This is a genomic window from Streptomyces siamensis, from assembly GCF_039543605.1.
GTDB lineage: Bacteria > Actinomycetota > Actinomycetes > Streptomycetales > Streptomycetaceae > Streptomyces > Streptomyces siamensis.
In genome coordinates, this window is sequence record NZ_BAABKB010000037.1 from 56,157 (window position 1) to 106,006 (window position 49,850).

Sequence of the window (49,850 nt, forward strand, 5' to 3'; positions counted from 1 at the left end):
ACGGGGACCGTGACGGCTTCCCCGGGCCGGGCACGGACCGCCGTGTATCCCGCCAGCCACCGCTGCGGATACTCCACGGCGGCGTCCGGGCGGGCGAGGTACACCTGGACGACCTCGCGGCCGGTCCGCCCGCCCGTGTTGCGCACCCGCACCCGCACCGTGAAGCCGCCGCCGGGGACTTCGGCCGGAGCGGCGATCTCCTCGTAGGCCCAGGTCGTGTAGCCGAGTCCGTGCCCGAACCAGTAGGCCGGGGTACGTCCGGTGCGCAGCCAGCCCCGGTGGCCGATGTGCAGTCCTTCGTCGTACTCGAGGCGGCCGTCGGCGGGCCGGACCCGGGTGACGGGCGCGTCGGCGAGTTCGGCGGCCCAGGTGGTGGGCAGGCGTCCGCCGGGCTCGGACCGCCCGAACAGCACATCGGCCAGGCCGCCGCCCCCTTCCTGTCCGGTGAACCAGGTGAGCAGGACGGCGCCGACCTCCGCGCGCCAGGGCATTTCGACGGGGCCGCCGCTGTTGACGAGGGCCACCGTGCGCGGGTTGGCCCGGGCCACGGCACGGACGAGGGCGTCCTGTGCGGGCCCCAGGGCGAGTTCCGCGCGGTCCCGTCCCTCCGACTCGCCGTGCTCGGTGGTGCCGACGACCACGACGGCCACGTCCGCCGCGCGTGCGGCCCTCTCGGCCGCGGCCAGGGCCTGCGCGGCAGCGGTGGCGGGCGGGGCGGCTCCCACGACCGTCGCCCTGCCGGTGCCGGGGGCGAGTTCGCGTCGTGCGACGAGCAGCGGGGCGGTGCCGCGGGTCAGCGGGGCGGTGGTGAGCCGTGCGGGCGGGTTCACATGAACGATCGCCGGGTCGTCGGTGTCCTTCACGAAGTCGCCGTCCAGCAGGGGGCGGTCGTCGACGCGAAGGCTGATCCGCCCGAATCCCGCGACACTCAGCGTCCAGGCTCCCGAGGTCCGAGGGTGCAGTCGTGCGCTGATCTCCACCGTGTGCGCGCCGGGGACCAGGGTGGGTTCCAACTGGCGCCCGGTACGCCGGTGTTCGGCGTACAGCTCACGGCCGTCCGCGTCGAGCACACGCAGCATGACCCCGGGCAGGCCGGAACGCGGGTGCGTGCACAGGACCGTGTCCAAGGGGGCGGGAGGCTCGTCGAGCACCGGTCCGGGCACGTGGACGACCTCGGCCCGGCCGCGCAGGCTGCTTCTGATCCCGTCGAGGACACAGACCTCGTCCTGCGGGAAGACGCCGGCGCTGCCACCGCCCTGGGTACGGGTCCGGGCGGCATGTGCGCCGATGACGGCCACCGTCGCCAGGCGGGCGGGGTCCAGGGGCAGCACGTCCCGGTTGGCCAGCAGAACCGCGCCGGCCGCGACGGCTCGTCGGGCCAGCTCCCGTGCGCCACTCGCCACAGACGACGTCCGGCGCGGGGGCGGCGCCTCCCCGAGCGCGCCGCAGCGGGCGGCCAGCCGCAGCAGTCGGCGCACCTTGTCGTCGACGACGGACTCGGCGACCGTGCCCTCGTCGACCGCACGCACCAGGGCGTCGCCCCAAGCGCCGTCAGGGCCCGGCATCACCAGGTCCAGGCCGGCCCGGGCGGTGCCCTCGGTGCCCCGCGCGGCTCCCCAGTCGGACACGACGACTCCGTCGAAGCCCCATTCGCTCTTCAAGAGCTCGGCCAGCAGCGGATGCGCGGTCAGGGTGGTGCCGTTGACGCTGTTGTACCCGGCCATCACCAGCCGGACCCCGGCGGCGACGGCGGCCTCGAAGGGAGCGAGGTAGACCTCCCGCAGGGTGCGCCGGCCGGCCCGCACGTCGACGGTCAGCCGCTCGGTCTCGGAGTCGTTCGCGACGAAGTGCTTGGCGGCGGCGGCGACTCCGCGGGCCTGGATGCCCCGCACCAGCGCCGCGCCGATGCGGCCGGTGAGTTCCGGGTCCTCGGAGAAGCATTCGAAATGGCGCCCGCCGAGCGGGCTGCGATGCAGGTTGAGGTTCGGCGCAAGGACCACGTCCACGCCCTTGCGCCGCGCCTCGGAGGCGAGGAGGCCGCCGAGTTCCTCGACCAGTTCGTCGTCCCAGGAGGCGGCGAGCGCGGAGGCCGAGGGCAGCAGTACAGAGGTGTGCCGCTCGTCCCAGGTCTCTCCGCGTACGCCCGCCGGACCGTCCGACAGCACCATCTGCCGCAGCCCGACGGCCGGTTCGGCGTGCGTGCGCCAGGTGGTGGCGCCGGTGAGCAGCCGGACCTTGGCCCGCAGGGTCAGTTTGTCGAGAAGCCGGTCGAGTTCCTCGTCGGTCATTCCCACCCCCTCGTGTGAACCGGTCAGTTGTAGACGCCGAACTCGTAGAGCGAGTAGCCCCAGCCGGTGCCGCGCTCCGTGCCGTTGATCCGGACGTAGCGGCCGGTTCCGCTGACGTCGAAGTCGTCGACGCCGCCGTTGCCGGCCGTCACCGTCTTCACGGTCTGCCAGTTCTGTCCGTCGTCGGACGTCTGGACGGTGTACGTCTTGGCGTAGGAGGCCTCCCAGACCAACTGCACGTGCTTGAACGACGTGCGCGTGCCGAGGTCGACCCGGAGCCACTGCGGGTCGCTCCAGTCGCTCGCCCAGCGTGTCGTGGGGTCCGCGTCCACGGCGTCGGCCGGTGTGCAGGGACAGTCGCCGTAACTCGCCTGGTAGGAGGAGGCGGTGGCCGGCTTGTTCCGGGCGACGTTCGTGCCGTCCACCGTGGGCGGGACGACCCTGATCGAGCGCGTCTCCACACCGACGTTGCCCTTGCCGTCGGTCGCCTTGACGTAGATCTTCCAGACACCGGGACGGTCGGGTGCGGTGACCCTGAGGCGGCCGCCGCCGAGGGCCGTGGAGGCGAGCGGGGTCAGGTTCTTGCTCTGGTCGATGTACATGCTGTTGCTGAGGACCTCGTACGAGACCTGGTCACCGTCGGGATCGGTCGCCTTGACGGCGAGCGTTAGGTCACGGCCCGCCTGCACCTTGCCCGGGTCGCCCTCGACGGTCAGGTCGGCGACGACCGGCGGGGTGTTGTCGTGGGCGGTGTCCCCTCCGTAGGCGCGCTTCACCGCGTAGTACGACAGTCGCTTCTGGCCGACGGGCAACAGGTTGAACCAGATGCCGCCGAAGTCGTACTCCGTGCCGTAGTGGAACATCGTGGCCCCCAGGGCGACACCCCTGTGCCCGGTGACGCAGCCCCAGGCCTTCGTGTACCCGGCGGCCTTGGCCTGGTCGGTGGGCTCCTGCGGCACGCCGTTGGCGTCGTCCGGCACCTCCCACTCCCCCGCGGGGCCGGTCTCGGTCACGATGTACGGCTTGGTGTAACCGCCCTGCGCCCATGCGGACTTGATGTCACAGACCGCGTTGTAGGAGTTGACGGCGTACAGGTCGAGATCGGGCGCGTTCTTCTTGTAGTAGGGCCAGGCGCCGACCCACGCGTCGGTGGAGGTGACCGGGTGGTTCGGGTCGACGGTGTGGATCCTCTTCGTGATGTCGTTGACGAGGGTGGTGTAGGCGTCGCGCTGTCTTTCCAGTTCGTCGCCCGTGTAGCAGTTCTGGAGCCCGAGCACCGACTCGTTGCCGACGTTCCACATGAGCACGCCGGGGTTGTCCTTGTACGTCTGGACCCACTTGGGGAACTCTTCGAGCATCTGGTTCTTGTACGCCGTGTCGGTCACGTAGTCGACGCAGCCACCGCTGCCCGGTCCCCCGCCGGGCTGGAGCCAGAATCCGGCGACGACCTTGATGCCGTTCGCCGCGGCCGCGTCGAGGAGGGGTTTGCTGGAGGCGTCGGTGCCCCAGGTGCGGATGGTGTTGACGCCCATGGACTTCAGGTCCGGCAGGTACTTGCCCGCGTCGGCGACCGCCGGGCCCCAGGTCAGTCCTTTGACCTGGTAGGGCTGCCCGTCCACGGTCAGCTGCCAATTGCCCTGGCTGCCGGTCACCTTGACGACGCTGCCTGCGGCGTGGGCCGGTGCGGCGGGCAGGGCGGTGAGTGCGCCGACGGTCAGGACGCCTGCGGTGAGGGGCGCCGCGAGGCGGCGCGCACGAGTGCGGGGCGGTGGGTTCATGGTGGTTGCTCCGGTGTGCGGGTGGAGGGGCGGCCCGGCCGCGGCGGGGACGGTGGCGGCAGGGCCGCCCGGTTCTGAAGGGGGGACCCGGCGGACTTTCTCGGCGACAGACGTCGCGGAGGAAGTCCGCGGGGTGTTCTGTCGGCGGGAGTGTTCAGGGAAGCCGGTAGTTCTCGTCGAGCGCAGCGCCCGCCTCCGGGTGCGTCTCGTCGTACCCGCGCGCGTTGCACTGCAGGCCGCCGACCACACAGTGGTCGACCAGCGCCTTGAGGGTGGCGTCGTCCCAGGCGTTGAAGAAGTCGTAGTGGAACGAGTAGCTCGGTCCACTGGCCAGCCTGACCCGGGAGAGGTCGCCGTTGACGGGGAAGGCCATCTTGAACTCGATCATCGGCAGCGCCACCGGGTGATCGGCGGGGCAGACGTTGTCGTTGGTGCCGGGCTTGACCACCGGGTAGGCCATGTGGCTCTTGTGGTCCGGCGTGTCCAGGTACTTGCCGTCCCAGCAACTGGGGGCCTGGAAGCGGATGTTGAGCTGCACGTCAGCGCGGTCGGGGCAGTTCGTGGGGAAGTCGACGTTGAAGAAACTGTCCCCGCATTCCCAGCCCTCGACGAAGCCGGGGTGGTGGCGGAACTCGTCGGCGGTCTGCATCGGGCTGCCCACGACGTACCGCAGGCCCTTCGGGAAGGGCCGCACGCTCGTGTAGTCGGTGACACCCGCCTTGTAATAGATCACCTGCGGGCCGACCGGCAGCACCGGCTGGTCGCCGTCGTAGAGCGTCGGCATCCAGTAGCCCGACTTGTCGCCGGGCGCCTTGCAGGTGGTGGTGCCGGCCGCGAGGGAGGCCGTGGTGCTGGCGGCGTTCGTCGTGGTGTTGCCCATGAAGGTGTGGTCGTGGGACTTGCCGGGCTGCTGCGGATAGACGATGGGGTCGTCCGGCTTGGTGTGGCTCACCGAGCAGTTGGCCTGGAATTCGTGGAAGTACCGGTGGGGCGGATTCTGTGTGGACGGGGTGACGCCGGTGACCGGCGGGTTCGCCGGTATGTAGCCGTCGCCGTCCGGGTCCTCGGTCGAGGAGGCGGTCGACACGGCCATGGTGTGGCCCGCGTGTCCGGCCGCCGACGACGTTGTCTGCCCGCTGTCCTGCGCCGGCGGACCGGCGCTCATCGCGACACCGCCCAGGCCGAGCGTCGTCAGCAGTAACGCGCCCGCGACCAGCGTCCCTGAGAGGATCTTCGATCTCCGTGGCATGGCGAACTCCTGGATGGGAGGTGGGGGTTGGGGCGAGAGAGCGCTCTCCCATCGACTGGAGTGTTGGCGCCGTGACATGAGAGTGTCAAGAGGTTCGGTCGAAGGATCACCGCCGTGGAGCGCGCCCGTCTCGGCCTCCAGCAGCGCCGATCGACATTCGACCGGCGACGGGAGGCGAAATTTCGGTCGCATCACTTGACTCCTGGTTCACGCGGCAGAACCATCCATCGTCGAGAGAGCGCTCCCCGAACTCTGCGGCGCGTCCCGGGCCGTGTGGTCGGCGCGGTGCGGCGGGCTCGCCGGTGCGTGCCGGCGGACGGTCGGTGCGTGCCGGTGACTTCGTCGGAGCGTGCCTGCCGGGTGGGCGGCCTACGACCCGGCCGTCGGACCGTGCCGGGGACCTCTTCGGAGCGCACCCGCCAGATGAGCGGCCTCGGACCGGGTCGTCGGCGCGGTCCTGTGCGGCCGCCGGAGCGGCCCGGCCGCGTGCTCGCTGCGGCGCGGCGAGTCCACCCGAGCGTGCCGGTGCGGACGCCGGAGCCCACCGGCGAGGCCGTCCGAGCGGTCCTTGTCGGACCGCCCCGCTTCCGGGTCAGCGCAGAGAGAAGACGGCCGGCTCGCCGCTCATCGACATGTGATTGACGACGACATGACCGCCCCTCACGGGGATCAACTCGGGACGGATGGAGAGAGCCGCGTCCTCGGCGTGGGTCGGCTCGATCCGCCCGTGCTCGGCACCGGAACCGTCGAGCAGGACGATCTGTCCACCGTCCACGGTGGAGATCAGGACTGCGATGCGACCGTCCGCTTCACGGGCCAGCGCGTCCGTGGAGACTCCCTCGGTCCGGTACTCCCACACCTTGTGCCCATCCTTCAGGGAGTGGGCGACCACCACGTCAGGCACCAGTTCCTTGCGCTCGGTCAAAGTCAGCAGCAGATCGCCGTACACGAGGGGACGGCCCTCCCTGCCGGTGCCCGCGGGTATGCCCTTGGGCACGACGACGTCCCCGTCGGGCCCGCTCAGCGGCACGGTCGCGGTCGGCGCGCCCCGCTCGTCGAAGCCGAGCAGGGCCCGGGTGCCGCGCCGGTCGTCCTCCGACACCGCGAGAACCGCCGGTGTCACGGAGACCACGGCGGCCGCGGTCTTCGACTCGACGGGCAGGCGCCTGGTCCACTGTTCCCTTCCGGTGCGGGTGTCGAGTGCGATCAACCGCGCGCCCGAACCGCACTGTTCGACAAAGAGGGTGCGTGCGGCATCGGCGTCCGCGGCCCGGGGCTCGCAGCCCTGCGCCAGGGATCGGTGCCAGCGCTCCGTGCCGGTCTCGGCGGAACGCGCCCGCAGGGCGTCGTCCTCCGCGGTGACGGCGGTGGAGCCGCCCGAGCCGAGGCCGCCCGCGGTGAGTCCGTCGCCCTTGAGGTGCCGCGTCCACAGCTTCCGACCGTCGGAGGTGCGCACGGCCACGAGGGTCGCGCACGGCTTGTCGTGCTTTCCGTACGCGATGAGGCCGACGCCCTGGGCGGCACCAGGGCTCATCGCGCAGACGGCCTCCCGGGCGGGCGCCGGCACCGACCAGCGCACGGCGCCGTCGCGCACCCCGTACGCGGACAGCCCGTCGACCCGCCCCTGCACCACGGTGTCGCCCAGTCCCCAGGCACCGGGCCCCTCGTCGTAGCGGTCGCCGGTGGCCGCGACGTGCCAGGCGACGGTCGGTTTCGCGGGCGGCTCCGCGCCGGCCGAGGCCTTCGCCGTCGGCCGCCGGTCCGGCTCGTCGCCGGGCCAGAGGGCCCAGAGCCCGCCGACGAGGCAGAGGCACACGACGAACGCGAGCGCGGACCGGGCGGTGGTGCCGCGCCATGAGGGCTCGGCGGACTTCGGAGCCGCCCTCGCCTTCTCCGCCGCTTCCACCGCGTCCGCCGCTTCCACCGCGTCCGCCGCGTCCACCGCGTCCACCGCGTCCACCGCGTCCACCGCGTCCACCGCGTCCAGCGGGGCGTTCCCGCCGGTCGTGTCTCCGGTGGTGTCCGGCGCGTCGGCCCATCGCGAGACACGGCCACGTACGGCGAAGCCCGCCAGAAAGGCGACGATCAGTCCGACACCCCACAGCAGCGCGCACGTTGTCGCCCCTGGCGTCCCCCGCGCTCCCGTCGCGACCAGGGCCACCGCCGCGCCGATCACGGCACCGCACAACAGAACGGCGACGGTCAAGGCCGCCGCACGTGCACGCATCACACACCCCCGCCCCCGGCGCACCCCCCCTCGGTGCGCCTACTGCGCGGAATGTACCGCCTTCGGGCGTCACCGACACGCACCCGCACGCTCGACCCAACTCGACTGCCCGGGAGGCGTGTTGCTCGGCGAACCCCGGCGAGTCAGGCCGTGCCCGACGACGCCTGCTCCCCCTTCATGTCGACATCCTTGTCGAGGCCGTCGCCTTCTCCGTCTGCGCGCCGCGACACGTCCACATCGCCGAGCTCGGCGTCGTACCGCTGCGACAGGACCGACCCGGCCCGGCGCGCGTGCCCCGCCGCCGGCAGGTGCACACGAGCGTGCGGCGAGGCCGCCTAGCGGATCACCGCGTCGACGGCCTCGGCCGCGAAGCCGTCCGGCACCGCCTCGCGGCGCAACAGCACCCTGACCCAGACCGCGCCGGCCAGGAGGTCGACCAGCAGCTTGGGGTCCGTCGCGGGCAACTCGCCGCGGGCGCGGGCGCGTTCGAAGATCGGTCGCTCTCTGGCGAAGCGGTCGGCGAAGAGGTCCCGGGTGAGCTCGGCCAGTTCCGGCTGCCCCGACCCACCGGCCAGGGCGCGGACGACCGGTTCGGCGTGCGGCCCGGTGAGCAGCGCGACGACCTGCTCGACGAGCGCGACGAGGTCGCCGCGCAGGCTTCCGGTGTCGGGCACGTCGATGTCGAGCGCGCGGGCGTGCAGCACGGTGGCGCGCAGCAGTGCGGGCTTCGAGGGCCACCAGCGGTAGATGGTCGTCTTGTTGACGCCGGCCTGTCGGGCGACGGCCTCGATGGTGAGGCCGTCGTACCCGCGCTCGGCCAGCAGTCCGAGGGTGGCCTCGAAGATGGCGGTCGCGGCGCGGGGTCCCCTGGTGTCACTCATGGAGGCATCGTACGCTACGAATGCAACGCAACGTTGCGTTGCATTCTTTCCGTCGGAGAGGCCTGATCGATGCGTACCGAGACCCCCGCACCCGCCGCTGTCCCCGCCCCCGCGCCCGGCACGGCCACCGTGACCTGGGGCCTGCTGGCCGCGTGGATGCTGAACGACGCCGAGGAACTCGCCACGATGGCCCGCTTCTCCGGGATGCCACAGCGCCGGGTCGGCGTCGCGATCGGGCTGATGGGCTGCGTCGTGGCGGCGGCCTCGGCCGCGGGCTCCCGCACCGGCGGCCGGAGCCGCTTCTTCCGCACGGCGGTCACGGGTTTCGGCCTGCACGGGGTCACGCACCTGGTGTCGGCCGCCGTCCTGGGCCGCTACACACCAGGCGTGGCCACGGCTCCCACGGTGGTGATCCCGTACGCCCTGTGGGCGGCGCGCCGGATGCGCGCGGCGGGCGTGCCGCTGACGGACGGTGAGGTGCGCGGGACCGTGCTGCGCGGTCTGGGTCTGGCGGCGGCGACGACCGCGACGGTGCAGGGGGTCGCGTGGCTGGCGACACGTGACGGGCGCCGGTGACCGCGGTGGCGGTCACCGGCCTTCGGCGTCGCTGCGGGTGCCTCACCGTCCGGCCACAGCGCGTCCCATTCTGGTGAGCGCTTCGCGCAGGACCGTGGGCGAGGTGGCGAAGTTGAGACGTACGCAGCCCGCGCCGCCGGTGCCGAAGACGTGTCCGGAGCTGAGGGCGACCCGGGCCTCGTCGAGGAACATCTTCGCCGGTCCGGCCACGTCGCCGACCACGCCCGGGCCGTCGGCGCAGTGGTGGTCGGTGTGCAGGTCCAGGTGTGTGCAGTCCAGCCAGGCGAGATAGGTGCCCTGGGGCGGCAGATACCGCACCCCGGGGAGGTGTTCGTCGACGAGCCGTCCCAACAGAGCGCGGTTGGCGTCGAGTCCGGTCAGCAGGTCGTCGAGCCACTCGCCGCCGTCGCGGAACGCCGCGGTGTGGGCGATGACTCCGAGGTGGCTGGGGCCGTGGCCGACCTCTTCGGGCATGCGGTGCAGATCGTCGGCGGCTTCCGTGCCGGCGACGGCGAGGGCGGCCTTGAGGCCCGCGAGGTTCCAGGCCTTGGAGGCGGAGGTCAGGGCGAAGGCGTTCTCGGCGCCGGGCACCGTCAGGAAGGGGGTGAAGCTGGCTCCGGGCAGCGCCAGAGGTCCGTGGATCTCGTCGGACACCACCCGTACGCCGTGCCGGCGCGCCAGCTCGGCGACCGCTTCGAGTTCCTCGCGCGTGTGGACGGTGCCGGTGGGGTTGTGCGGGTTGCTCATGAGGAAGGCCGCACGCCTGCCGTGCCGCCGGGCCCGTACGAACGCGTCTTCCAGGGCGCCGAGGTCGATGCGCAGGCCGGGGCCGAGGGGTGCTTCGACGATGTGACGCGCGTCGTGGGAGACGAACGCGTAGAAGGGCGGGTACACCGGTGAGCACACCACTACGGCGTCGCCGGGACCGGTGATCAGGCGGAGCACCTCGACGATGCCCAGCATGACGTCGGGCACGACGGTCGTGTTCTCGATGCGAAGGTCGTCCCACTGCCAGCGCTTGCCGGCGAAGGCCGCGAGCGCCTCGGCGTAGGCGGTTCCGTGGGGGTATCCGGTGTCACCCAGGTCGATGGCCGTGCGCAGCGCGTCGACGACGGGCGGCGCGAGCGGGACGTCCATCTCGGCCACCCAGAGCGGCAGCACGTCCTCGGGGTGCGTACGCCACTTCATGCTGGTGCGCGCTCTCAGCTGTGCCAGGGACAGCTGGACGAGTGGATCCGTCCGCCCGCCGTCGCCCCTCTCGGACGGCGCCTCGCTCGTGCGCTCGCTCACGCGCTCCTCCCATCCCCGGACGAGACCGGGACAGTGCGGTCACGGTGCTGGTCGCCTGCGGGACGGCGCCCGGACCACGGCTTCCGGAGCCCGGACCGCCCCGCATACAGGATCGTCCCCCCGGGCCGAACGCGCGCCCCTTCGGCCCCTGCTTTCCTCTCCCGTCCGCCGAGCGCGTCGGTACGGACCGGCGGTGGGGCAACCCGCCTGGAGGCCGAGTCAGGCTGCTCAGGGGCGGGCGACGGGCGGTGGCGTCCGCCCGCCCATGGGGCGCGGCCATGAGGTGAGTCCGCCGGGGGAGGCGTCGGCGGACGGTCAAACCTCCCCGCCACCCAGGACGTTGGCGGTCAGTACGGTCCTGAGCGGGGCGACGCCGGTGAAGAGGTGGCCTTGTATGCCGAGGTCTTCGGCGGCCCGTACGTTCTCGGGGCGGTCGTCCACGAAGAGGATGTTCCGGGGCTCGGTCCCCAGCGCGTCGACGCACCACCGGAAGGCGGCCGGGTCGGGCTTGGCGTGGCCGATGCGGCAGGAGAAGGCGCGCAGCCGGAAGTGTCCGAGCCAGCCGTGGTGGCGCTCGTAGTGGTCGGCGAGTTCCGCGGGGATGTTGGAGAGGAGCGCGATGTCGCGGCCCGCGGCGGAGAGTTCCCGGACGAGGTCGGTCATGTCGGGGTCGACGCCGTCCCACCCGGCGATGTCGGCGGCGACGAGTGCGTCGGTGCGCCGCGCGTCGAAGCGGGTGTCCAGTGCCTCGGCCACCTGCCGCCAGTACTGCCGCCCGTCGGCGCGTCCGCTGTCGTAGTCGGGGCGCAGCGACCAGTAGGCGTCCCAGAAGCGGTCCGCGGAGTGCGCCTCGGACAGGTCCGCCGCCCGTAGGACTCGCTCGCGGTCCTCGGGCGACTGGGTGCGGGCGATGACGCCGAAGAGATCGAAGAGCACGGTGTCCGCCATGGGGTCACACCTTCCGGATGACGGCGCCCGCCGCGGCCAGGGCCGCAGTGGGTTCGTCGGGGGCCGAGGTGTCCGTGACGATCGCGTGCAGCGCGGAGGCGGGGGCGACGAAGGCCAGGGCCGTACGGGTCAGCTTGGGGGCGTCCGCGACCGCGATCACGCGACGGGCCGAGCCGATCGCCGCGCGCTTCGTCGCGGCATCGGCCAGGTCGTAGGCGGTCAGGCCGTCGGCCGCGGTGAGGCCGCAGCAGCCGATGACGGCGGTGTCGAAGCGCAGCGCGGCCAGCGAGGCCTCGGTCAGCGGGCCGGTCAGGGCCAGTTCGCCGGGGCGCGGCTGGCCGCCGGGGACCAGGAGGGTCACCTCCGCGCCGCCGGTCAGGGCGTTGACGGCGTGCAGGGACAGCGGCATCACGGTGACACGGCGGTCGTGGAGGACCCGGGCGACCTCCAGGCAGGTGGTGCCGCTGTCGAGGACGACCGACTCGCCGTCGGAGATCAGACGGCAGACCTCTTCGGCGATGCGCCGCTTGGTCTCCTGGCCCTCGGCGGCGCGCAACGCGAACGGCGGCTCCTGGCCGCGCAGCAGCAGCGTGCGGGCCCCTCCGCGGTAGCGCTCCAGGACCCCCTGCGCGGCCAGGACCTCCAGATCGCGGCGGACGGTCATCTCCGACGCCCCGGTCAGCTCGGCCAGCTCGGCCACGCCCATACGGCCCGCCCCACGCACGGCATCCGTGATCTGCCTCAGTCGTTCGCTGCTCATGAGCCCTATTGAACATCATACATGTTCGAGATGGGAGTTTACGAACAAAGAAAGTGTTCTGTATGTTCGCTGCATGCCACGCTCGCTTCGGTTCGCCCGCTGGGCCACCTTCTTCTACTTCGGCTTGAACGGCTTCGTCATGGGCATGTGGATCGTGCACATCCCGGTGATCGAGCACCGGGCCGGTATCAGCCACACCGTGCTCGGCTGGCTGCTGCTGTTGCTCGGCGCCGGCGCGTTCGCCGGGATGCAGCTGGTCGGTCCGCTCACCGACCGCCTCGGCGCCCGCATCGCCGTACCCGCCGGGGCGGCGCTGTGCAGCGCCGCGCTGGCCCTGCCCGGACTGGCGAGCGGCCCCCTCGCGCTCGGCGGCGCCCTGCTGGCCCTCGGCTTCGGCAACGGCTGCCTGGACGTCGCGATGAACGCCCACGCCGTCCACGTGGAACGCGCCTACGGGCGCCCCGTCATGTCCGCCTTCCACGCGGTCTTCTCGATCGGCGGCGTGCTGGCCGCGCTCCTCGGCGCGCGCACCCTCGGCGAGGGCGTCTCCCCGGCCGCCACCCTGGGCGTGGTCGCCGCGCTCGGGCTGACGACCGGCCTGCTCGCCGCTCCCGCCCTGCTGCGCACCTCGCCCGCACAGGACGCCGCCACCCCTGCCGGAGGGTCGGCACGACGGCGGACCCCGCCCCGTGTCTGGGCACTGGCCGCGCTCGCCCTGATGCTGATGCTCTGCGAAGGGGTGGCCAACGACTGGTCCGCGCTGCACCTGCGGGACGTCCTCGACGCCCCCGCCTCCACCGCGGCCCTCGCCTACGGGGCCTTCGCGACCGCGATGACCGTGGGACGTCTGCTGACCGACCGGATCGCCGCCCGCGTCGGAGCGGTCGCCGTCCTGCGCCGCGGAGCCGGTGTCGCCGCCGTCGGCCTCGGCACGGCGGCTCTGGCACCGTGGGTGCCCCTGGCTCTGGCCGGCTGGGCCCTGTTCGGGATCGGCCTGTCAGGCTGTGTCCCCCAGCTGTTCAGCGCCGCCGGACACACCGATCCCGAGACGGCCGCGACGAACGTGTCCCGGGTGGCGGGTCTCGGCTACCTCGGCATGCTCGCCGGGCCCGCCGTCATCGGACCGCTCACCCACCTCGCCCCGCTCGACGTGGTTCTCCTCCTGCCGGTCGCCCTGTGCGTGGTCGGCGCCGTCACGGCCGGCATCCTGCGCCCCGCCTCCGGCACCGGGCAGCCGACGGCCACGCCGGAGCGGAACGCCGAGGCGAGCAAGCTCTGAACACCGAGGAGGGACAGGACCGTTGCCCGCCGCGCACGGGGCGACAGGCCGTGCCCGGACCGGCCGCGACACTCCTACAGCGGCACCTCCGACACGTCCGCGATCACACAACTGACGTTGTCGGGACCGCCGGAGCGGTTGGCGAGGGCCACGAGCTCGCGCACCGCCTGCTCCGGGTCCGCGACCGTGGTGACCACCCGGCGGACCTCCGCGGCGTCGACGACCGTCGACAGTCCGTCGGAGCAGAGGAGATAGCGGTCCCCCGACCGCACGTCGTGCAGGCGCATGTCGGGGGTGCCGTCGGCGCCCTTCCCCAAGGCCCTTATGAGCAAAGACCGTTGGGGATGGGAGACGGCCTCCTCCGCGCTGATGCGGCCCTCGTCGACCATGGACTGCACGACGGTGTGGTCGTGGGTGATCTGGAACAGCTCGCCGTCGCGCAGGACATGGGCACGGGTGTCACCGATGTGGACGAGCGCCAGCTGCGACCCGGTCCAGAGCATCGCGGTGAGCGTGGTGCCGACCCCTTCGGGCGAGGAGCCGGCCACCTCGTGCACGGCCTGCCGGGCCTGTTCGACCGCGTCCTCGAGCACGGCGAGGAGGCTGTCCGCGGGGATGCCGCCGGTTTCGAGGTGCTTGAACGCGTCGACGGCGGCCGCGCCGGCCGGCGCCCCCGCGCTGCCGAATCCGTCGGCGACGGCGAGCAGACGGGGTCCGGCGTACGCGGTGTCCTGGTTGCCGGCGCGGACCAGTCCCGCGTCTGAGAGGGCGGCGCAGCGGATTGCGAGGGTGCCTGCGGTCGGTGTCATGGTGGGGTCCTTCCTGGACAGGTGCTCGACGAGGAAGGTGGCCAGATCGCGCCGTGCGGCGGTGTCGGCCTCGACCTGCGCCCAGAACGCGCGGATCTCCTGCGCCGCCGCTGCCGGCTCCAGCGTGCACACATGCCGGATGCGGGCCAGCGGCATTCCCAGGCGCCGCAGCCAGGCGACGGTGCGGGCACGGTCCAGTTGCTCCGGGTCGTAGAGCCGGTAGCCGGTGACCGGGTCGACGCGAGCGGGGGGCAGCAGGCCCAACTCGTCGTAGAGACGCAGCGCCTTCGGCGACAGCCGGGACGCCTTCGAGAACGCCCCGATGGTCAGCAGCCCCATGCCCTCTCCTCCTCCTGCCGGGCAGGTCGCCCGGCCCCACCCATGGTGTGACCTGCCCCAAGGTGAAGGTCAACAGGCGCCGCACCATGCACACCCGCCGACGCACGCGCACCCGCCGAGGCACTCCCGCACAACGGCTCAGGCACACCGACACACGCGCACCCGCCCGCGCACACACCCAGGCACGCACACCCGCTCGTACACGGACGCGCTCACGCCCGCCCGCGCGCCGACGCAGGTACACCACGTCGGCCACCGCACCGCCCGTGCCCGGCCGGCCCCTAGCGCAGTCGCGCCGTCGCGAGGTGCATCGTGAAGGCGCAGGGGACGATCCCCTGAGGCGTCGTCAACTCCGCCGCCTCGGTGAGGAAGTCCTCGCGCAGACGCTCCACCGTGGTGTGGTCCAGCGGGCCGAGGTCGTAGAGGCCCGACACCGTCTCCCACACCTGCTCCACCGGGCCGCTCAGGTCGATGGCGAAGGTGTCCCATTCCACGGGGGCGAAGCCCGCCGCCCCGAGGACGTCGTCGAGACCCTCGCGCGTGCGAGTCCTTCTGTCTCCCAGTGCCGGGATGTGCCGCGAGGGCGGCAGCTTCTGCATCGTGGAGCGCAACAGCCCGACGAATCGTTCGTACGCCTCGCCACCGACCGCGCCGCCTCCCACCACACAGGCCAGCACACCTCGCGGCGAGAGCACTCGGGCCACCTCCGCCGCGACCTGTTCGATCTCGGCCATGAGCATCAGCGCCATGTGGGAGACACAGGCGTCGAAGCTGTCGTCGGGAAACGGAAGGGCCTGGGCCCGGCCTTCCTCCAGCCGCGCGCCGGACAGGGCCGGCCGCCGTCGGGCGAGCGCCAGCGATTCGGGCGACAGGTCCACCCCGGCGAGTCGCCTGCCGTCGCTCCGGGCCAGCAGTTCCAGGAGCAGGCCGTCGCCGCAGCCGAGGTCCAGCACGCGCCCGCTGTCGGCGACCCGGTCGCACAGGATCTCGTAACTGGACCGGCCGTCCGGAGCACGGCCGCGCCCGAACGCCTCGGCGGTCACCGCCGGACGCTCGGCGTGGAAGGCCTGGAGGAAAGCTTCTTGCGATGCGGTGGTCGTCACGCCCCCAACCTATGGTCCGGGACCGACAGCCCGGGGCCCGACCCCCGTGACGACCCGTCCTGCGGCCCCGTGACGGGGGTCGGGCCCGGTCGCGTGACGGGGCTTGAAAACTCGCCGTCGGCAGGCCACCGGTGACGGCCTCGCTCGAGGCCTCGCCGTCGGCAGGCCACCGGTGACGGCCTCAGGGCAGCAGGCGTTGTTCCTTCGCCACGGCCACGGCGCCGGCCCGCGTGTCGACGCCGAGCTTGTCGTAGATCCGGCCGAGGTGCGTCTTCACCGTCGCCTCGCTGATGAAGAGGGCCTTCGCGATCTCCCGGTTGGCGAGGCCCTGCGCGAGTTGCGCGAGGATGTCCCGCTCACGGTCGGTGAGGGTGGGGCGCGGGCTGCGCATGTTGGCCATCACCCGGCTGGCGACCGGAGCCGAGAGCGTCGTACGGCCCTGCGCGGCGGCCTGGATGGCGGCGAACAGTTCCTCCGGCCGCTCGGCCTTCAGCAGATAGCCCGTCGCCCCCGCCTCGATGGCGCGGGTGATGTCGGCGTCGGTGTCGTACGTGGTGAGGACGAGGACGTGCGGGCGGTCACCAGGAACGGCCGTGAGACGACGGGTGGTCTCGACCCCGTCGATCCCGTCGCCGAGCTGGAGGTCCATCAGCACCACGTCCGGATCGAGCTTCGTCGTCAGGGCGAGCGCCTCCTCACCCGTGCCCGCCTCGCCGACGACCTCGATGTCCGGGGCGCTGCCGAGCAGGGCGAGCAGACCGGCCCGTACGACGGCGTGGTCGTCGCAGAGCAGGATGCGGACGGGGCGGGAGGCGTCGTGCGCGCCGTTCATCGGGGCGGCTCCAGGGGGATCGCGGCGGACAGGACGGTGCCCTCGCCGGGGGCGGATTCGACCGTGAGGGTGCCACCGAGCTGGCCGGCCCGCGCACGCATCGCGGGCAGCCCGTGGCCCCGGACGCCGGGGGCGGACACGGACGCGTCCTCGGGTGCGAAGCCGTGACCGTCGTCGGCGACGTCGAGGACGACCTGGTCCTCCAGGAGCGTGAGGGTGAGCGTGGCCGTACGCGCACCGGAGTGCTCCCGTACGTTGGCCAGGGCGCCCTGGGCGATGCGCAGCAGGGCGGACCGGACCCGCTCCGGAAGGCGGGGCGCGCGACTGCCGTCGTCCACGTGGACGCGGACGGTGAGCCGCTCACCGGACTCACGGGCGGCCAGCGCGCGCAGCGCGTCGTCGAGGCCGCCGCCGCGGGCGAGGTCGGCCGGGGCCAGGTCGTGCACGAAGCGGCGCGCCTCGTCGAGGTTGTGCTGGGTGACGGCCTCGGCCGTCCGCACGTGCGCGCGTGCCCTCGCCGGGTCGGACTCCCAGAGCCGTTCCGCGGCCTGGAGCAGCATCTGCTGGCTCGACAGCCCCTGGGCGAGCGTGTCGTGGATCTCCATCGACAGCCTCTGCCGCTCGGCGAGGGTCCCTCCTCGGCGCTCGGACGCGGCCAGTTCACGGCGGGTGCGGATCAGATCGTCGATGAGGGCGCGCTGGCGGGCGGTCTGCCGCTCCATCTGGAGGAAGACGGCGGTCGCGATCGCGGCGACGGCGGGCGGCGCGAGCAGCAGATTCGGATCGAAGCGGCCCGCGAGACGGAGCTGCGCGGCGACGACGAACACCGTGAGCACGGCGACCAGCACGAGTGCGGGTCTGGTCGGCAGCATGCGCAGCCCGGTGTAGAAGAGCGGCACCGCGCACCAAGCGAAGCTGGGCGCGAGCACCACGAGGACCATCCACACCGCGACGACCACGGCGAGCCGGCCGAGCCACAGTGCGGTGGGCCGCGCGCCCTCGTCGCCCGGGCCGGTGTCCCGGCCAAGCGGCGCCCAGCGCCCCGTCGCCGCGGCGGTTCCGGAGGAGGGGATCGCGTAGAGCAGGGCCAGGACGACGGACAACGCGATGATCCACGGGGTGCGGGGCTCGCCGGGGTGGCGCAGCAGGAACCTGGCGAGCGCGCCGCCGAGCAGCAGGAAGAACGCCACGTGCATCACGGCGCCGAGCCAGGGGCCGTCCGCGTCGTACGTCGGGTCCGGGTGCGCGTACGCCCCAAGGTCCCGGCCTGTTCGGGCGTACGCCGTGTGGTCCCGGCCTGCTCGCGCGAAGGACGCGTGGTCGCGGCCCCCCGTGCGCTTGGAGGACGCCGAGTCCCGGCCCGCCCGCGTGGAGGACGCCTGGTCCGGGCCCGTCCGCGTGGAGGACGCGGAGTCCCGGCCCGTCCGCGTGGAGGACGCGCTGCCCTGGCCCGCCCGCTCGGAGGACGTCTGATCGCGGCCCCCCGCCCGCGTGGAGGACGCCGAGTCCCGGCCCGCCCGCGTGGAGGGCGCCTGGTCCGGGCCCGTCCGCGTGGAGGACGCCCAGTCCCGGCCCGTCCGCGTGGAGGGCGCCTGGTCCGGGCCCGTCCGCGTGGACGGTGTCCGCCGTCGGTCCGTTCGCGATGACGCGGCGCGCGGCGGGTCAGCGCCCGCGCCGGTGTCGTCCCTGCGGTCCGCCTCCGGGTCCACGTCATCCACCTCCTCCACCGCTCCTGCCAGGTCAAACACTCCCATTGTCACCAGTCTCGGCGACCCCGGGGTCATCCGATCGGCTGACCCGGCCGTCGGCCGGTCGGCGGCCGGTCACCAGCCGGAACGCCGACCGGACCGGACCGCGTACGGCACCAGGCTGGAGAGCGGAAGAAGCGATTGCCCTCCGACACCAGGAGTCGACCTCATGAAGAAGCTCTCCCGCCGTGCCCGCATCGCCACCGGCGGTGCCGTGATCGCGGCGGTCGCCGCCGGCACGTTCGGCACGGTCTCCGCGAACGCCTCGGCGCCCGCCTCCCCCGCGGCCGCTCCCGTGGCGAACGTGAAGAGCGGCAGCACCACCACGTCCACCCACCTCACGGTCGACGCCGCCACCAAGGCCGCGCGGGCCGCGCTCGACGCCGCCGAGCGGGAGAACCAGAAGATCACGGTCGCGGTCGTCGACCGCAACGGCAACACCGTCGTCACCCTGCGCGGCGACGGCGCGGGCCCGCAGTCGTACGAGTCCGCGCAGCGCAAGGCGTACACGGCCGTCTCCTGGAACGCGCCCACGTCCGAGCTCGCCAAGCGTCTTGAGCAGGCTCCGAATCTGAAGGACATCCCCGGCACCCTGTTCCTCGGGGGTGGCGTGCCCGTGGCCGCCAAGGGTGCCCCGGTCGCCGGGATCGGTGTCGCCGGTGCGCCGTCCGGCGATCTGGACGAGAAGTTCGCGGCGGCGGGCGCGGCGGCGCTGGGCCACTGATCCGGTGACCGAGCCGCCCTCCGGCGCATGATGACCCCTGCGGCACGAGCCCGTGCCGGCTCACGCCGCGGGGGTCCGAGTGACCCGGGCGGCTCGTCCGAAGGGATCCGTGGACCCTGCCGGTTCGCCCGCAGGTGCAGGAAAGGGAGCACAGCCACCATGAACACGCAGCGACGCGCCCTGCTCGACTCCGCCGGGCAGGGCGACGCCGACTCCGTGCGGGCCGCGCCGGCCGCGGGCGCCGACCCCGAGACCCGCGACGAACACCGCCGTACCCCACTCCTCCTCGCCGCGCTCGGCGACCACGTCACCGCCGCGGAGGTGCTCCTCGCGGCGGGCGCGGACCCGAACGCCCAGGACGACCGCGACGACAGCCCTTGGCTGGTCACCGGGGTGACCGGCAGCGTCGGCATGATGCGCGCCCTGCTCCCGGCGGGCCCCGACCTGAAACTGCGGAACCGCTTCGGTGGCATCGCCCTCATCCCGGCGGCGGAACGCGGTCACGTGGACTACGTACGCGCCGTCCTGCGGGAGACCGACATCGACGTCGACCACGTCAACCGCCTCGGCTGGACGGCCCTGTTGGAGGCCGTGATCCTCGGCGACGGCGGGCGCGCGCACCAGGAGATCGTGGAGCTGCTCGTCACGGCGGGCGCCACGCCGGACCTGCCCGACGGTGACGGCGTGACCGCCCGGGAACACGCCGAGCGACGCGGATTCAGGGAGATCGGCGGTCTGTTGAGAGCCCTGAGGTAGCCCCACGCCGGCCTGCGCGGCGCGGCGGGCGGGCCGGCGCCGGGCGGTCCGGCGTGGCGTTCCGCCCGCCGCGCCGGACGCACTCGCGCCGGCCTCGTGCGGCGTCGGACCGGTGGCCGACAGAGTCAGACCGGTGGGCGACGGAGTCGGTTCAGTGGGCGATGGAGTCGATCAGTTCGCGGGCACCCTGGCGGAGCAGGGCGACGGCGACCGCGGTGCCGAGCGTGGCCGGGTCGAGGGGCCCTGCCCATTCGTGGGCGTTGAGGACGGTCTTGCCGTCGGGCGTGAACACGCAGGCGCGCAGGGACAGATCGCCGTTGCGCTCGGCCTTGGCGTACCCGGCGATGGGCGAGTTGCAGTGTCCCTGGAGCACATGGAGGAACATCCGCTCGGCGGTCGCCTCCCGGTGCGTGTCGGGGTGGCCGAGGGCGCTGACGGTGTCGATCAGTTCGGTGTCGCCCTCCCGGCACTGGAGTGCGAGGATCCCGGCACCGATCGGGGGCATCATCACGTCGGTCGGGAGGATCTCGGTGATCACGTCCTCACGGTCGATGCGTTCGAGCCCGGAGACGGCCAGCAGGAGCGCGTCGGCGTCACCCGCGGCGAGCTTGTCCAGGCGGCGGTTGGCGTTGCCGCGCATCGGGACGCACTCCAGGTGGGGGTAGGACGCGGCGAGTTGGGCGACGCGCCGCACCGACGAGGTTCCGATACGGGTGCCGGCGGGCATTTCGTCGAGGGTGAGGCCGTCCGGGTGCACGAGCGCGTCGCGGATGTCGTCGCGCCGGAGGAAGGCGGCGAAGACCGTGCCCGCCGGGAGCGGGCGGTCGGCGGGTACGTCCTTGACGCAGTGCACCGCGAGGTCCGCCTGTCCGTCCAGCAGCGCGGCATCGACTTCCTTGGTGAAGGCGCCCTTCCCCTCGACCTGGGCGAGATCCCCCATCCACTTGTCGCCGGTGGTCTTCACCGGCACGACCTCGGTGCGGATCGCGGGGTGGAGCACGGCCAGTTCGGCGCGCACGCGTTCCACCTGTGCCAGGGCCATGGGCGAGTCGCGGGAGACGATGCGGATCAGTTCAGGGGCGGACATGCCGTCACGATAGCCAATCGCCCGCCTGCTTCGAGCAGCAACCCCGAAGGCTCATCTCGGATGCGGGAAACGCACGTTGAGGCGCCGGACACATGTACGAGAAGGGGGACGGCCGTGCGAAGGGGCTCGGTCCGCGGCTGCCGGCAGGTCCGGCTTCGGGCGGTTCGAGACCTCCCACCGTCCGGTCGTCGCCGAGTCGTGCAATCCCTACAGGGCTGTTGTCCGTATGCATTGACAGGAGGCGATCCCTCCGAGACGACAGCTCCGCGACGCCGGGCTCCGCGTGGTGATCGGCGCGGGGTGTCCCACGGCGGCGCCCGGCGCGCGGATGCGTCCCGGCCGGCCGGTGCCCGCCCGCGATCCGGCCCGTGCCGCGCTCTGGTCCGCACCGTACCGCGCGGCGATCTCCCGGCCGGGACGCCTTTCCCCCGTGGGCCCTGCCCGTGCCCATGAACACCTGGAGTCGCCATGACGCCCCACAACGCTGCCGAAGCGGTCTTGCGGGGGCTGGGCGTGTGCTGTGCCGTCGCCAACACGGTGCTGCACACGATCCTCGTCCCCGACCATCTGGAGGAGATGTTCTACATCGGCGTCCTGTTCGCCGTGGGCAGTGCCGTCATGCTCGGCGTGGCCGTGGCACTGATCCTGATGAAGCGAGCGCTGATCGCCTGGCTGACCGGGGCGCTCGTCAGCCTCGGCATGATCGTCGGCTTCGTGCTGTCGCGCACCGTCGGCCTGCCGGGCGGCTATTACGAGCCCGGTTGGGAAGCGCCCTACGGCCCCCTGTCCGTGCTTGTCGAGGGACTCTTCGTCCTGGCCTTCCTCGTCTGGCTCGGCAACAGGACCGCATACGGCGCCGTGCCCAGGCTGCCGCGCAGGACGGCCCACGAGCCGGCACCTGCCGAACGAGACCTGTCGGGCGCCGGGCGAGACCTGTCGAAACACGTATGAGGGCCTGCCCGACGCAACAGGTGTGAGGGCCTGCCCGACGAACGTGTCGCGGGAAGAGATGTGACCACGACCGGCGAAGGCGGGCCGAGCGGACCGGTGACCGGGGGAGGCGGTCCGCTCCGCCGTGCGCTTGCCGGCCGAACCCGCGGATCACTCCAGGTGGCTCGCTACTCCAGGTGGCTCGCTACGGAGCCTGCGGACGACTCCTGGCCGCCCCCCACGTCGCCGGCGCCGAGGTGTGCCGACGCGAGCACGGTGCCGTCGGGCGTCGCGACCCGGGCGCCGGAGACCGCCGAGGGGTCGACTCGGGCCTGGCTCCCCCAGGATCCACGGCCGTCGCGCAAGGTGAAGGTGCCCACGCGAACCGTACTGCCGTCCTTGTGCTCCAACAGGCAGACGATCTTGCCGCTGAAGGGGTTGCCCGCCCCGGCGAGGTCGACGGTCATGTAGACCCAGCCCTCGGGGTCGGTGTGTGCGTAGACCTCGCCGCTGGGCTTGTTCCGGGCGACGGTCGAGATCAGGTCGCCGGAGAGCATTTCCTTGTCGGTGCCGGCGGACGTGGCGGCGGGTCCGGCCACGACGTTCTCGATGGCCGTACCGGCGGCCCAGCCGCCGAAACCGACCGCGACGAGAACCGCGGCCGCGACGGCGGCGACCCGAGGACGCATCCGTCCGCGCCTGCCCCTGCGCCCGGCCGAGTACGCGCCGGGACGCGGGTGCGTCTCGCGCGGTGCCCTCTCGCGCGGTGTCCTCTCGCGCGGTGTCCTCTCGCGCGCCGAGGTCTCGGGCACGGACGTCTCATGCACGGACGTCTCGTGCGCCGCCTCGCGTGCCGTCGGCCCGCGCAGGTGGGCCCCGTGCCAGCGGGCCTCGCGCACGGGCTTCTCCTGCGTCAGCGACTGCGCCACCCGGGCCTCGAACCCGACCGGGGGTTCGCTGCCCGGAAGCAGCCCGATGAGGCCGTCCCCCACGAGGGTGAGCTGCTCGACGTACTCCCGGCAGCCCGCGCACTCGTCGAGGTGGGCGACCGCGCCGGCCCGCTCCCGGCCGGGCAGCACGCCAAGCGCCAGTTCGGCGCCGACCTCCCGCACCTTCTCGCAGGTCACTTCACTGGACATGGTCGCCTCGTTTCGGAGACGCAAGCGTCGTGCGCAGCTTGCCCATCGCTGTCCTTATGCGCGTCTTCGCGGTGCCCAGCGGGATCTTCTCCGAGTCGGCGACCTGCTGGGCGGTCATGCCGTAGATGCCCGCCATCACCAGGGCACGGCCCTGCTCGGGCGGCAGCTGCGCGACGGCCGCGCGCAGTCGGGCGGAGGCCTCGTCGGCCAGCGCGTGCTGCTCCGGAGTGTCGCTGACCACGTCGAGGATCGCTTCGAGATCCTCGGGCGCCACCGGCTCCAGCCGTCGCGACCGGACGGCGTCGATGGCGAGGTTGTGGGCGATGGCCGTCAGCCAGGTCTTCACCGAACCGCGACGCGCGTCGTACATCTGCGCGTGGCGCCACGCCCGCTCGAACGTCTGCTGAGCGATGTCCTCGGCGAGCTGCGGATCACCCGTGACGGCGATGGCGACACCGAAGACCGTGTGCTGGAACCTTCGTACGAAGGTGACCGCGAGCTCCGGATCACCGCCGGCCAGCCCGGACAACAGTGCTTCGTCCGGAAGACGGCCCACCGGGAACCTGAATCTCGTCACATCCGTATATACGGTCCGCCCGCGCCTGGGGATTGCCCGTCCGCCGCGGAAACGGAAGGCCATACTCCGATTCTCTCTCCGCGGCTCGGCCGCGCGGCCGTCACAGGCCGAGGGAGATGGCCAGTCGGGTCATCTCGGCGGTGGTGGTGATGTTGAGCTTGGCGCGGATCCGGCGCAGGTAGGCGTCGACCGTGTGCTTGGACAGTCCCATCTGGCGTGCCGCCTGCAGGTAGGTGCAGCCGGCGGCGATATGTCGCAGGGTCTCGCGTTCGCGCGGGGCCAGTNTTCTCGGCGGACGGGACGGACGGGGTGGTCGGGGCGGTGGGGGTGGAGATCGGGGCGGTGAGGGCGGGGTTCATGGGGATGTCCTTCTCTGTCGACGGGTCGGCCGGGTCGTCACTGCCCACACCCTCGGAAGCAGTAGACAAATGCCCGATTAAGGCGTTTTGTCCTGGTTCAAAAAGACTGACTCGGCGACGTCATCACCACGTCCGCCGACTGTCACGGGCGTGTCACAGGCCACATCCGGCCACCCGACATCGCCTCGCCGGACCGTCGCCGCCAGAGCCCCCGGAGAACCGGCCCCCCGTCGCGCACACCACGCCCTCCCGGGCCCGCGACCGCCCCCGCCGCAGGTGCCACCCTCCTTGACGACGGGCGACAGTCCGGTTAATTCGGGGCAAAATGGGCGTGTGGACATCCGGCGCGTGTCAGTGGACCACCTCGCCGATCAGCCGCCGGGCCGCGGGTGGGTGTCGATTCCCCTCGCCCTGATCGTCGTCATCACGGTTGTGGACGTCCACTCCCCCACCGACATCCACCTCGGTCCGCTGCTGGTCATCGCACCGGCCCTCACCGCCTCGCTCGCCGGACCGAAAGTCACCGCCCTCGTCGGAGCGCTCGCGGTGATCGCGCAGATCGTCATCGCCGCCCTCCACGGAGGCCTGATGACGGCGAACCACATCGCGCAGATCATCGCCCTGACCGTGCTCTCCGCCCTGGTCGTCCTCGTCTGCTTCCTGCGCGAACGCCGCGCTCGGCAGCTGAGCCGGGCACGCTCGGTGGCCGAGACCGCGCAACGCGTCCTCCTGCGGCCGCCGCCCCGCCGCGTCGGCCCCCTGCGCGTGGCGTGGCTGTACCTCGCGGCCGAGGACGAAGCGCGCATCGGCGGCGACCTGTTCGCGGTCACCCGCGCCGCCGGCTCCGCCACCCGCGTCATCATCGGCGACGTCCGCGGAAAGGGCCTCGCCTCCATCGCCGAGGCGTCCGTGCTGCTGGGCGCCTTCCGCGAGGGCGCCCACCGCTATGCGACCCTGCCCGAACTGACCTCCGCACTCGAAGTGAGCGTCTGCCGGGGCATGGACGAGGTCGCCGACAACGCGCTCGACCCCGGCGAACACTTCATCACCGCTCTCGTCCTCGACATCCCCGACGACGGCCCCCAGCCCATGCTGATCAACTGCGGTCATCCGCCTCCCCTGTTGCTCCAGGACGGAGCGGTCACGGTCCTGCACGCGCGCAGTCCGGTGCCGCCCCTCGGCATGTGCGAACTGCCGGCCACCAGCCACCACCCCGAACCCTTCGAGCTGGGAACCGGCGACACCCTCGTCCTCTACACCGACGGCGTCATCGAGGCCCGCTCCCCGAGCGGGGCCTTCTATCCGCTGGCCGAGCGGGTCGCGGCCTTCGCCACCGAGCACCCCGAAGCCCTTCTGCAACGCATCCACGAGGACCTCGTCGACCACGTCGGCCACCGCCCCACCGACGACGCCGCCCTCCTGGTCATCCAGCGTGCCCCGGTGCACCATCGCCGCCACCTCGCGGCCCACCACGACGGTCACCCCCAGGGCCGCCCTGCGTGATCCGCACCCGCACGGTCCCGCCCGGGTGAACTCCCCCGGGACATCGCGACAGGTACGCCGGACAGCGCCCGCCGAGGCGGCATAGTGACCAGGTCCGCACCCGGCACCGCAGGAGGCACGACATGCTCGGCACCGACTTCCGCACCGGCTCGCCCAACTGGATCGACCTCGGCAGCCCGGACACGGACACGGCCGCGGCCTTCTACGCGTCGGTGTTCGGGTGGCAGTACGTGTCGGCCGGTCCCGACGCGGGCGGTTACGGGTTCTTCCAGAAGGGTGGCAGGACCGTCGGCGCACTCGGGCGACTGACCGAGGAGGGAGCACGGCCCGCCTGGACGACGTACTTCCACAGCGACGACGTCCAGGCCACCGCCCGTGACGTGGTCACCGGCGGCGGGACCGTGCGGGTCGAGCCTGCGCACATGGGTGAGGCGTCGTTCGCCCAGTTCACCGATCCCCAGGGCGCGGAGTTCGCCGTGCTGCAACCCGGCACGGGCGGCTTGGAGACGACGTCCGAGGACGACACCCTGGTGTGGGTCGAGCTGCACGTGGGCGACCCGGTAGCCGCGATCCGCTTCTACGACGGGTTGTTCGGCTGGCGCTCCCTGGAGATGCAGGCGCCCGGCATGACCTACCGGGTGTTGAGCATCCGGGACGGCGACCAGCAGGACGGGGCCTTCGGCGGCGTGGCCCCGCTCCGGTCGGATCAGGAGGAGGCCCGCTGGGTCCCGTACTTCGCGGTGGCCGACGCCGACGCCACCGTCGCCGCGGTGCGGGAGAACGGCGGTGCGGTCCTCATGCCGGCCGCGGACGTCCCGGAGGTCGGGCGGATCGCCTGGCTGGCGGACCCGAGCCAGGCGGTGTTCGCCGTCCTGAAGCCGAACCCGCGCCAGAGCTGAACGCCACGCGGCGTCTGCGCGACCGCGCGCCGGGCGAACCCGTCCGTGCGCCCTTGCCCGGTCCGCCGCGAACGGCCATGCCCGGTCCGCCGCGGACGCCCATGCCCGGTCCGGCGCGGACGCACTGCCTGGGGTTCGGGGCGAACCGGCAGAGTCCCGCCCGTGATCCGTACGGCCCCGCGCCCGAAGGGTGGAGATCACACAGTGTCAGCTCCGGGACAATTGAGCCTCGCATTGGCATGGACCTGTCCATGATCACCCATTTGGCTCTGCCGCGGCACCAGACTGAGAGCGCTCTCAGGGCTCTGTTCCACCCCCACCCAGATGGAACGACGAAGGGCAACCCCCATGAGACGCACCACCTCCACGCTCGCAGGCCTCGCCGCACTGCTCACGCTCGGCACCTGCGTCACCACGGGCACCCTGCCCGCCTCGGCGAGCGACTCCCCGATACGCGGCCGGTCGGCCGAGGCCCCCGCCTCCGCCGCCCTCCTCTCGGCCATGCAGCGGGATCTGCACCTGTCGAAGACCGAGGCCACCGCACGGCTGGCCGCCGAGCAGCGCGCCACCGCCGCGGAACCGAAGGCCCGTCGAGCCGCTCAGACCTCCTTCGGCGGCTCCTGGTTCGACGCCACCGACGGTCGGCTGACCGTCGGCGTCACCTCCGACGCGTCCCCCGCGACACGACGGGCGATACAGGCCACCGGAGCGACGGTCCGCACCGTGGCGCACACCGCTCGGCAGCTCGACGCCGCCAAAGCACGCATCGACGAGCTGTCCGCACCGGCGGGCGTCGGCAGCTGGCACGTCGACCCGAGGGCCGGCACCGTGATCGTGAACGTCGCCCGGAGCACGTGGGCTGACAACGATGTCCAGCGCTTCCTCGCAAAGGCTCGCAAGGCCGGCCCCGTCACCGTCGAGCAGACCGCGGGCGCCCCACGGACCCTCGCGGCAGGAACGGTGGGCGGCGACCCGTACTACACCGGCAACGTCCGCTGCTCCATCGGCTTCTCCGTGTACGGCGGGTTCGTCACCGCGGGGCACTGCGGACAGCCCGGCGCCGGTGTCAGCGGCTGGGACAGGTCCTACATCGGCAACTTCCAGGGCTCGTCGTTCCCGGACAACGACTACGCCTGGGTCAACGTCGGCAGCGGCTGGTGGACGGTCCCCGTCGTCCTCGGCTGGGGAACGGTCTCCGACCAGCTCGTGCGCGGTTCGGCGGAGGCCCCCGTCGGCGCCTCCATCTGCCGCTCGGGATCGACCTCGCACTGGCACTGCGGCACGGTGCTCGCCAAGAACGAGACCGTCAACTACAGCCAGGGGGCGGTCCATCAGATGACCAAGACCAACGTATGCGCCGAACCCGGCGACTCCGGGGGCTCGTTCATCAGCGGTGACCAGGCCCAAGGGGTCACCTCCGGCGGCTGGGGCAACTGCTCCAGCGGGGGCGAGACCTGGTTCCAGCCCGTCAACGAGATCCTCAACCGGTACGGTCTGACGCTCCACACGGCCTGACCTCCCCGCAAGGCGGCGGGCCCTGCCGGCTCTCCACGGCAGGGCCCGCCGCACTGTGCGAGGCGGCCTCGCCTCGATGCCTCGCACAGTGTCCGCGGGGGGGGCGGGCCGGCGTGTGAACAGGCCCGTGATGTCAGTCCGTCGGGACGACCGGGCCGGTCAGGGGCAGAACGACCTGGCACGGCACCTTGCGGGGGTGCGACGGGTCGAGCGCGTTGAGGACGTGTGTCAGGGTGACCGGATCGTAGGGCGCCTCCAGGTGATCCGTGCCGTCCAGGAGGCAGGTGTCCTGGACTTCGATGTTCTTCACCGACGCGCCGGGACCGGCGGTCAGATACGCGTTGGTGTACGGGGTGACGACCTCGTCGAACCTGGTCGCGACGACTGTGTAGTCGACGCCGGGCACCGTGTCCCCGCCCGCGTCGAGCCGGCGGTTGAAGTCCGAGCCGACCTCCTGCTCCACGAGCGAGGGGTAGTCGTCGTCCAGCAGGTCGTTGATCGGTTCCAGCGCGTGCAGTGCGCGCCCGAGCTCGGTCAGTCCGTCCAGCGTGGTGCCGTGGTTGGACGGGTTGATGCCGATGAGCTTGTCCACCTTGCCCGCGGCACCGGGGAAGTTCTTCAGGTAGTAGCGGGGTACGGGTCCGCCGCCCTGCGAGTGGCCCACGATGTCCACCTCGGCGGCGCCCGTCGCCGCCCGGACCCGGTCCACGAACGCCGCGAGGGCGCCTGCGCTGTCGGCCATGTGGCCGACGGCCTGGACCGGGGCGGTGGGAGAGGATCCGCCGTGGTTGAACGCGAAGACGCAGTAACCGTTGTTGGCGAGCAGCGGGGACGCTCCGCGCCAGATGTCGTTCATGTTCTCCAGCGTGCCGTGCACCAGGACGACCGGTTCGGGGTGCCGGGCGGTCGGCCGGCAGTTCCAGTCGTTCGCGCCGGGGGGCGCCTCACCGGCCTTGAAAAAGCCTTTCAGGAACCCGGCGGCGAAGCTGTATTCGACGTCCTGAGGATCAGCTGCCGCATAGCCTGTGCCGCTGCTCGCGGCGAAGAGTCCGGTCGCCGCGGTCACAGCGACCAGGGCACTGCGGAATGCCTTGCTTCTCATTTCCAGTACCGTCCCATGTTCTGGAATTGCGGTGCGGTCGGAAGCGAAAGTAGGAGAGGCCGGAATGGCTGGCAACGGACGCCGCGGATACGCGGTCCGGTCACTCAGGGCGGTATCACCTCTGAAGTACAAGGGCCGGGAAACCACTCACTCAAGTGCGCGCTTCGGGGACGACCAAGCTGACGAGCTGCGGTAAACCCCTGAGGACAGGTCAACTAACAGTGTTAGTTGATCTTTGCCAAATCTCTTGACCCGCCGGTAACTTAGGCTCATAATCCGCAGGATGACAACGACCGGGAGGGCCGCGGCCAGGGCGGGACCCAGCACCGGCGGGGAGCCGCGCGGTGGACCGTGGGTCTCTCTTCCGCGACGTCTCGGCGCCGAACTCCAGAAAGAGAACCGCACGGTCGCGGCAGAAATAATTCACGAGATCAGATCTCAGATTCCCCAGTTCTCCCGTCCACTGTCCGGGCAATTCGGGGCCTCGATCCAGCAGGGCGTGGAAACCGCTCTCGCGGAATTCGCCGACCGGGTGACCGCGGCGGGCGGCCCCCTGGAGGCCGCCCGTACCCCCGTCTACCGCGCGCTCGGGCGCGGAGAACTGGTCGAGGGCCGCAGCCTCGACGCGCTCCAGGCCGCCTACCGGCTCGGCGCGCGTGTCGCCTGGCGCCGGTACGCGCGCGTCGCCCGTCGGCTGGCCCTCGGCACCGAGGCGGTCGCCCTGCTGGCCGATGCCGTCTTCACGCACATCGACGAGATCGCCGCGGTCTCGGTCCAGGCCTACGCGGACGCCCAGGCGGACGCCGCGGGGACCGCGGGGCGCCGCCGGCACCGCCTCCTGATCCTGCTCACCGGTGGCAGCAGTCCCGACCTCGAGACCCTGCGCCGTGCGGCCGCCGACGCCGACTGGCCCCTGCCCGACATGGTCGCCGCCGTCGCGCTCGGCCCCATGCCCGAGCCCGGCCGCGGAACACCTCCCGCGACCTTCGCGCCCCTTTCCGGGGCCGGGGCATGGGACACGACGGTGCCGAGTCGCGCCGCATCAGCGTCCCCTGACGGCCCGTCGACGTCGTTCCGCCGGCACCGCCTGCCCGAGCCGGTACTCGCCGATCTCGAGGGGACCTCCCCCTGCCTGGTCGTCCCGACCCCGCATCTCCTCTTCGCCGACCCGCGCCTTCAGCATCTGCTGCGGGAGACCGGAGCCGTCGTCGGCCCCGCCGTACCCCCGTCCCAGGCCGCGGACTCCTTGCGCTGGGCCCGCACCCTGCGCAAAGCGGGCGCCGTGCCGGCGCCGGGCGCTCCGCCGGTCACCGCACCCTCCCTCGCCGAGCTGCTCCTTCTGGCGGATCCCGCGCTGGTACGTCTGATGGCCGCCCGCCGGCTCAAGCCCCTGGCGTCCCTCACCCTCAAGCAGCGCGACCGGCTCGCCTCCACTCTGCTGGCCTGCCTCCAGACCCCGCACGGCACCGCGCCGGAGATCGCCGCGCGCCTGGGGATCCATCCCCAGACCGCCCGTCAGCGTCTCCACCAGGTCCACCGTCTGTTCGGTGACGCCCTCGCCGATCCCGACGCCCGCTTCGAGATCGAGGCCGCGCTCCGGGCCGTGCTCGGCCGCGGCGCGCCGGACCCTGACGGCGGCTGAGAACGCGGCTCGTCTCACGGGCAGTCGGAGACGGCGTCCCGCAGATCGGTGGCGGTCAGCAGGGAGATGAGCTCGATGTCCTCGGCGGCGAGGGCATCGGTCCCGCCCTGCTCGCGGTCGATCACGCACAGAGCCGCGCCGACCTCCGCGCCCAGGGCTCGCAGGTCGGCGGTCGACAGCACGATCTGTCCGCCGCTGGTGACGACGTCCTCGACCACCAGCACCTTGCGCCCGGCCACCTCCGCGCCCTCGGCGAGACGGCAAGTGCCGTACGGCTTGGCCTGCTTGCGGACGAACGCGCACGGCAGTCCCGTGTGCCGGCCCAGTGCGGTGACGACGGGGATACCGCCCATCTCCAGCCCGGCCAGCACCTCGGTGCCGGCCGGCACCAGGGAGGCCATCGCGCGGGCCGTCTCGTCGAGGAGTACCGGGTCGCCCTCGAAGCGGTATTTGTCGAAGTACTCCGCCGCGGTGCGGCCCGAGCGCAGAGTGAACTGCCCGGTCAGGTGGGAGACGGCATGGATACGGCGAGCAAGATCGGAATGTGTGGTCACAGGGTCTCAGTCTCCCAGACCTCGCCGCCGGACCTTCTCGGGGGTGAACAACTCCGACCTGGAGTCCTGTTGAGGCCGCGACGGGTCGGGCCGGGCCCCTCCGCGCGCCCCGCTCGTCGCGGTGCGCGCCTGTTCCTGGCCGTGCGCACGCGCTCATGGCCGTGCGCGCGCGTTCGTCGTGATGCGCGCGGAGCGGCGACCCTCAGCGGACGCGCGCCACGCCGGCGTAGATGCCGCTCCCCTCGGGCGACGGCGACGGGGTGCTCTTGAACCACTCCGGGGCCGTCACCAGGCCCGGGTCGACGAGGTCCAGGCCGTCGAAGAACCGGTCGACCTCGGGGCGGGTGCGGAAGCCGAGCCGGATGCCGCCCTTCGCGTACTCGGCGGTGACCTGCTCAGCGAGCTCCGGGTAGAGATCCGACGCCGCGTGGGAGAGCACCAGGTGGCTGCCGGGCGGCAGGGCGGCGAGCAGATCGCTCACGATGCCGTACGGGTCCTGGTCGTCGGGGATGAAGTGCATCAGCGCGATCAGGGACAGGGCGATGGGGCGCCCGAAGTCGAGTACGCCCCGGGCGTGTTCGAGTATCTCGCGCGGCTTGCGGACGTCCGCCTGGATGTAGTCGGTGGCCCCCTCCGGGCGGCTGACCAGCAGGGCCTCCGCGTGCCGCAGCACGATCGGGTCGTTGTCCGTGTAGACGACCTTCGCGGTCGGCGCGAGTCGCTGGACTATCTGGTGGAGGTTGGGCTCGGTGGGGATGCCCGTGCCGATGTCGAGGAACTGGTCGATGCCCTCTCCGGCGAGCCAGGCGGCGGCCCGGTGCATGAACTCGCGGTTCTGCCGGGCCGCGTCGCGTGCCTCGGCCGGGAGCTTCTCGGCCACCGCCTCGTCGACGGGGTAGTTGTCCTTGCCGCCCAGGAGCCAGTCGTACACCCTCGCGGGGTGCGCCTTGCTCGTGTCGATCTGCTGGGGGCTGGGGGTGCCGGTCGTCATGGCGGACTCCGTCGCGCGAGGTGACCTGGGGTGCTGACGATCATCGAGTCTCGCACATCATGTCGCCTTGCGGAGCACGGGAGTTGGCGGGCGCGACAGCGCGTCCTCGACCCAGGCACACACCGGCACACCGGCACACCGCCATCGATGCCGATGTCCGCCGGGGCTCAGTCGTGCGTCGGCCTGGGGCGCCAGTCCGCGGCCCAGGCGTCGAGCGGCGCGAGTCGTTCGAGCAGGGCCGTGCCCTGTCCGGTGAGCACATAGCCCTCGCCCGTGTGCTCGACGAGGTCCGCCTCCGCGAGCTCACGGAGCCTGTCCGCCAGGACACTTGACGACACCCCGTCGCAACGCTGCTGGAGCTGCCGGAAGGTCGGCGCGGAGCCGTCCCGCAGCTCCCACAGGACGCGCAGCACCCAGCGCCGCCCCAGGAGATCGAGCAGCGCCATGATCGGGCGCCCGGTGTGTGAGCCGCGGACCCGTCGGCCGGGCAGCGGGGTCGGTCGCGTCATCTGCTTCCCTTTCCGAAGCGCCGACACTAGCATCCCGTCATGCCTCTGAATTCGAAGCACTCGCGTATCGAACCCCTCGCGCCGCCTTACGACGAGGAGACCGCGGCGGCGCTCGACCTCCTCGGGCCGCCGATCCAGTTGTTCCGGGTCTGGGCCCGGCGCCCCGAACTCGCCCGCGGTGTCGCGGGCTGGGGCCGCTACTACTTCTCGCGGCTCTCCGCCCTCACCGTCCGCCGCCGCGAGCTGGTCATCGACCGGACGACCGCGCTGTGCGGCGCCGACTACGAATGGGGCGTCCACGTGGCCGCGTTCGCCGGGAAGGCGGGTCTCGACGCGGAGCAACTCGCGTCGCTGGCCTCCGGAATGCCGGCCGACGACTGCTGGGACGCGGACGACCGGGCCGTGCTGGAGGCGGTCGACGAGCTCCACCGGACGTACGACCTCTGCGACCGGACCTGGGCGTCACTGGTCGCGGTCGCGGGCGAGGACGCGGCACTCGAAGTGGTTCTGATCTGCGGGTGGTACCACGCCGTCTCGTTCGCGGTCCGGGCCCTGCGGCTGCCTCTTGAGCCCGGCACCGGGCGGATCGGTGCGCCGTGACAGTTCCGTCGGCCGACGGCAGCGCCGCCGTTCCGGTGGAAGGACGTGCCGGGCCGACCGCCTGAGTGTCGCGCTCATGGCACCCATGACGTCCTTCGCGCCCGTGGCGCCCGTGGCGTCCTTCGCGCCCGTGCCGTCCCTGACGTCCTTCGCGCCCGTGCCGTCCGTGGCGTCCTTCGCGCTCTTCGTGTCCCCCGGACCGGCGCGGCACGCCTCGCCAGCGCGTCGACGCCGGGTCGTGCCGTGCGGCCGTCCGCCCTCGCCGGTGCGGTCCGAGCCCCGCTCGGCCGTGGCCCGGTCCGGTTATCGGCCCGAGTGGCGCAGCACCGCGCGCGCCGCCCGGCCGCCGGAGGCCAGAGCGCCCTGCACGGAGCCGGTGGCCCGGTGGTCACCGCACACATAACGGCCGGAGCCGACACGGGTCGTGCGGGTGAGCGGCTGCGGGGGCGGCATCGCGGGCAGGGCGTCCGCGATCGTGCGGACCGCCACCCGGCTCCACTCCGCCGTGTCGGTGTCGTACGCCTCGGCCAACGCCTCGCGCACCGCGTCCTCGCGGCCCGGCAGGTCCTCGCCGAGGACGGATGTGACGACCAGGGCGGCTCCTCGGGGCGCGTAGCCGGGCACCACTTCGCTGAGGACACACGTGTTGACGAACCGGCGCCGCGCGTCGGTCATCAGGGTCGGCTCGGTGAGCGGTGACTTCGGGGCCGCGTGGTAGTACGACGTAACGGTGCGGTAGGCCGGGACCGGCAGGCCGGGCAGCAGCCGGGCGGCCGGGCCGGGCCCCGTCGCCACCACGACGGCACGGGCGGCGGTCTCGGTGCCGTCGACACCCAGCACCCCGTCGTCGGTGAGGCGTTGCACAGGGTGGCCGAGGCGGAGGGTGCCCGGCGGCAGCGAGGCCGCCAACTGGTCCGGGACGGCGCCGACACCCGCGGCCGGCAGGCACAACGTGCCGCGCAGCATGCTGCGCCACACGAGGTGGAAGACCCGGCTGGACGTCTCCAGTTCGTCCTCCAGGAAGACACCCGACAGGAACGGCCGCAGGGCGTCCTCGACGAACGTCCCGGACAGGCCACTGGCGTTGAGGGCGTGCCGGGTCGTGTGCTCCTTGCCGCGTTTCAACGCGCCTGCCGGCACGAGCGCGTCGCGGACCGACAGCCTGCCCAGGGCGAGCAGGTCGCGTGTACCGGCGCCGTGCCCGGACACCAGTCCCGCGGCGTGCCGGGGCCGACGGCTGGGGTCGCTGAAGCGGATGCGTCCCCGGCCGGTGTGCGCGAGGAATCCCGGTGTGAAGGGGCGCAGTCGCAGCGGGCGGAGCTCCAGACGTCGTTTGACCTGTGGGTAGGCCGTGTTGAACACCTGGAACCCCCGGTCCACCACGAAACCGTCGACGCGGTCGGAGCGCATCCGGCCGCCGACCCCGTCCGAGGCTTCGAGGACGCGCACCTTCATCCCGGCGGCGCTCAGGTCGCTCGCACACGCGAGTCCCGCCAGGCCGGCGCCGACCACGACGACGTCCGCTTCATCGGTGGGCATTGCCCTGTCCTTTCGTGCCGGGGAACGGCCGTCGGGCCGTCGCACGGTGCGGCGCCGGACGACCGGCGCGCGCCTGCGTGCGGATGGCCTGCCAGACGCGGGGTGGTGGAGCGTGCAGAGGGTCGTACGGGCGTGAGCTCCTGCCCGCGGCCACGACGCGCCGGAATTCCGCGAACCGGCTCCGGCACGGCGCGCATGCGGCGAGGTGGCGTGCGTCCGACGGGCGTGCCGCCTCCCCGCCGTCGAGGGCGTCGTGCGCCAGGTCGGCGGGATGCAGGTGGGGGGTCTGCCGGGGATCGCTCATCGGTCACACCTCCGCGGGCGATCGGCGCCGTCGTGCACACGGCGCGGACTGCGGACGACATACTCTCTTCGCCGAGACGCGACCCCATCGGATGCACCTGCCGCGGGACGGCCGCCCATGACCGCCGACACAGGTCGCATCGATGGTGCGTCGGTACTACGGGTGGTCACCCGTGGGCACAGGTGCTGTCGGCTGCTCGAAGCCCCCGATCGGCGTCCTGAAGCCTGCGGGCGAGCCGATGCAGCCCACGCCGGGCGTGGCTCTTGACCGTGCCGAGCGGCCAGCCGGTGAGCCGAGCGATCTGGGTCTGCGTGAGATCGTCGTAGAAGGCGAGGCTGAGCACGCGTCGCTGCGGTGCGGGCAGTCGGGCCAGTTCGACGCCTATGACGACGCGGTCCACCACGGCGTCCGGCTGGGGTGGGCCGTCCTGGGTGTCCAGCGACAGCTTCGCGCCGGCCGCCGCGACGAGTTCGGAGCGCCGGGTACGGGCCGAGAGCGCGTCGGCGATCTTGCGCCGGGTGATGCCCACCAGCCAGGCCGACAGCGCACCGCGTTGGGGCGAGTAGCCGCCGCGGCCGCGCCAGGCCGCCAGGAACACCACCTGGGTGACGTCCTCGGCCTCGCGCGCGTCGCCCAGGGATCGCCTCGCGAGTGTGTACACCAGCGAGCCCCATCGCTGGTACATGGCCGTCAGACAGGCTTCGTCCCCTCGCCTGAATCCTTCGGCGAGCTGCTCGTCGGCGAGTGACTCCTCCACCGGCGCCCACAGCGACAGGTCGTCGCGGGAGTGCTCGCGGGTCTGGATGGTGGACATGACGACTGCTCCTCGCGCCGTGGAAGACCGTCTCCTCGCGGGACGGGCGTTTCTCCCGGTGGAAGTGGCGGACCGTGCGTTCGCCGTGCCGTCCCCGGATACCGGGATGCACCGGTCGCTCCGGGCGACGTCACGCTCCCACCATGCGGCGCAGGAATGCATCGATACAACTTGCATCGAGTCTGCATCGATAAGCTGTCGCAGGGTGCTTCCTGCGAGATGGGTCCCGATGCCTCCTCCCGGGTGACACCTGCATCCACGGTGGTGGCCCACGCCGAAGGGAGGGTGTCCACCCGTACCGGCGATGTCCGCCGTGTGTCCGAGAGGGAAGAGGCCCATGGTCCGAGTCGAGCGCGCCGTCCTCCTTGGCCATCCGCTGCCCGATGTCGTGCGCTGGCTCGCGGACTTCTCCCACGCCGTGGCCTGGGATCCCGGCACCGTCAGCTGCGAGCGGATCGGGAGCGGCCCGGTCACCAAAGGCGCCGAGTGGCTCAACGTGTCGCAATTCCGCGGCCGTCGCACCGAACTGCGCTACCGGCTCGTGCGGCACCAGCACGATCGTCTGACCTTCGTGGGGCGCAACAGGACCGCGACGTCGACGGACGACATGCTCTTCGAGGGCCGGGGCGAGCGGACGCTGCTCGTCTACCGGGCCCGCATCGATTTCCACGGCTGGGTCCGGGCGGCCGGCCCCCTGCTGAAGCGGGAGTTCGAGCGGATCGGCAACGAAGTGTCCCGACAGCTGCCCCAGGCCCTGGACCAGCACTTCGGTTCCGGCGTCCGGCTGAACTGAGGGGACTCGCCATGGAGGTGAACGCCCACCAGGCGGCGGAACCCGCCGACGCGGGTGTGACGACCGGATTCCTGGCGCGCAAACTGGGTGTGTCCCCCATGACGCTGCGGTCCTGGGACCGCCGGTACGGACTGGGTCCGGCCGTGCGGGCGGACGGACGGCATCGTCGCTGGTCCCCGGACGACGTCCGCATGATGCAGGAGATGTGTCGGCTGACGACGGCGGGCGTGCCGCCCGCGGAGGCCGCCCGCACGGCCAAGAGACATGCCCGTGCCCACGGCACACCGGCGGCCGACCCGCTCGGCCCGTCCCCCGTGGCGACGGACGGGCGCGCGGTCACGGCCTCCGCGCGCACCCCGCCTCCCGAGGACGAGGCCCTTGACGGCGAACCGCTCGCCGGGGACGCGCGCAGGGAATGCCGGGGTCTGGCCTCCGCCGCCGTCCGGCTGGACGGCGCGGCCGTGCAGCGGCACCTGACCGGCGCCGTACGCGCCCACGGCCTGGCCATGGCCTGGGAAGAGGTGATGATGCCCGCCCTGCACGCGGTCGGACGCAAGTGGCAGGCTTCGGACGACCGTCATGTCGAGGTCGAGCACCTGTTGTCCTGGCACGTCTCCGCCACCCTGCGCCATGCGTATGTGACCGCGGCCGCGGCCCGGGAAGCCCTCCAGGATGTCTCCCCCGTCCTCCTCGGGTGTCTCCCGGGCGAGCCGCACACCCTGCCGATCGAGGCACTCGGCGCCGCCCTCGCGGAGCAGGGCGCGGCCGCCCTGATGCTGGGCGGCGACGTCCCGGCGGAGGCGTTCCTCGCGGCCGTCCATCGCGTGAGTCCTCTCGCCGTGGTCCTGTGGTCCCAGTCCCGCTCCACCGCGAGCCTCCCGCTGGCACGTCACATCGCCGCCGAACGGTGGGGAGTTCAAGGTGCCCGGACCCACACCACGGTGCTGTTGTGCGGGCCCGGTTGGGACCGGCGGACCGAACCCGGGCTACTGCGTCCCTACGGGCTGCGCGACGCCGTTCGCATGATCGGCTCGCTCGCAGCCGAGCGGCCGAACTGACCTTCCCGTGACCGGCGGAGAGTTCGCCGGCCACGGGAAACCCGTCTCCCGCGGGTCTGTCGCTACTGGTACTCGACGGTCAGTGTCGCCCGGGTGTCCTTGTTGACGAAGAGGTACGCGGTCGAGGCGGGGTTCGATTCGAAGCGGAGGCGCACCTGGGTGGTGCCCGTCCGGTCGATCGCGGCGAGCCCCGCCGCCGACAGGTCGGTGGAGGACCTGCTGCCGGACGAGAAGGATCCGACGACGGCGGCGCCGGACGCGGTGGCGGCGGCCGCCCAGTCCGAGGCCTCGACGGAACATCCGCCGAGGCAGCCCCTGTTCACGTCGACGAGCAGCCGGTTGCCCGCGGGACTGGACCAGGGGTCCCCGGCGCCGCTGCTCCTGGTGAGCGTCACGTACGCACGGGTGATCTGCTTGCCGGCGGGGATCTGCGAGGTGTCGAAGGACAGCACCGTCCGGTTGTGCTTGCCGTCGCTGCCGCGGCCGACGGCGAGACCGTACGTGCCCTCCAGCGTGCCGACGGCCGCGCCCGAACCGTCCGCGGCGGCCTTCACGTAGCCGTCCTGGGCGTCGACGCTCGCTGCCGTCACCGAGTTCTGCGCCGGTGGCGGGGTGCTGCCGGTGAGCGCCTTCACCATCGCCATGATCGTCTCGATCTGCTTCCCGCCGTGCCGTGCGTAGGCGGAGTCTCCGAGGTAACCCCACCAGTTCCAGCAGCCGTTGGGGTTGTCCAGTGTGGTCGTCGCGACGGCCTGCGGATACAGGACGATGAGGTTGTTCGTGTCGGCGTACTCGTCGAGGTACGCCTTGTCGATGAACTGGCTGCCGAAGCCCTGGTACGAGTAGCCCTGCTTGCAGCCGTGCAGGGCCACGACCAGCTTGCAGGCCGCGCCGCCCGCGCAGGCCGTCGGTACGTAGACGAAGCCCTTGTCGTCCATCGAGACGGCCTTGGCGGCGCCGCCCGGCGCGTACTTGTTCTGGTCGAACTGGGTGAGGGTGCCGCCGGGGCTGCCGCTCGGGGCGGCGACGGAGCCGAGCAGATGGCCGAGCAGGTCGCGCTCGGCGTCGAACCCGCAGTTGTTGATCCACGGACTCTGCGTGACGGTGCAGGAGTTCGGGCCGAGCGGGCTGATCCAGGCGTGTCCCGCGGTGGTGCTGCTGTCGTAGCGGACCTGGGCACCGAACCGGCCGTAGTAGGCGGCGAGCGCGTCGGCCACCGGGCGCTTGACGGTCGTGTCGCCGGAGCCGCTGAACACGTAGACGGGGTCGCCCGACAGGTTGGCCACGGGGTCGACGAGGCCTTGCGCCGACCAGTCCCGCGTCGTCTGTTCCAGCTTGTCGAGCTGGAGGTCCTGAAGGGTGTCCATGCAGGCGTTCAGGGCCTTGTTCAGGTCGTTCTGCGCGCAGTCGTACGGCCCCGCGGCGAAGACCGCAGACCCCTTGAACGTTCCGGAGTACGCCACATGGAGCTGAGTGGCCATGTATCCGCCGGAGGAGACTCCCGCGCTGTACACGGCGTCGACGTCGTAGGGCCTCAGGTCCCCCGGCACCGGAGCGGGCGCGGCGGCGGCGTCGGTCGCCGTGGGCAGCACGAGGACCGCTGCGACGAGCGACAACAGGACGATCAGCCGGCGGAACAGGGCAGCTGGCGACGCTCTCATGGGCACTCCGTCGAGTGTGAGTCACGGTGGATGGGTGTCCGGGAGGTTAAGTCCGCCCACAGGAGCCGGATATGGGGGCGGAACCCACAAGAGCACGCTCGCCTATGGGTGTGGTCGGTTGCGTGTGTGCGCATGCGGAGGCGTTGCGGAGGGCACACGGCATCGAAGCCCGCCTCGTGCGTGACATGGAGCGGGACCGTCTCCCGATTCCGACTGGATGGCCCGTGGAACTGAACCCCCCGCCGTTCGACGGCGAGCTCGAAGGCCTGGCCGACGCGCTGGCACAGCACATGAACAGCGCGCTGTCACCGGGCGAGCTGGTCGCGCTGCGTGCCGAGCAGGTTCCCCTGATGCCCACGAACGAGGACCTCGCCCGCGACGGCGCCTTCCACGTCGAGGAACGGACCGTCCCGGGACCGGTCGGCGCGCCCGGCGTCCGCCTCCTCGTGTGCCGCCCGTCGGGCGCCCGAGGAGCTCTTCCGGTGCTGCTCCATCTGCACGGCGGCGGCTTGATCATGGGCAGCAGTCGCCTCGGGGTGGACTCGCTCCTGCCGTGGGCGGCGGAACTCGGACTCGCCGTGGTGTCCGTGGAGTACCGGCTGGCACCGGAGCACCCGTACCCGGCGGCCCTCGACGACTGCTTCGCAGCGCTGGAGTGGCTCGCCGGGCATGCCGAGGACATCGCGATCGATCCCGGGCGCATCGTCGTGACCGGAGTCAGTGGAGGCGGCGGGCTCGCCGCGGCCCTGTGTCTGTTCACCCGGGACCGCGGGGGCCCGCGGCCACTGGGGCAGGTGCTTCTCTGCCCGATGCTCGACGACCGCAACGACAGTCCCTCCGCCCGTCAGATGGAGGGGCGGGGAATCTGGGACAGGGAGTCCAACGGCACCGCCTGGCGGCACTTCCTGGGCGGTCTGCACGGCAGCGACGACGTGCCCGGCTACGCGGCTCCGGCACGGGCGGAGGATCTTTCCGGCCTTCCCCCGGCTTTCCTGGACGTGGGTTCGGCGGAGACGTTCCGCGACGAGGTGGTCGCCCACGCCTCGCGCATCTGGCAGGCCGGCGGAGTGGCCGAACTGCACGTGTGGCCCGGGGGCTTCCACGGATTCGACTTCGCCGCTCCGCAGGCCGCCGTCTCTCGCGAGGCGCGCGCGGCGAGACTGCGCTGGCTGCGCCGTCTTCTCTCCAACGATTCCGCCGATTCCGAAGATTCCGCCGTCTCCCCCGCCGAGCCCGGCCCCGCGCCCGAAGGCCACCGACGCTGAGCCCCTGCCCGGCACACCCACCGCGCCACGCCGACGCGCACCGTCCGCGCCGGAGCGCGGGGCTGCCCCCCGACGGGGGAACGGACCGTCCGGGCAGGGCTATTGGAAGTCGCACCCGGGGTTCGCCGCGTCCTCCGAGAAGGGGGCGCCGTGCGGCAGGACGTAGAGGACTTCGAGGACGACGTCGGTGGTTCCCAGGTTCCTGCCGATGTGCACGTTGCCGGGGCCCGCCGGCTCCTTCAGCGCGCTGCCTCTGGGGTAGACACCGTCCGACGTGCACGTCGCGTCGAAATGGGACAGGGTTCCCTGCCTGACGTACCCGTAGAGGACGCCGTCGTGATAGTGCCATCCGGTCGCCTGGCCGGGCGGTATGGTCACCTCCCGCAGGATGTAGTCGGTGCCGCCGACCGTGGTCTGTGAGACGACCCGGCCGGTGACCCCGGGGCCCGCAGGCGTCGCCTGGGCGGCGGGGGCCAGCGCCGAGACGGCGGTGATCAGTGATCCGGCGACGGCCAGTCGAGCCAGTGCGTGCGTCACGCAGGTCCTCCTCGTAGAAACTCACCGCCACACCTCGCGGCCGGGGCCGACGACGAATCGGTCCCCGGGTCCGCGAGGTACTGCGGCCGGCATCCTCGGTACGACCGGTTCGGCCGCAACTCGGCTGCGGCCGAACCGACTTGCCCATTCTGGTCGTGCGCGAACCGGAGCGGCCACCGGTTCCGGGATGCGTGCGGGCCCTTTCCGCATGCGCGCCCGGGCTTCCGCGCGAGCCGGCCCGGGCCCGGGTCAGCGGGCCATCAGGTCCCGCAGGGCCTTCGCGATGTCGCCGGGTGCTTCCTCGGCCATGAAGTGACCGCACGACACGGTGGAGTGCCGCAGGTCCGCGGCCCAGGCGCCCCACAGTGCGGCGGCCTCGTACCCGAGGGCCGCGCCCCAGTCCTGCTGAAGCACCGACACCGGCATGGTGAGTTGCCTCCCGCTCGCGCGGTCCGCCTTGTCGTGCTCGACGTCGATGCCCGCCGAGGCGCGGTAGTCGGCGACGATGGACGGGACGGCGCCACGGCACGCCTCCAGGTAGACGTCGCGAACGCCGGCCGGCAGGGCGTCGGGCGCCTTGATCCAGGCGTCGAGGAAGTGGCCGAAGAAGGCGTCGGCACTGGCCTCGATCATCCGCTCGGGCAAGCCGGCCGGCTGGGCCATCAGGTAGAGGTGGAAGCCCACGGCCGCCGACGTGCCGTGGAGCGCCTCCCACATGTCCACGGTCGGCAGGACGTCCAGACAGGCCAGGTGGGTGACGACGTCGGGGTGGTCGAGTCCGGCCCGGAACGCGACGAGAGCACCGCGGTCGTGGCCAGCGAGGGCGAAGCGTTCGTGGCCGAGGGCGCGGGCCAGCGTGACGACGTCGTCCGCCATGGTGCGCTTCGCGTAGGTGTCCGGGCTCTCCTCCCGCGGTTTGTCGCTGTCGCCGTAGCCGCGCAGGTCGGGGCAGATGACCGTGTGGTCGGCGGCGAGGTCCGCGGCGACGTGCCGCCACATCAGGTGGGTCTGCGGGAAACCGTGCAGCAGCACGACCGGCGGGCCGCTCCCGCCCACCGCGACGTGCAGTTCCACTCCGTCGTCCACCCGCACGCGTTGGTGGTCGAATCCGGTCATGGTGTGTGTCATGGCGCTTCTCCTCGGTCCGTTGGCGATCGCCGTTCCTGCCGCCGTGAGGTGGTCCCCGGCGGCTGACGGGTTCCAGGCTGCGGGGCGCGGATCAGCAACGGATGAACGCTTGTAGGTTGGACGGGTCGACGCGTGGAGAAGCGGCAGGTGGAAGGGACGGGCAGCGGCGGTGAGGGTACGGTTCGGGGTGCTCGGGGCGGTGACCGCCTGCGACGAGACCGGTGACCCGCTGCCGCTCAGAGGACCGCGGCACCGCGCGGTCCTGGCCCGGCTGATCGTCGCCCGCCGACGGGTGGTGCCCGTTTCCCGGCTGGTGGAGGACCTGTGGGAGGACCCCCCGGCCGACGCGGTGGGCACGGTGCGTACGTTCGTCGGCGACCTGCGGCGTGCCGTCGAACCGGACCGGGCGCCCAGAACCCCGCCCCGGCTGCTGGTCACGGAGGGACCCGGTTACGCGCTGCGGGCGGCGAAGGACGACGTCGACGCCTGGCGGTTCGAGCAGGTGATGGACGGCCTGGACGACGCCGGGCCCGCGCAGGTGGCGGACCTGCTCGCCGAGGCGCTCACCTGGTGGCGCGGCCCCGCCTTCGCGGACTTCGGCGACGAACGCTGGCTGCGCGCCGAGCGCTCCCGGCTCACCGAACTGCGACTCCACGCCGTCGAGCGCATGGCGCAGGCGCGCATCACCCTGGGGGCGGCGGCCGAGGCGGTGCCCGACCTGGACGCGCACGTCACGGAGCATCCGTGGCGGGAGGAGGCGTGGCGTCTGCTGGCGCTGGCGCTCTACCGCTCCGGCCGTCAGGCCGACGCGCTGACCGTGCTGCGGCGGGCGCGCGGCATGCTGCGCGAGCATCTGGGCGTGGACCCGGGGCCTCGGCTGCGCCGGCTGGAGGAGGACGTGCTGCGGCACGCGGATCATCTGGACCCGGACGCGGCACAGACCGTGGACGGGGTGTGGGCGCGGGCCACGGCGGCCTACGAGACTGCCGTGGCGGCACGGGCACGGACCAGACTGGAGTCGACGGCGGGGCTGATGCGGGACCTCGCCGTCACGGGCGGGGGCGGCCTGGAGGCGGCGCGGCAGCACCGGGCCGCGGCGGTGGCGGCCGCGGAACAGCTGGGTGACCCCGAGCTGACGGCACGGGTCATCGGCGTCTACGACGTACCGGCGATCTGGACGCGTTCCGACGACCCGGAGCAGGCTCGACGGCTGGTGGGAGCGGCGGAGCGGACCCTGCGGTCGCTGCCCGCGGAGGGACACGAGGGCGCGCGATGCCGACTGCTGGCGACGGTCGCCGTGGAATCGCGGGGCACGCTGCCGCCGGAGGAACCGGCGTCGGGTGAGCGCGCGTGGCCCGTGCGGGCGGCCCGGCAGGCGGAGGAGATCGCGCGGCGTCTCGGGGATCCGTCCCTGCTCGCCTTCGCGTTGAACGGCGTGTTCATGCAGTCGTTCCAGCGAGCCGGACTGGCGGCGCGACGCGACGAGGTGGGGGCGGAGCTCGTGGCGCTCTCGTCACGGCACGATCTGGTCAGGTACGAGGTGCTGGGGCATCTGATCCGCCTCCAGTCACGGTGTGCGCGGGCGGACCTGGCCGGGGCCGGCCGTCACGCGGACGCGGCGGACGAGCTGTCCGCACGGCACGAGCTGCCGCTGGTGTCGGTCTTCACCACCTGGTTCCGCGCGCTGACGGTCGCGGCGACGGAGCCGCCGGATGCCGCCCTGGACGCCTACCGGCGGGCGGCCGAGTCGCTGCGCGGGGCCGGGATGCCCGGCCTGAGCCGCGGTCTGCTGCCGCTGGCGCTGATGAGCGTGCGGGTGCGGCACGGAATGCCCCTCGCGGGGGACGGTGACGTGGACCTGGGTCCGTACGAGCCCTGGGTGCGTCCCGCGCTCCTGGTGGACGAGGAGCGTGCCGAGGAGGCGTGCGAGGCACTGCGGTGCCTGGCCTCACCGCCGCGTGACCTGATGTTCGAAGCCCTGTGGTGCCTCGTGGCGCGGGCCGCCGTCGCCGTGGGCGACCGGGGCGTGATGGAGCGGGCGCGGGCGCACCTGCTGCCGGCGGCCGCCGAGGAGGCGGCGGGCAGCGGCCTGCTCTCCCTGGGCCCGGTGGCGAGCCGGCTGGCGGAGCTCGACGCGGCGCTGCGCTGACGTGGTGGCGGTCGGGGTCCGTCGCCCGGTCGCCTCAACCGGTGGCCAGCGGATGATCGGGGGCCAGGACCGCGGCGATGCGTTCGGCCACGACCTGGGCGGTGTTCTTGTCGGCCGGCGTCTTGGGCCCCTCGGTCGTGGACACGGCGATGGACAGCTGCTGCTCCGGCAGATACGCCTGGACGGCGGCGTAGCCGGAGAACGAGGGGTTCTGCATGATCCAGCCGTTCAGCACGATCACCCCGAATCCGAAGTGATGCGCTTCGGTCATCGCGACGCAGACGGTGGCGGGACAGCCGGACGTGGCACGGCCGAGGCCCACGGTCCCCGGGTCGAGCTGGGTCCGGAAGCCGCCGCGGGAGAGCAGTTCGCCCGTCCCGATGGCCTTCGCGGAACGGGCCAGGTCGCAGATGTCGGAGGTGATGACGGCGCCGGGGGCCGTGGTCCATGACGGATTCCAGAAGGTGGACTCCTCATAGAGGCCGCGCTCGGAGGTGAAGGCGTGCAGGACCGGGGTGGCGATGTCGGGGGTGAAGCTGTTGCTGGTCTCGTGGAGCCCGAGGGGGCCCATGACGCGCTCGTCGAGCAGTCTGTCGAGCCGGGTCCCGGTGATCTTCTCCAGCGCGGCTCCGAGCAGGACGAAATTGGCGTGCGAGTAGCTCCAGTTGGTGCCCGGCTCGTACCACAGCGGGTGGCCGGTGGAGTAGTCGAGGAGCTGCTGGGGTGTCCAGTGGCGGAACGGAGCCGCTTCGAGCGCGGCGACGAACTTGGGGTCGGTCACGTAGTCGTGCAGGCCCGAGGTGCTGCTGCCCAGCATCCGGAGGGTGATCCTGTCGCCGTGCGGTACTCGGGGCAGCCATCGCGACACCGGCTCGTCGAGGCGGACCTTGCCCTCGTCGACGAGTTGCAGCAGGACGGTGGCCATGTAGGCGATGCCCACCGAGCCGGACCGGAAGCGCATGTCGGGCCGTGCCGGCACGCCGGTCATGGACTCCCCGACAGCCTTGGTGACGATGTCCTTGCCGCCCGAAGTCACGCTCAGGACGACGGAGTTCAGGTCCAGGTCGCGTTCGGCCCGTTCGGCGACGTCCAGGACCTGACGAGCCCTGCCCTGCGACGGCTCCGGGGAGTTGACGCAGGAGGACCGCCCGGCGGCGGCCGCGGTCACCGCTGCGGCCGGGGCCGGGAGTGTCGCGGCGACCAGGGCGGCGGTGCACAGCAGCGCCGTACGCGTACGCATCATGGCTGCGCCCATCGATGACCGAAGAACGGCCGAACCATCATAAATCTCTTCGGAGCGGGCTACCCGCCGGACGGAATGCGGCGGCCTCGCCGACCCGAGATCAGGGGTGGGAGAGGCCGCAGCCGGGAGCCGCGGTCACCGGCCGGGCAGCCGCTCCGTGATCTCCTGGAGGACCCAGCCGTTGCCGTCGGGGTCGGTGAACGAGGCGAAGGACCCGTAGCTGGCCCGCTCGGGGGCCGCCCCGGGCACCCGGCCGGTCTCGCCCGCCTGGTGGAAGATCCCGGTGTCGTCGTGGAAGGGGCCGGTCACCTCCACGCCGCGGCCGGTGAGTTCCTCATGGGCCTTCTCGATGTCGGAGACGATCAGGTAGAGCCCCTGGGCCGAGCCGGGTTCCGCGTCGGTGATGCCCTCGCCGAAGATGACGGAGCACGCGGAGCCCGGAGGCGTCACCTGCACGACCCGGTAGCCGTCCTTGACGGGCAGGTCCGCGTCGAGGCGACCGCCCAGCTGACGCGTGTAGAAGTCCTTGGCCCGGTCGACGTCGGAGACGGGCAGTACGACGACTTCGAGTTTCAAGTCCATGGCTGTGGTCTCACTTTCGGAGCTCTGCCGGTGGGGGCACCGCCGTCAGCGGGGACGACCGGCCGTGTGAGGGCACCACGGGAATCCCCTGCCAATGAGCTCCAAAATACGCCAGATATGCCAATTATCCGATTTGACGCCCGCCGGGGTGACATCGAGGCGCTCGTGAGGTCGCCTCGCTCACGGCGCCACCTCGCTCACGAGGTCGCCTCGGCCCCGATGTCGGCACGTTCCCCTGTGAGGCTGCCCGAATACGCGGCCCAGCGGCCGTCGTGCCGGACCACCCGGACGGGACGGCCGAAGCAGGCCGTCATCCACGGCGCGGTCAGTACGCCGCCGACCGGGCCGCCCGCCAGGATCCGGCCCTCGCGCAGGAGCAGCGCGTGACCGACCGCGGGGAACAGCTCCTCCAGATGGTGAGTGACCGTCACGGTGGCCAGGTCCGGACGGCTTTCGGCCAGCCGCTGCATCGCCTCGACGAGATCCTCGCGCGAGGGCAGGTCCAGCGCGTTGAACGGCTCGTCGAGCAGCAGCAGGGGCGGTGCGGGCATCAGCGCCCTGGCGATCAGGATGCGCGCCCGCTGCCCGCCGGAGCACACCGCGTAGGGCCGGTGGGCGAGCTCCTTGACCCCGAGTTCCGCGAGGAGCGCCTCGGCACGGCCGCGCACCTCGTCGTCGTACGTGCGCCACAGCGGCTGGACCGTGCCGCTGTGCCCGGTGAGGACGACGGTGCGGGCGTCGACGTCCTTCGGCACGGCCTGAGCCGAGCTCACATGGCCGATGCGGGTGCGCAGTTCGCGTACGTCGACCCGGCCGAGGCGGCAACCCAGTACTTCGACGCCGCCGGTCGTGGGGTGCATCAGGGCGCCGAGCAGCTTCAGCAGTGTCGTCTTGCCGGCGCCGTTGGCACCGAGCAGCGCCCAGTGCTCTCCGGCGCGTACGGTCCAGTCGACCTCCGAGAGGATCGTCTGCCCGTTCGTGTGGCGGCGGACGCCGACGCCCTCCAGGGCGACGACGACGCCCCGGTCCTCGGACGTTCGCCCTGCCGTCGTCTCGGCCATGCCTGGACTCCCTCCGGCGCTCGGAACACCACCCGGCACATTAGATGTACTGGACACCGTATTGCCGGGGGTGTCCGCCTCTTGGACATCGGCGCGCCCCTCACCTCCGAGCGGGCCGTCACACGGTGACGGTCTTGTACTCGATGTACTGGGCCAGTCCGACGGCCCCGTACTCGCGGCCGATCCCGCTGGCCTTGAAGCCGCCGAACGGCCCGTCGAAGCCGATGGACGCGCCGTTCACGGTGACGGTGCCGGTCCGGATGCGACGGGCGACATCGAGGGCGTGCGCCTCGTCCGCCGACCACACGCCGCCCGACAGGCCGTACTCGGAGTCGTTGGCGATGCGGACGGCCTCGTCCTCGTCGTCGTAGGCGATGACCACGAGGACGGGGCCGAAGATCTCCTCCTGCGCGATCCGCATCGTGTTGTCGACGTCGGCGAACACGGTCGGGGTGACGTAGTTGCCGCCCTCCAGTCCGGCCGGGACCTGGGGGCCGCCGGTGACGAGCCGGGCACCTTCCCGGATGCCGAGCTCGATGTAGTCGCGCACGCGCTGCTGCTGATCGCGGCGCACCATCGGGCCGATGAACGTCTCGGGGTCGCCCGGGTCGCCGACCTTCAGGGACTCCACGAGATCCTTGAGGGCGGCGACGACCTCCTCGTAGCGGCCGCGCGGCGCGAGGATGCGGGTGTGCGCGATGCAGGACTCGCCGTTGTTGAGGAGGGAGGCGAACTTCAGCCCCTGGACCGCCTTGTCCAGGTCGGCGTCGGGCAGGATGACGGCGGCGGACTTGCCGCCCAGTTCCAGGCTGACCCGCTTGAGCTGCTCGCCCCCGATCGACGCGATCCTGCGGCCGGCGCGCGTCGAGCCGGTGAACGCGATCTTGTCCACGTCGCGGTGCGACACCAGGTACTCACTGGTCTCGCGGTCGGCGGGAAGCACGCTGATCACGCCTTCGGGCAGGCCCGCCTGCTGGAGCAGTTCGGCCAGGAACCCCATGCTCAGGGAGTTCTCCGGGGAGACCTTGAGGACGACCGTGTTGCCCGCGAGGAGCGCGGGGATGATCTTGGCGTTGGCGGCGGAGAACGGCGAGTTCCACGGAATGACGGCGGCGACGACACCGACGGCTTCGCGGCGCAGCAGGCTGCGCACGGGCGAGGCGGGGTCGCCGGGAGCGAGTGCCTCCTCCCAGTCCAGTTCCTCCGCTGCCTTGAAGTAGGCGTTGGCCTGCCGCGAGAGCCCGGGCTGACCGGCGAGCGTGAACCACCGGGCCGAACCGTTCTCCGCGGAGATGAGCTCGGCGATCTTCTCCGCATGGGCCTCGCGCAGCGCGTTGTACCGCCGCAGGACGGCGATGCGGTCCGCGGGTGCCGTACGCGGCCAGGGGCCGGCGTCGAAAGCGGCACGGGCGGCCGCCACCGCGCGGTCCACGTCGGCGGGCTGGGCCTGAGCCGCACGGCCGATCACGGTCCGGTCGTGCGGGGACTGGATGTCGAGCAGCTCCGCACTGCTCGGCGCGACCCATGAACCTCCGACGAAGAGCTGGTCGTACGTGATCATCTGGGATCCCTCTGCATGAGTTCGATGGACTCTCTCGAGCCTTAAATGTCACTACACCGTAGCACTTACATCAATGACAGCTACATCCATGCGCCAGTATGTGACAGAGGAGTCACGTCGACGTCTAAACTGAGGGAGTGAGAGCCGACGCAGCACGCAATCTGGAAACCGTCCTGACGACCGGCGCGCGCATGCTCGCGGCCGATCCGGCCGCGAGCATCGCGGCCATCGCCACGGAGGCCGGCGTGGACCGCCGGACCGTCTACCGGCGCTTCGCCTCGCGCGAAGCCCTCCTGGCCGCCATCTACGAGGCCCGCCTCAACGCCATCGAAGAGGCCGTCGAGGCCGCCCGACTGCGTGAGGCCCCCGTCACCGTGGCGCTGCACCGGTACGTGGAGGGGATCATCACGGTCAACCGCAAGTGGCCCGTCGAACTGACCCGGATGCGCGCCGAGGAGTCCATCCGCGCGCGCCGCAACCGCGTGATCCGGGAGGTCGACGCCTTCCTGGAACGCGCCACCGACGAGGGACTGCTCCGCTCCGGCCTGCCCGCGGGATGGGCGAGCTCTCTGCTGCCACAGCTGATGCATCTGGCCTCACAGCAGCTGCCGCACCTCAGTGACGCCCAGGCGGCCGACCATGTCGTCGACACCCTGCTGCACGGCGTCGGCACGGCTTGATCCCGCCGCTGGACACGAAGTGGTCCGACGGCTCGGCGCACCTTCAATCCGTCACCATCTTGACAGGTGACGGCGAGACTGCGAGCATCGTCACCAGTTCAAGCGGTATCGCGGGCGGACCCTCCTGAGCAACGATGGAGGATGCCGCCGACGTCCCGCCGGCTGCGAGCAAACCGTTCACGGCGGCCGCCCCGTCCGCCCGGATGGGCCCGCCGGGGCCCGGTCGAGGAGAGCACATGTCACGCAAGGAAGTGGCCGCGGACACCGTCGCCGAAGCGGCTCGCCGCGCACGCTTCGGCGCACTGCCGGAGCGCATCCGCCTGGAGGACACGGTCGAGGAGAGGCCCGCCTCGGCGCCGGACCCGGCCAAGGACACCTTCAACTACGACGAATGGCTCGTCCGCACGTGCCTGTGAGACCCCCGGCCGGCATCCGGCGGGGATGAGCGTACGACGGCGAGGCGTGGAGATCCCGGGATCTC

46 protein-coding genes (1 of these 46 only partly in view) are annotated in these 49,850 nt (G+C 72.3%); 16 read left to right on the plus strand and 30 right to left on the minus strand.

Going from position 1 to position 49,850, the window contains the following annotated elements; genetic code table 11:
• The 6 genes from ABEB03_RS36475 to ABEB03_RS36500 form a co-directional block, all read right to left on the minus strand.
• On the minus strand, positions 1-2,288 hold the 5' portion of the coding sequence (locus ABEB03_RS36475; RefSeq protein WP_345657201.1) for a glycoside hydrolase family 3 C-terminal domain-containing protein. The gene continues 178 nt to the left of window position 1, outside the view; 2,288 of the gene's 2,466 nt are visible here — the first part of the coding sequence; the start codon lies at positions 2,286-2,288; the stop codon falls past the left edge of the window.
• 23 nt (positions 2,289-2,311) lie between these two features.
• On the minus strand, positions 2,312-4,066 hold the full coding sequence (locus ABEB03_RS36480) for a discoidin domain-containing protein (RefSeq protein ID WP_345657202.1): 1,755 nt from the start codon (positions 4,064-4,066) through the stop codon (positions 2,312-2,314).
• Positions 4,067-4,220: 154 nt separating this feature from the next.
• Positions 4,221-5,315 carry a DUF1996 domain-containing protein gene (locus ABEB03_RS36485; protein ID WP_345657203.1) on the minus strand — a complete coding sequence of 365 codons (1,095 nt, stop codon included), beginning with the start codon at positions 5,313-5,315 and terminating at the stop codon, positions 4,221-4,223.
• Positions 5,316-5,907: 592 nt separating this feature from the next.
• A complete protein-coding gene (locus ABEB03_RS36490; RefSeq protein ID WP_345657204.1) occupies positions 5,908-7,542 on the minus strand; it encodes an outer membrane protein assembly factor BamB family protein in 1,635 nt (544 codons plus the stop codon).
• Between the two features lie 143 nt (positions 7,543-7,685).
• A complete protein-coding gene (locus tag ABEB03_RS36495; protein WP_345657205.1) occupies positions 7,686-7,856 on the minus strand; it encodes a hypothetical protein in 171 nt (56 codons plus the stop codon).
• 21 nt (positions 7,857-7,877) lie between these two features.
• The gene (locus ABEB03_RS36500; RefSeq protein ID WP_345657206.1) at positions 7,878-8,423 is read right to left on the minus strand and encodes a TetR/AcrR family transcriptional regulator; all 546 of its coding nucleotides are present in this window, start codon (positions 8,421-8,423) and stop codon (positions 7,878-7,880) included.
• Between the two features lie 69 nt (positions 8,424-8,492).
• Here ABEB03_RS36500 and ABEB03_RS36505 point away from each other — a divergent pair, with 69 nt between their 5' ends.
• Positions 8,493-8,999 (plus strand): HXXEE domain-containing protein, encoded by a 507-nt coding sequence (locus ABEB03_RS36505; protein ID WP_345657207.1) that lies wholly within the window; start codon positions 8,493-8,495, stop codon positions 8,997-8,999.
• 42 nt (positions 9,000-9,041) lie between these two features.
• Here ABEB03_RS36505 and ABEB03_RS36510 read toward each other — a convergent pair whose 3' ends face one another.
• The 3 genes from ABEB03_RS36510 to ABEB03_RS36520 all read right to left on the minus strand — a co-directional run bounded on the left by ABEB03_RS36510 (position 9,042) and on the right by ABEB03_RS36520 (position 11,997).
• Positions 9,042-10,289: a MalY/PatB family protein gene (locus tag ABEB03_RS36510; RefSeq protein WP_345657208.1), complete on the minus strand. Its 1,248-nt coding sequence runs from the start codon at positions 10,287-10,289 to the stop codon at positions 9,042-9,044.
• 315 nt (positions 10,290-10,604) lie between these two features.
• On the minus strand, positions 10,605-11,237 hold the full coding sequence (locus tag ABEB03_RS36515; protein ID WP_345657209.1) for an HAD family hydrolase: 633 nt from the start codon (positions 11,235-11,237) through the stop codon (positions 10,605-10,607).
• 4 nt (positions 11,238-11,241) lie between these two features.
• Complete coding sequence (locus ABEB03_RS36520) at positions 11,242-11,997, minus strand: DeoR/GlpR family DNA-binding transcription regulator (RefSeq protein WP_345657210.1); 756 nt, start codon at positions 11,995-11,997, stop codon at positions 11,242-11,244.
• 73 nt (positions 11,998-12,070) lie between these two features.
• Here ABEB03_RS36520 and ABEB03_RS36525 point away from each other — a divergent pair, with 73 nt between their 5' ends.
• Positions 12,071-13,276, plus strand: coding sequence for an MFS transporter (locus tag ABEB03_RS36525; RefSeq protein ID WP_345657211.1), 1,206 nt, complete (start codon positions 12,071-12,073; stop codon positions 13,274-13,276).
• A 74-nt stretch (positions 13,277-13,350) separates the two neighbouring features.
• Here the strand turns inward: ABEB03_RS36525 and ABEB03_RS36530 are convergent, their stop codons facing one another.
• From ABEB03_RS36530 to ABEB03_RS36545, 4 genes are all read right to left on the minus strand, one after another.
• Positions 13,351-14,424 carry a MerR family transcriptional regulator gene (locus ABEB03_RS36530; RefSeq protein ID WP_345657212.1) on the minus strand — a complete coding sequence of 358 codons (1,074 nt, stop codon included), beginning with the start codon at positions 14,422-14,424 and terminating at the stop codon, positions 13,351-13,353.
• Positions 14,425-14,705: 281 nt separating this feature from the next.
• A complete protein-coding gene (locus tag ABEB03_RS36535; protein ID WP_345657213.1) occupies positions 14,706-15,527 on the minus strand; it encodes a class I SAM-dependent methyltransferase in 822 nt (273 codons plus the stop codon).
• Positions 15,528-15,708: 181 nt separating this feature from the next.
• Positions 15,709-16,359, minus strand: coding sequence for a response regulator transcription factor (locus tag ABEB03_RS36540; RefSeq protein WP_345657214.1), 651 nt, complete (start codon positions 16,357-16,359; stop codon positions 15,709-15,711).
• Positions 16,356-17,555 carry a sensor histidine kinase gene (locus ABEB03_RS36545; RefSeq protein ID WP_345657252.1) on the minus strand — a complete coding sequence of 400 codons (1,200 nt, stop codon included), beginning with the start codon at positions 17,553-17,555 and terminating at the stop codon, positions 16,356-16,358. The genes ABEB03_RS36540 and ABEB03_RS36545 overlap by 4 nt, the downstream gene beginning before the upstream one ends.
• 721 nt (positions 17,556-18,276) lie before the next feature.
• Here ABEB03_RS36545 and ABEB03_RS36550 point away from each other — a divergent pair.
• Positions 18,277-18,831 carry a GlcG/HbpS family heme-binding protein gene (locus tag ABEB03_RS36550; protein WP_345657215.1) on the plus strand — a complete coding sequence of 185 codons (555 nt, stop codon included), beginning with the start codon at positions 18,277-18,279 and terminating at the stop codon, positions 18,829-18,831.
• 159 nt (positions 18,832-18,990) lie between these two features.
• Entirely contained in the window at positions 18,991-19,587 is a 597-nt protein-coding gene (locus ABEB03_RS36555) for an ankyrin repeat domain-containing protein (RefSeq protein WP_345657216.1), read from the plus strand.
• A gap of 151 nt (positions 19,588-19,738) precedes the next feature.
• On the opposite strand, the gene hemC is transcribed toward ABEB03_RS36555, so the two are convergent.
• The gene (gene hemC, locus ABEB03_RS36560) at positions 19,739-20,674 is read right to left on the minus strand and encodes a hydroxymethylbilane synthase (protein WP_345657217.1); all 936 of its coding nucleotides are present in this window, start codon (positions 20,672-20,674) and stop codon (positions 19,739-19,741) included.
• 468 nt (positions 20,675-21,142) lie between these two features.
• Here hemC and ABEB03_RS36565 point away from each other — a divergent pair, with 468 nt between their 5' ends.
• A complete protein-coding gene (locus tag ABEB03_RS36565) occupies positions 21,143-21,625 on the plus strand; it encodes a hypothetical protein (RefSeq protein ID WP_345657218.1) in 483 nt (160 codons plus the stop codon).
• Positions 21,626-21,792: 167 nt separating this feature from the next.
• On the opposite strand, the gene ABEB03_RS36570 is transcribed toward ABEB03_RS36565, so the two are convergent.
• The 3 genes from ABEB03_RS36570 to ABEB03_RS36580 all read right to left on the minus strand — a co-directional run bounded on the left by ABEB03_RS36570 (position 21,793) and on the right by ABEB03_RS36580 (position 23,603).
• Positions 21,793-22,743, minus strand: a complete 951-nt coding sequence (locus tag ABEB03_RS36570; protein WP_345657219.1) for a hypothetical protein — start codon at positions 22,741-22,743, stop codon at positions 21,793-21,795.
• Positions 22,733-23,320 carry an RNA polymerase sigma factor gene (locus ABEB03_RS36575; protein WP_345657220.1) on the minus strand — a complete coding sequence of 196 codons (588 nt, stop codon included), beginning with the start codon at positions 23,318-23,320 and terminating at the stop codon, positions 22,733-22,735. Before ABEB03_RS36575 ends, ABEB03_RS36570 begins: the two co-directional genes overlap by 11 nt.
• A 100-nt stretch (positions 23,321-23,420) precedes the next feature.
• A complete protein-coding gene (locus ABEB03_RS36580) occupies positions 23,421-23,603 on the minus strand; it encodes a response regulator transcription factor (protein ID WP_345657253.1) in 183 nt (60 codons plus the stop codon).
• 409 nt (positions 23,604-24,012) lie between these two features.
• On the opposite strand from ABEB03_RS36580, the gene ABEB03_RS36585 reads away from it, so the two are divergent.
• From ABEB03_RS36585 to ABEB03_RS36595, 3 genes are all read left to right on the plus strand, one after another.
• Complete coding sequence (locus ABEB03_RS36585) at positions 24,013-25,182, plus strand: PP2C family protein-serine/threonine phosphatase (protein ID WP_345657221.1); 1,170 nt, start codon at positions 24,013-24,015, stop codon at positions 25,180-25,182.
• Positions 25,183-25,304: 122 nt separating this feature from the next.
• Complete coding sequence (locus ABEB03_RS36590; RefSeq protein WP_345657222.1) at positions 25,305-26,081, plus strand: VOC family protein; 777 nt, start codon at positions 25,305-25,307, stop codon at positions 26,079-26,081.
• A gap of 348 nt (positions 26,082-26,429) precedes the next feature.
• Positions 26,430-27,596: a S1 family peptidase gene (locus tag ABEB03_RS36595; RefSeq protein ID WP_345657223.1), complete on the plus strand. Its 1,167-nt coding sequence runs from the start codon at positions 26,430-26,432 to the stop codon at positions 27,594-27,596.
• Between the two features lie 133 nt (positions 27,597-27,729).
• On the opposite strand, the gene ABEB03_RS36600 is transcribed toward ABEB03_RS36595, so the two are convergent.
• The gene (locus tag ABEB03_RS36600) at positions 27,730-28,698 is read right to left on the minus strand and encodes an esterase/lipase family protein (protein WP_345657224.1); all 969 of its coding nucleotides are present in this window, start codon (positions 28,696-28,698) and stop codon (positions 27,730-27,732) included.
• Between the two features lie 499 nt (positions 28,699-29,197).
• Between ABEB03_RS36600 and ABEB03_RS36605 the strand changes: the two genes are divergently transcribed.
• Positions 29,198-30,340, plus strand: coding sequence for a helix-turn-helix domain-containing protein (locus tag ABEB03_RS36605; RefSeq protein WP_345657225.1), 1,143 nt, complete (start codon positions 29,198-29,200; stop codon positions 30,338-30,340).
• A gap of 14 nt (positions 30,341-30,354) precedes the next feature.
• Here the strand turns inward: ABEB03_RS36605 and pyrE are convergent, their stop codons facing one another.
• The 3 genes from pyrE to ABEB03_RS36620 form a co-directional block, all read right to left on the minus strand.
• A complete protein-coding gene (gene pyrE, locus ABEB03_RS36610) occupies positions 30,355-30,894 on the minus strand; it encodes an orotate phosphoribosyltransferase (protein WP_345657226.1) in 540 nt (179 codons plus the stop codon).
• 202 nt (positions 30,895-31,096) lie between these two features.
• Positions 31,097-31,885, minus strand: a complete 789-nt coding sequence (locus ABEB03_RS36615; protein ID WP_345657227.1) for an SAM-dependent methyltransferase — start codon at positions 31,883-31,885, stop codon at positions 31,097-31,099.
• 167 nt (positions 31,886-32,052) lie between these two features.
• A complete protein-coding gene (locus tag ABEB03_RS36620; protein WP_345657228.1) occupies positions 32,053-32,394 on the minus strand; it encodes a winged helix-turn-helix transcriptional regulator in 342 nt (113 codons plus the stop codon).
• Positions 32,395-32,433: 39 nt separating this feature from the next.
• Between ABEB03_RS36620 and ABEB03_RS36625 the strand changes: the two genes are divergently transcribed.
• Positions 32,434-32,994, plus strand: a complete 561-nt coding sequence (locus ABEB03_RS36625) for a carboxymuconolactone decarboxylase family protein (protein WP_345657229.1) — start codon at positions 32,434-32,436, stop codon at positions 32,992-32,994.
• Between the two features lie 303 nt (positions 32,995-33,297).
• On the opposite strand, the gene ABEB03_RS36630 is transcribed toward ABEB03_RS36625, so the two are convergent.
• Both ABEB03_RS36630 and ABEB03_RS36635 read right to left on the minus strand, forming a co-directional pair.
• Positions 33,298-34,533 carry an NAD(P)/FAD-dependent oxidoreductase gene (locus tag ABEB03_RS36630; RefSeq protein WP_345657230.1) on the minus strand — a complete coding sequence of 412 codons (1,236 nt, stop codon included), beginning with the start codon at positions 34,531-34,533 and terminating at the stop codon, positions 33,298-33,300.
• A 470-nt stretch (positions 34,534-35,003) separates the two neighbouring features.
• The gene (locus ABEB03_RS36635; protein ID WP_345657231.1) at positions 35,004-35,651 is read right to left on the minus strand and encodes a sigma-70 family RNA polymerase sigma factor; all 648 of its coding nucleotides are present in this window, start codon (positions 35,649-35,651) and stop codon (positions 35,004-35,006) included.
• Positions 35,652-35,988: 337 nt separating this feature from the next.
• Between ABEB03_RS36635 and ABEB03_RS36640 the strand changes: the two genes are divergently transcribed.
• Together ABEB03_RS36640 and ABEB03_RS36645 are read left to right on the plus strand one after the other, a co-directional pair.
• Complete coding sequence (locus tag ABEB03_RS36640; RefSeq protein WP_345657232.1) at positions 35,989-36,444, plus strand: SRPBCC family protein; 456 nt, start codon at positions 35,989-35,991, stop codon at positions 36,442-36,444.
• Between the two features lie 11 nt (positions 36,445-36,455).
• A complete protein-coding gene (locus tag ABEB03_RS36645; RefSeq protein ID WP_345657233.1) occupies positions 36,456-37,502 on the plus strand; it encodes a MerR family transcriptional regulator in 1,047 nt (348 codons plus the stop codon).
• Positions 37,503-37,564: 62 nt separating this feature from the next.
• Here ABEB03_RS36645 and ABEB03_RS36650 read toward each other — a convergent pair whose 3' ends face one another.
• Entirely contained in the window at positions 37,565-39,163 is a 1,599-nt protein-coding gene (locus ABEB03_RS36650) for an extracellular catalytic domain type 2 short-chain-length polyhydroxyalkanoate depolymerase (RefSeq protein ID WP_345657235.1), read from the minus strand.
• A 224-nt stretch (positions 39,164-39,387) separates the two neighbouring features.
• Between ABEB03_RS36650 and ABEB03_RS36655 the strand changes: the two genes are divergently transcribed.
• Positions 39,388-40,428, plus strand: coding sequence for an alpha/beta hydrolase (locus ABEB03_RS36655; RefSeq protein ID WP_345657236.1), 1,041 nt, complete (start codon positions 39,388-39,390; stop codon positions 40,426-40,428).
• 99 nt (positions 40,429-40,527) lie between these two features.
• Here the strand turns inward: ABEB03_RS36655 and ABEB03_RS36660 are convergent, their stop codons facing one another.
• Together ABEB03_RS36660 and ABEB03_RS36665 are read right to left on the minus strand one after the other, a co-directional pair.
• Positions 40,528-40,965, minus strand: coding sequence for a cupin domain-containing protein (locus ABEB03_RS36660; RefSeq protein ID WP_345657237.1), 438 nt, complete (start codon positions 40,963-40,965; stop codon positions 40,528-40,530).
• 249 nt (positions 40,966-41,214) lie between these two features.
• The gene (locus ABEB03_RS36665; RefSeq protein ID WP_345657238.1) at positions 41,215-42,093 is read right to left on the minus strand and encodes an alpha/beta fold hydrolase; all 879 of its coding nucleotides are present in this window, start codon (positions 42,091-42,093) and stop codon (positions 41,215-41,217) included.
• Positions 42,094-42,262: 169 nt separating this feature from the next.
• Between ABEB03_RS36665 and ABEB03_RS36670 the strand changes: the two genes are divergently transcribed.
• Positions 42,263-44,242, plus strand: a complete 1,980-nt coding sequence (locus ABEB03_RS36670) for an AfsR/SARP family transcriptional regulator (RefSeq protein ID WP_345657240.1) — start codon at positions 42,263-42,265, stop codon at positions 44,240-44,242.
• 34 nt (positions 44,243-44,276) lie between these two features.
• On the opposite strand, the gene ABEB03_RS36675 is transcribed toward ABEB03_RS36670, so the two are convergent.
• The 4 genes from ABEB03_RS36675 to ABEB03_RS36690 all read right to left on the minus strand — a co-directional run bounded on the left by ABEB03_RS36675 (position 44,277) and on the right by ABEB03_RS36690 (position 48,689).
• A complete protein-coding gene (locus ABEB03_RS36675; RefSeq protein ID WP_345657241.1) occupies positions 44,277-45,485 on the minus strand; it encodes a serine hydrolase domain-containing protein in 1,209 nt (402 codons plus the stop codon).
• Between the two features lie 135 nt (positions 45,486-45,620).
• Positions 45,621-46,067, minus strand: coding sequence for a VOC family protein (locus tag ABEB03_RS36680; protein ID WP_345657242.1), 447 nt, complete (start codon positions 46,065-46,067; stop codon positions 45,621-45,623).
• A gap of 197 nt (positions 46,068-46,264) precedes the next feature.
• Positions 46,265-47,128, minus strand: a complete 864-nt coding sequence (locus ABEB03_RS36685) for an ABC transporter ATP-binding protein (RefSeq protein ID WP_345657243.1) — start codon at positions 47,126-47,128, stop codon at positions 46,265-46,267.
• A gap of 118 nt (positions 47,129-47,246) precedes the next feature.
• Entirely contained in the window at positions 47,247-48,689 is a 1,443-nt protein-coding gene (locus tag ABEB03_RS36690) for an aldehyde dehydrogenase (RefSeq protein ID WP_345657244.1), read from the minus strand.
• Positions 48,690-48,880: 191 nt separating this feature from the next.
• Here ABEB03_RS36690 and ABEB03_RS36695 point away from each other — a divergent pair, with 191 nt between their 5' ends.
• On the plus strand, positions 48,881-49,369 hold the full coding sequence (locus ABEB03_RS36695) for a TetR/AcrR family transcriptional regulator (protein ID WP_345657254.1): 489 nt from the start codon (positions 48,881-48,883) through the stop codon (positions 49,367-49,369).
• A gap of 236 nt (positions 49,370-49,605) precedes the next feature.
• Positions 49,606-49,785: a hypothetical protein gene (locus tag ABEB03_RS36700; RefSeq protein WP_345657245.1), complete on the plus strand. Its 180-nt coding sequence runs from the start codon at positions 49,606-49,608 to the stop codon at positions 49,783-49,785.
• Positions 49,786-49,850 lie beyond the last annotated feature (65 nt).

Excerpts from the sequence above, each read along its gene's own strand:
- ABEB03_RS36480 (WP_345657202.1), bottom strand. The coding sequence starts at position 4,066 with ATGAACCCACCGCCCCGCACTCGTGCGCGCCGCCTCGCGGCGCCCCTC.
- ABEB03_RS36485 (WP_345657203.1), bottom strand. The coding sequence starts at position 5,315 with ATGCCACGGAGATCGAAGATCCTCTCAGGGACGCTGGTCGCGGGCGCG.
- ABEB03_RS36490 (WP_345657204.1), bottom strand. The coding sequence starts at position 7,542 with ATGCGTGCACGTGCGGCGGCCTTGACCGTCGCCGTTCTGTTGTGCGGT.
- ABEB03_RS36500 (WP_345657206.1), bottom strand. The coding sequence starts at position 8,423 with ATGAGTGACACCAGGGGACCCCGCGCCGCGACCGCCATCTTCGAGGCC.
- ABEB03_RS36505 (WP_345657207.1), top strand. The coding sequence starts at position 8,493 with ATGCGTACCGAGACCCCCGCACCCGCCGCTGTCCCCGCCCCCGCGCCC.
- ABEB03_RS36515 (WP_345657209.1), bottom strand. The coding sequence starts at position 11,237 with ATGGCGGACACCGTGCTCTTCGATCTCTTCGGCGTCATCGCCCGCACC.
- ABEB03_RS36520 (WP_345657210.1), bottom strand. The coding sequence starts at position 11,997 with ATGAGCAGCGAACGACTGAGGCAGATCACGGATGCCGTGCGTGGGGCG.
- ABEB03_RS36525 (WP_345657211.1), top strand. The coding sequence starts at position 12,071 with ATGCCACGCTCGCTTCGGTTCGCCCGCTGGGCCACCTTCTTCTACTTC.
- ABEB03_RS36530 (WP_345657212.1), bottom strand. The coding sequence starts at position 14,424 with ATGGGGCTGCTGACCATCGGGGCGTTCTCGAAGGCGTCCCGGCTGTCG.
- ABEB03_RS36540 (WP_345657214.1), bottom strand. The coding sequence starts at position 16,359 with ATGAACGGCGCGCACGACGCCTCCCGCCCCGTCCGCATCCTGCTCTGC.
- ABEB03_RS36545 (WP_345657252.1), bottom strand. The coding sequence starts at position 17,555 with ATGCACGTGGCGTTCTTCCTGCTGCTCGGCGGCGCGCTCGCCAGGTTC.
- ABEB03_RS36550 (WP_345657215.1), top strand. The coding sequence starts at position 18,277 with ATGAAGAAGCTCTCCCGCCGTGCCCGCATCGCCACCGGCGGTGCCGTG.
- ABEB03_RS36555 (WP_345657216.1), top strand. The coding sequence starts at position 18,991 with ATGAACACGCAGCGACGCGCCCTGCTCGACTCCGCCGGGCAGGGCGAC.
- hemC (WP_345657217.1), bottom strand. The coding sequence starts at position 20,674 with ATGTCCGCCCCTGAACTGATCCGCATCGTCTCCCGCGACTCGCCCATG.
- ABEB03_RS36565 (WP_345657218.1), top strand. The coding sequence starts at position 21,143 with ATGACGCCCCACAACGCTGCCGAAGCGGTCTTGCGGGGGCTGGGCGTG.
- ABEB03_RS36570 (WP_345657219.1), bottom strand. The coding sequence starts at position 22,743 with ATGTCCAGTGAAGTGACCTGCGAGAAGGTGCGGGAGGTCGGCGCCGAA.
- ABEB03_RS36590 (WP_345657222.1), top strand. The coding sequence starts at position 25,305 with ATGCTCGGCACCGACTTCCGCACCGGCTCGCCCAACTGGATCGACCTC.
- ABEB03_RS36595 (WP_345657223.1), top strand. The coding sequence starts at position 26,430 with ATGAGACGCACCACCTCCACGCTCGCAGGCCTCGCCGCACTGCTCACG.
- ABEB03_RS36600 (WP_345657224.1), bottom strand. The coding sequence starts at position 28,698 with ATGAGAAGCAAGGCATTCCGCAGTGCCCTGGTCGCTGTGACCGCGGCG.
- ABEB03_RS36615 (WP_345657227.1), bottom strand. The coding sequence starts at position 31,885 with ATGACGACCGGCACCCCCAGCCCCCAGCAGATCGACACGAGCAAGGCG.
- ABEB03_RS36620 (WP_345657228.1), bottom strand. The coding sequence starts at position 32,394 with ATGACGCGACCGACCCCGCTGCCCGGCCGACGGGTCCGCGGCTCACAC.
- ABEB03_RS36625 (WP_345657229.1), top strand. The coding sequence starts at position 32,434 with ATGCCTCTGAATTCGAAGCACTCGCGTATCGAACCCCTCGCGCCGCCT.
- ABEB03_RS36630 (WP_345657230.1), bottom strand. The coding sequence starts at position 34,533 with ATGCCCACCGATGAAGCGGACGTCGTCGTGGTCGGCGCCGGCCTGGCG.
- ABEB03_RS36635 (WP_345657231.1), bottom strand. The coding sequence starts at position 35,651 with ATGTCCACCATCCAGACCCGCGAGCACTCCCGCGACGACCTGTCGCTG.
- ABEB03_RS36640 (WP_345657232.1), top strand. The coding sequence starts at position 35,989 with ATGGTCCGAGTCGAGCGCGCCGTCCTCCTTGGCCATCCGCTGCCCGAT.
- ABEB03_RS36645 (WP_345657233.1), top strand. The coding sequence starts at position 36,456 with ATGGAGGTGAACGCCCACCAGGCGGCGGAACCCGCCGACGCGGGTGTG.
- ABEB03_RS36650 (WP_345657235.1), bottom strand. The coding sequence starts at position 39,163 with ATGAGAGCGTCGCCAGCTGCCCTGTTCCGCCGGCTGATCGTCCTGTTG.
- ABEB03_RS36665 (WP_345657238.1), bottom strand. The coding sequence starts at position 42,093 with ATGACACACACCATGACCGGATTCGACCACCAACGCGTGCGGGTGGAC.
- ABEB03_RS36675 (WP_345657241.1), bottom strand. The coding sequence starts at position 45,485 with ATGATGCGTACGCGTACGGCGCTGCTGTGCACCGCCGCCCTGGTCGCC.
- ABEB03_RS36680 (WP_345657242.1), bottom strand. The coding sequence starts at position 46,067 with ATGGACTTGAAACTCGAAGTCGTCGTACTGCCCGTCTCCGACGTCGAC.
- ABEB03_RS36685 (WP_345657243.1), bottom strand. The coding sequence starts at position 47,128 with ATGGCCGAGACGACGGCAGGGCGAACGTCCGAGGACCGGGGCGTCGTC.
- ABEB03_RS36690 (WP_345657244.1), bottom strand. The coding sequence starts at position 48,689 with ATGATCACGTACGACCAGCTCTTCGTCGGAGGTTCATGGGTCGCGCCG.
- ABEB03_RS36695 (WP_345657254.1), top strand. The coding sequence starts at position 48,881 with ATGCTCGCGGCCGATCCGGCCGCGAGCATCGCGGCCATCGCCACGGAG.
- ABEB03_RS36700 (WP_345657245.1), top strand. The coding sequence starts at position 49,606 with ATGTCACGCAAGGAAGTGGCCGCGGACACCGTCGCCGAAGCGGCTCGC.